This is a genomic window from Nitratireductor arenosus (genome assembly GCF_009742725.1).
In the GTDB taxonomy this organism is placed as follows: domain Bacteria; phylum Pseudomonadota; class Alphaproteobacteria; order Rhizobiales; family Rhizobiaceae; genus Mangrovimarina; species Mangrovimarina arenosa.
This window is the reverse complement of the sequence record NZ_WPHG01000001.1, coordinates 1-56,308: the sequence shown is the minus strand read 5'-3', so window position 1 is coordinate 56,308 and position 56,308 is coordinate 1. Positions and strand designations below refer to the sequence as shown.

At 62.1% G+C, this 56,308-nt stretch carries 56 protein-coding genes, 2 tRNA genes and 1 pseudogene (1 of these 59 cut by a window edge); 37 read left to right on the top strand and 22 right to left on the bottom strand.

The window, feature by feature from the left end:
• The 3 genes from GN330_RS00295 to GN330_RS00285 form a co-directional block, all read left to right on the top strand.
• Positions 1-343, top strand: partial view of a hypothetical protein gene (locus GN330_RS00295; RefSeq protein WP_156710583.1) — the 3' portion only. It extends 746 nt beyond the left edge of the window; 343 of the gene's 1,089 nt are visible here — the last part of the coding sequence; its start codon lies off the left edge, out of view; its stop codon occupies positions 341-343.
• A gap of 15 nt (positions 344-358) precedes the next feature.
• Positions 359-1,504 (top strand): hypothetical protein, encoded by a 1,146-nt coding sequence (locus GN330_RS00290; RefSeq protein ID WP_156710582.1) that lies wholly within the window; start codon positions 359-361, stop codon positions 1,502-1,504.
• Positions 1,505-1,595: 91 nt separating this feature from the next.
• Positions 1,596-3,506, top strand: coding sequence for an AAA family ATPase (locus GN330_RS00285; protein ID WP_156710581.1), 1,911 nt, complete (start codon positions 1,596-1,598; stop codon positions 3,504-3,506).
• Positions 3,507-3,635: 129 nt separating this feature from the next.
• Here GN330_RS00285 and GN330_RS00280 read toward each other — a convergent pair whose 3' ends face one another.
• Positions 3,636-5,183 carry a phospholipase D family protein gene (locus tag GN330_RS00280; protein ID WP_246188460.1) on the bottom strand — a complete coding sequence of 516 codons (1,548 nt, stop codon included), beginning with the start codon at positions 5,181-5,183 and terminating at the stop codon, positions 3,636-3,638.
• A 230-nt stretch (positions 5,184-5,413) separates the two neighbouring features.
• Between GN330_RS00280 and GN330_RS00275 the strand changes: the two genes are divergently transcribed.
• On the top strand, positions 5,414-6,700 hold the full coding sequence (locus tag GN330_RS00275; RefSeq protein ID WP_156710579.1) for a DUF6638 family protein: 1,287 nt from the start codon (positions 5,414-5,416) through the stop codon (positions 6,698-6,700).
• A 16-nt stretch (positions 6,701-6,716) separates the two neighbouring features.
• The gene (locus GN330_RS00270) at positions 6,717-7,838 is read left to right on the top strand and encodes a DUF2333 family protein (protein WP_156710578.1); all 1,122 of its coding nucleotides are present in this window, start codon (positions 6,717-6,719) and stop codon (positions 7,836-7,838) included.
• Positions 7,839-7,846: 8 nt separating this feature from the next.
• On the opposite strand, the gene GN330_RS00265 is transcribed toward GN330_RS00270, so the two are convergent.
• Complete coding sequence (locus GN330_RS00265; RefSeq protein ID WP_156710577.1) at positions 7,847-8,443, bottom strand: invasion associated locus B family protein; 597 nt, start codon at positions 8,441-8,443, stop codon at positions 7,847-7,849.
• Between the two features lie 151 nt (positions 8,444-8,594).
• Here GN330_RS00265 and GN330_RS00260 point away from each other — a divergent pair, with 151 nt between their 5' ends.
• Positions 8,595-10,274, top strand: coding sequence for a formate--tetrahydrofolate ligase (locus tag GN330_RS00260; protein WP_156710576.1), 1,680 nt, complete (start codon positions 8,595-8,597; stop codon positions 10,272-10,274).
• An 88-nt stretch (positions 10,275-10,362) separates the two neighbouring features.
• Here GN330_RS00260 and GN330_RS00255 read toward each other — a convergent pair whose 3' ends face one another.
• The 3 genes from GN330_RS00255 to GN330_RS00245 all read right to left on the bottom strand — a co-directional run bounded on the left by GN330_RS00255 (position 10,363) and on the right by GN330_RS00245 (position 14,377).
• On the bottom strand, positions 10,363-11,037 hold the full coding sequence (locus tag GN330_RS00255; protein WP_156710575.1) for a DUF1236 domain-containing protein: 675 nt from the start codon (positions 11,035-11,037) through the stop codon (positions 10,363-10,365).
• 180 nt (positions 11,038-11,217) lie between these two features.
• Complete coding sequence (locus tag GN330_RS00250; RefSeq protein WP_156710574.1) at positions 11,218-12,126, bottom strand: cation diffusion facilitator family transporter; 909 nt, start codon at positions 12,124-12,126, stop codon at positions 11,218-11,220.
• 61 nt (positions 12,127-12,187) lie between these two features.
• Entirely contained in the window at positions 12,188-14,377 is a 2,190-nt protein-coding gene (locus tag GN330_RS00245) for an anthranilate synthase (RefSeq protein ID WP_156710573.1), read from the bottom strand.
• A 385-nt stretch (positions 14,378-14,762) separates the two neighbouring features.
• Here GN330_RS00245 and GN330_RS00240 point away from each other — a divergent pair, with 385 nt between their 5' ends.
• Positions 14,763-15,239, top strand: coding sequence for an SRPBCC family protein (locus tag GN330_RS00240; protein WP_156710572.1), 477 nt, complete (start codon positions 14,763-14,765; stop codon positions 15,237-15,239).
• A 430-nt stretch (positions 15,240-15,669) separates the two neighbouring features.
• On the top strand, positions 15,670-15,924 hold the full coding sequence (locus tag GN330_RS23575) for a serine hydrolase family protein (protein ID WP_210252311.1): 255 nt from the start codon (positions 15,670-15,672) through the stop codon (positions 15,922-15,924).
• Positions 15,925-15,965: 41 nt separating this feature from the next.
• Here the strand turns inward: GN330_RS23575 and GN330_RS00230 are convergent, their stop codons facing one another.
• Positions 15,966-17,258, bottom strand: coding sequence for a DUF2254 domain-containing protein (locus GN330_RS00230; protein WP_156710571.1), 1,293 nt, complete (start codon positions 17,256-17,258; stop codon positions 15,966-15,968).
• A gap of 206 nt (positions 17,259-17,464) precedes the next feature.
• On the opposite strand from GN330_RS00230, the gene GN330_RS00225 reads away from it, so the two are divergent.
• Positions 17,465-18,544, top strand: a complete 1,080-nt coding sequence (locus GN330_RS00225; protein WP_156710570.1) for an AbrB family transcriptional regulator — start codon at positions 17,465-17,467, stop codon at positions 18,542-18,544.
• A 92-nt stretch (positions 18,545-18,636) separates the two neighbouring features.
• Positions 18,637-18,891: a DUF6460 domain-containing protein gene (locus tag GN330_RS00220; protein WP_343040104.1), complete on the top strand. Its 255-nt coding sequence runs from the start codon at positions 18,637-18,639 to the stop codon at positions 18,889-18,891.
• Here GN330_RS00220 and GN330_RS00215 read toward each other — a convergent pair.
• Positions 18,881-19,810 (bottom strand): histone deacetylase family protein, encoded by a 930-nt coding sequence (locus GN330_RS00215; RefSeq protein WP_156711871.1) that lies wholly within the window; start codon positions 19,808-19,810, stop codon positions 18,881-18,883. The two genes, GN330_RS00220 and GN330_RS00215, sit on opposite strands and share 11 nt — an antisense overlap.
• 148 nt (positions 19,811-19,958) lie before the next feature.
• Here GN330_RS00215 and GN330_RS00210 point away from each other — a divergent pair, with 148 nt between their 5' ends.
• A complete protein-coding gene (locus GN330_RS00210) occupies positions 19,959-21,329 on the top strand; it encodes an MATE family efflux transporter (protein ID WP_156710569.1) in 1,371 nt (456 codons plus the stop codon).
• A 4-nt stretch (positions 21,330-21,333) separates the two neighbouring features.
• On the opposite strand, the gene GN330_RS00205 is transcribed toward GN330_RS00210, so the two are convergent.
• Both GN330_RS00205 and GN330_RS00200 read right to left on the bottom strand, forming a co-directional pair.
• A complete protein-coding gene (locus tag GN330_RS00205; protein WP_156710568.1) occupies positions 21,334-22,410 on the bottom strand; it encodes a quinone-dependent dihydroorotate dehydrogenase in 1,077 nt (358 codons plus the stop codon).
• Positions 22,407-22,754 carry a DUF952 domain-containing protein gene (locus tag GN330_RS00200; protein WP_156710567.1) on the bottom strand — a complete coding sequence of 116 codons (348 nt, stop codon included), beginning with the start codon at positions 22,752-22,754 and terminating at the stop codon, positions 22,407-22,409. Before GN330_RS00200 ends, GN330_RS00205 begins: the two co-directional genes overlap by 4 nt.
• 131 nt (positions 22,755-22,885) lie before the next feature.
• On the opposite strand from GN330_RS00200, the gene GN330_RS00195 reads away from it, so the two are divergent.
• On the top strand, positions 22,886-23,317 hold the full coding sequence (locus tag GN330_RS00195) for a hypothetical protein (RefSeq protein ID WP_156710566.1): 432 nt from the start codon (positions 22,886-22,888) through the stop codon (positions 23,315-23,317).
• Positions 23,318-23,327: 10 nt separating this feature from the next.
• On the opposite strand, the gene GN330_RS00190 is transcribed toward GN330_RS00195, so the two are convergent.
• Positions 23,328-24,194 carry a thioesterase family protein gene (locus tag GN330_RS00190; protein ID WP_156710565.1) on the bottom strand — a complete coding sequence of 289 codons (867 nt, stop codon included), beginning with the start codon at positions 24,192-24,194 and terminating at the stop codon, positions 23,328-23,330.
• A gap of 184 nt (positions 24,195-24,378) precedes the next feature.
• Positions 24,379-24,798 (bottom strand): hypothetical protein, encoded by a 420-nt coding sequence (locus GN330_RS00185; protein WP_197434969.1) that lies wholly within the window; start codon positions 24,796-24,798, stop codon positions 24,379-24,381.
• Positions 24,799-25,044: 246 nt separating this feature from the next.
• Between GN330_RS00185 and GN330_RS00180 the strand changes: the two genes are divergently transcribed.
• A complete protein-coding gene (locus GN330_RS00180) occupies positions 25,045-25,707 on the top strand; it encodes a response regulator transcription factor (RefSeq protein ID WP_156710564.1) in 663 nt (220 codons plus the stop codon).
• Between the two features lie 5 nt (positions 25,708-25,712).
• Here GN330_RS00180 and GN330_RS00175 read toward each other — a convergent pair whose 3' ends face one another.
• Positions 25,713-29,210: a NahK/ErcS family hybrid sensor histidine kinase/response regulator gene (locus GN330_RS00175; protein WP_156710563.1), complete on the bottom strand. Its 3,498-nt coding sequence runs from the start codon at positions 29,208-29,210 to the stop codon at positions 25,713-25,715.
• 222 nt (positions 29,211-29,432) lie between these two features.
• Between GN330_RS00175 and mscL the strand changes: the two genes are divergently transcribed.
• From mscL to galE, 3 genes are all read left to right on the top strand, one after another.
• Positions 29,433-29,858 carry a large conductance mechanosensitive channel protein MscL gene (gene mscL / locus GN330_RS00170; RefSeq protein WP_156710562.1) on the top strand — a complete coding sequence of 142 codons (426 nt, stop codon included), beginning with the start codon at positions 29,433-29,435 and terminating at the stop codon, positions 29,856-29,858.
• 117 nt (positions 29,859-29,975) lie between these two features.
• Positions 29,976-31,148, top strand: coding sequence for a pyridoxal phosphate-dependent aminotransferase (locus GN330_RS00165; RefSeq protein WP_156710561.1), 1,173 nt, complete (start codon positions 29,976-29,978; stop codon positions 31,146-31,148).
• A gap of 251 nt (positions 31,149-31,399) precedes the next feature.
• Positions 31,400-32,392 carry a UDP-glucose 4-epimerase GalE gene (gene galE / locus GN330_RS00160; protein WP_156711870.1) on the top strand — a complete coding sequence of 331 codons (993 nt, stop codon included), beginning with the start codon at positions 31,400-31,402 and terminating at the stop codon, positions 32,390-32,392.
• Between the two features lie 367 nt (positions 32,393-32,759).
• Here galE and GN330_RS00155 read toward each other — a convergent pair.
• A tRNA-Thr gene (locus GN330_RS00155) sits at positions 32,760-32,834 on the bottom strand.
• 176 nt (positions 32,835-33,010) lie between these two features.
• On the opposite strand from GN330_RS00155, the gene GN330_RS00150 reads away from it, so the two are divergent.
• From GN330_RS00150 to GN330_RS00075, 16 genes are all read left to right on the top strand, one after another.
• Positions 33,011-33,208 (top strand): hypothetical protein, encoded by a 198-nt coding sequence (locus tag GN330_RS00150; protein ID WP_156710560.1) that lies wholly within the window; start codon positions 33,011-33,013, stop codon positions 33,206-33,208.
• 136 nt (positions 33,209-33,344) lie between these two features.
• Positions 33,345-34,634, top strand: a complete 1,290-nt coding sequence (murA, locus tag GN330_RS00145; RefSeq protein WP_156710559.1) for a UDP-N-acetylglucosamine 1-carboxyvinyltransferase — start codon at positions 33,345-33,347, stop codon at positions 34,632-34,634.
• A gap of 117 nt (positions 34,635-34,751) precedes the next feature.
• A complete protein-coding gene (locus GN330_RS00140; protein ID WP_156710558.1) occupies positions 34,752-35,186 on the top strand; it encodes a DUF2948 family protein in 435 nt (144 codons plus the stop codon).
• A gap of 13 nt (positions 35,187-35,199) precedes the next feature.
• On the top strand, positions 35,200-36,492 hold the full coding sequence (gene hisD, locus GN330_RS00135; RefSeq protein ID WP_156710557.1) for a histidinol dehydrogenase: 1,293 nt from the start codon (positions 35,200-35,202) through the stop codon (positions 36,490-36,492).
• 7 nt (positions 36,493-36,499) lie between these two features.
• A complete protein-coding gene (locus tag GN330_RS00130) occupies positions 36,500-36,985 on the top strand; it encodes a UPF0262 family protein (protein WP_425487145.1) in 486 nt (161 codons plus the stop codon).
• 74 nt (positions 36,986-37,059) lie between these two features.
• A complete protein-coding gene (locus GN330_RS00125; protein WP_343040345.1) occupies positions 37,060-37,479 on the top strand; it encodes an arsenate-mycothiol transferase ArsC in 420 nt (139 codons plus the stop codon).
• A gap of 94 nt (positions 37,480-37,573) precedes the next feature.
• Positions 37,574-37,792: a translation initiation factor IF-1 gene (gene infA / locus GN330_RS00120; RefSeq protein WP_106572222.1), complete on the top strand. Its 219-nt coding sequence runs from the start codon at positions 37,574-37,576 to the stop codon at positions 37,790-37,792.
• Positions 37,793-37,830: 38 nt separating this feature from the next.
• The gene (locus GN330_RS00115) at positions 37,831-38,463 is read left to right on the top strand and encodes a Maf-like protein (protein WP_156710555.1); all 633 of its coding nucleotides are present in this window, start codon (positions 37,831-37,833) and stop codon (positions 38,461-38,463) included.
• Positions 38,464-38,564: 101 nt separating this feature from the next.
• Positions 38,565-38,771: a DNA gyrase inhibitor YacG gene (yacG, locus tag GN330_RS00110; RefSeq protein ID WP_156710554.1), complete on the top strand. Its 207-nt coding sequence runs from the start codon at positions 38,565-38,567 to the stop codon at positions 38,769-38,771.
• 468 nt (positions 38,772-39,239) lie between these two features.
• Positions 39,240-39,315 (top strand) — tRNA-Phe (locus tag GN330_RS00105).
• A 123-nt stretch (positions 39,316-39,438) separates the two neighbouring features.
• Entirely contained in the window at positions 39,439-40,662 is a 1,224-nt protein-coding gene (locus GN330_RS00100; RefSeq protein ID WP_246188459.1) for a tyrosine-type recombinase/integrase, read from the top strand.
• A gap of 397 nt (positions 40,663-41,059) precedes the next feature.
• Complete coding sequence (locus GN330_RS00095) at positions 41,060-41,581, top strand: hypothetical protein (RefSeq protein WP_156710553.1); 522 nt, start codon at positions 41,060-41,062, stop codon at positions 41,579-41,581.
• An 11-nt stretch (positions 41,582-41,592) separates the two neighbouring features.
• Positions 41,593-42,330: an alpha/beta fold hydrolase gene (locus tag GN330_RS00090; protein ID WP_156710552.1), complete on the top strand. Its 738-nt coding sequence runs from the start codon at positions 41,593-41,595 to the stop codon at positions 42,328-42,330.
• Positions 42,314-43,174, top strand: a complete 861-nt coding sequence (locus GN330_RS00085; protein WP_156710551.1) for a hypothetical protein — start codon at positions 42,314-42,316, stop codon at positions 43,172-43,174. Before GN330_RS00090 ends, GN330_RS00085 begins: the two co-directional genes overlap by 17 nt.
• Positions 43,171-44,673 (top strand): hypothetical protein, encoded by a 1,503-nt coding sequence (locus tag GN330_RS00080; protein ID WP_156710550.1) that lies wholly within the window; start codon positions 43,171-43,173, stop codon positions 44,671-44,673. The genes GN330_RS00085 and GN330_RS00080 overlap by 4 nt, the downstream gene beginning before the upstream one ends.
• Positions 44,664-45,389 (top strand): sulfotransferase, encoded by a 726-nt coding sequence (locus tag GN330_RS00075; protein ID WP_156710549.1) that lies wholly within the window; start codon positions 44,664-44,666, stop codon positions 45,387-45,389. Before GN330_RS00080 ends, GN330_RS00075 begins: the two co-directional genes overlap by 10 nt.
• Positions 45,390-45,751: 362 nt before the next feature.
• Here the strand turns inward: GN330_RS00075 and GN330_RS00070 are convergent, their stop codons facing one another.
• The 4 genes from GN330_RS00070 to GN330_RS00055 form a co-directional block, all read right to left on the bottom strand.
• Positions 45,752-46,927 (bottom strand): type IV secretory system conjugative DNA transfer family protein, encoded by a 1,176-nt coding sequence (locus tag GN330_RS00070; RefSeq protein ID WP_156710548.1) that lies wholly within the window; start codon positions 46,925-46,927, stop codon positions 45,752-45,754.
• A gap of 361 nt (positions 46,928-47,288) precedes the next feature.
• On the bottom strand, positions 47,289-47,462 hold the full coding sequence (locus tag GN330_RS00065; protein ID WP_156710547.1) for a hypothetical protein: 174 nt from the start codon (positions 47,460-47,462) through the stop codon (positions 47,289-47,291).
• Position 47,463: 1 nt separating this feature from the next.
• Positions 47,464-48,180: a DUF932 domain-containing protein gene (locus GN330_RS00060; RefSeq protein ID WP_156710546.1), complete on the bottom strand. Its 717-nt coding sequence runs from the start codon at positions 48,178-48,180 to the stop codon at positions 47,464-47,466.
• Positions 48,181-48,496: 316 nt separating this feature from the next.
• Complete coding sequence (locus GN330_RS00055) at positions 48,497-50,092, bottom strand: recombinase family protein (protein WP_156710545.1); 1,596 nt, start codon at positions 50,090-50,092, stop codon at positions 48,497-48,499.
• Between the two features lie 488 nt (positions 50,093-50,580).
• Here GN330_RS00055 and GN330_RS24170 point away from each other — a divergent pair, with 488 nt between their 5' ends.
• From GN330_RS24170 to GN330_RS00040, 3 genes are all read left to right on the top strand, one after another.
• Positions 50,581-50,934, top strand: coding sequence for a helix-turn-helix transcriptional regulator (locus GN330_RS24170; RefSeq protein WP_156710544.1), 354 nt, complete (start codon positions 50,581-50,583; stop codon positions 50,932-50,934).
• A complete protein-coding gene (locus GN330_RS00045; protein WP_210252317.1) occupies positions 50,849-51,388 on the top strand; it encodes a hypothetical protein in 540 nt (179 codons plus the stop codon). Before GN330_RS24170 ends, GN330_RS00045 begins: the two co-directional genes overlap by 86 nt.
• 85 nt (positions 51,389-51,473) lie before the next feature.
• The gene (locus tag GN330_RS00040) at positions 51,474-51,815 is read left to right on the top strand and encodes a DUF3768 domain-containing protein (protein WP_156710542.1); all 342 of its coding nucleotides are present in this window, start codon (positions 51,474-51,476) and stop codon (positions 51,813-51,815) included.
• Between the two features lie 262 nt (positions 51,816-52,077).
• Here the strand turns inward: GN330_RS00040 and GN330_RS00035 are convergent, their stop codons facing one another.
• The 4 genes from GN330_RS00035 to GN330_RS00020 are packed head-to-tail and all read right to left on the bottom strand — an operon-like array spanning position 52,078 to position 54,350.
• Positions 52,078-52,341 (bottom strand): hypothetical protein, encoded by a 264-nt coding sequence (locus GN330_RS00035; RefSeq protein WP_156710541.1) that lies wholly within the window; start codon positions 52,339-52,341, stop codon positions 52,078-52,080.
• 58 nt (positions 52,342-52,399) lie between these two features.
• Positions 52,400-53,368, bottom strand: a complete 969-nt coding sequence (locus GN330_RS00030) for a hypothetical protein (RefSeq protein ID WP_156710540.1) — start codon at positions 53,366-53,368, stop codon at positions 52,400-52,402.
• Between the two features lie 2 nt (positions 53,369-53,370).
• Entirely contained in the window at positions 53,371-53,718 is a 348-nt protein-coding gene (locus tag GN330_RS00025) for a hypothetical protein (RefSeq protein WP_156710539.1), read from the bottom strand.
• Positions 53,719-53,756: 38 nt separating this feature from the next.
• On the bottom strand, positions 53,757-54,350 hold the full coding sequence (locus tag GN330_RS00020; protein WP_210252310.1) for an outer membrane protein: 594 nt from the start codon (positions 54,348-54,350) through the stop codon (positions 53,757-53,759).
• A 755-nt stretch (positions 54,351-55,105) separates the two neighbouring features.
• Here GN330_RS00020 and GN330_RS00015 point away from each other — a divergent pair.
• Positions 55,106-55,351 carry a helix-turn-helix domain-containing protein gene (locus GN330_RS00015; RefSeq protein ID WP_156710537.1) on the top strand — a complete coding sequence of 82 codons (246 nt, stop codon included), beginning with the start codon at positions 55,106-55,108 and terminating at the stop codon, positions 55,349-55,351.
• Positions 55,352-55,523: 172 nt separating this feature from the next.
• The gene (locus tag GN330_RS00010) at positions 55,524-56,231 is read left to right on the top strand and encodes a hypothetical protein (RefSeq protein WP_156710536.1); all 708 of its coding nucleotides are present in this window, start codon (positions 55,524-55,526) and stop codon (positions 56,229-56,231) included.
• Here the strand turns inward: GN330_RS00010 and GN330_RS00005 are convergent.
• Positions 56,190-56,308: pseudogene (locus GN330_RS00005) on the bottom strand (IS5/IS1182 family transposase); the annotation flags it as partial. The gene GN330_RS00010 and the pseudogene GN330_RS00005 overlap by 42 nt on opposite strands.

Below are 56,308 nucleotides of genomic sequence, written 5' to 3'. Positions count from 1 at the left end.
CGCCGCCCAGAACACGTTGATCAACAAGCTGACCATCGACACCGAACAACGCATCGTTTTGTACAAGGCGCTCGAGGATTCCTTGAAGACGGCGGCCCAGCAGGATGTCGCCCACCGCATCAACACGCTCGGCAGCCAGGTCGACAACACCGCCGAGGAGACGATGGCCGGCATCGGCGCGGCGGCCCAGCGCCATATCGGCGATCTGCTCGAACTGCACGAGAAGAACATGGTCACGACCGCCGACATCCAGCGCCGCAAGAAGCTCGCCGACGATGCGTTCGCCCGGCGCTTCGACGAGGTGATGAAGAAGCACAATGCGGCCGACTACGTGCAGCAGTAGTCGAAACGCCCGCGCATGACCGACCCCAACACAGCCGCAAGCCGCTATTTCGACGCCATCTCGGCCGCTCTGAAGGGGCTCGACATTTTTTTGCGACACGACGATTCGCCACTCTACGGCCATGGCCTGGTGGCGCAGATCGTGTCGGAATATATCGCGCGGCTGGAAAATTCGTTTGCGTGCTGGAAGAACCGGCTTGGCTTCACCCAGTCGTTCCGTATCTCGCGGGCCGAAAGCGGATTTCCGGTGTTCCAGAACGTCATGGAACTGGAAAAAGACCGCCGCACCGCCGACGAAAAGCTGGCTGCGATCCCCAAGCCGGACGAGCTGCGCGCGGAGATGGTCGATTTCATCCTGCGCCGCAAGGCGTTTCCGACCGATTTGCAGCGCTCGATGGCCGAGCGGCTTTATCTGCAGGATGTCGGCACCGGTCTGGTCTTCGCCCCGTTCATCCTGCCCAAGACGGTCAGGGTCTCGGTCAATCCGAAGACCGGGCGACCCTACTGCCTGGTCCATTGGGGCGCCTTCGACGGCTCGGCTAACCTGCCGCTCGTCTATATGGCGATGATCGAGGATTCGTCCGACGACATGGTCGGCGCGCTCGTGACGCGGGACGGCAAGCTCAACGAAACCGTCCCGATCCCGTTGCCGGTCGAGGGGCTGCTCAACCCGGATCTGGCGCATCGCTTCGACGATTTCGCCGAAAAGAACTCGGCCTATTCGCTGTCGCCGGCGACGATCGCCGGCAATCTCGACAAGGATTTCGACACGCTGCATCCCAAGCAGCTGCGGCGCGTTGTGCTGGGGCCGTTCTATTCGGCCGGCATCACCGAGCACAATTCGACCGTCGCCGAAGTGCTCGACAAGGTACGCGATCCGAAGAACGCCTGGCTTTTGACCTGGACGATCCAGGAGGTCTTTTCCAAGGGCGAAAAACCCGGCCGGCGCGGCCTGTGGTCCAGCGCGCCGGCGCGCGACGAGTTTTTCATCAACACCGACGACCTCGAGGCGGCCAGGCAGGGCGTGAGCGCTTATGAAAAACATGCTCTGGTGCCGCACGAGGCCTACCAGGCGCTCTACGCGGCCGGCGAGGCGCAGACGATCTTTTCCGGCTACAAGGTCCACATCCTGTCTGGCGAGCGGGTGATCAGCGATGTGTAGCCCCTTATACGGCCGCGTCCCCGGCAAGCTGGGGGGAGCGGGATGACGGGTGGATATGATGCGATGCGGATGAAGCGGGGCTTGATTTAAGATGGATGCCGGCCTGACCACGATCGGCGAAGCCGATATCGAAAAGCACCGCGCCGTCGCGCAGGCTATGATCACCCGCATCATCGTGATGGAGGATGGCGGCGGCCGCTCCTCGACCGCGCTTGCCGGCACGGGGCGCCGCTTCGTCTCCACGGTGTCGACCGGCTCGGTGCGCCGCACGCGCGAGGTCGAATTCGCCAAGTCGGTTGCCGCCGTCCGCGCCGACGACGTGATGATGTCGATCCCGCAGCATACGCTGCTTTTCCGCGCCCGCCGCGGGCTGGCGGTCGCGCTGGCGGTCGGCGACGTTTTCGCCCGCTCCAGCGAATTGGAAAGCCTGCAGGCCAAAAACAGCCGCGCGCCGCTGGACGGCGAGGAGGCGCAGCGCTTCAAGCGGCTGTTGTCGGCGTCGGCCTATGTCGCCGCCTTCAGCCTGGCCTGCTACCTCTTGCAGACCATTGAAAGCGACGCCGAGGCGCCCAACGACGTCGAGGAACCGGATTTCCTGTTCGACACGCCGCAGGATGCGGTGAAGTCGATGATCGCCGGCCTCGATGCCGCGATTGCCGGCGCCAAGGACGATCAGGATCTGTTGAGCCGCGCCCGCGCCTTTGCCCGCGAGGCGGTCGAGGGTCTGCTGGCGCGCAAGGGCCGTTTCGACGGGCTGGGGCCGTTCGAGGACGCGCATATCCGCATCGACCAGGACGATTTCACCCTTGACGGGTTCGACGTGGCGCCGGGCCAGAAGCGCAAGCCGCTGGTGATGACGTTCAAGAAACCGAACGAGATCGTCGGCAACCATATCGCCAAATATCAGGCCATGAAGCTCGCCAAGATGCTGATGGCCTATGATTTCGACCGTCAGTTGAACCCGTTCGTCGAACTCGGCGGTTTTTTGTTCACCTTTATCGGCGATGGCGCGCCCGGCACCGGCAAGACGATCCTGATCCAGATGACCGCTGGGCTGATCAACGATTACTGCCAGATTGCCGGCTACCCGTTCCATTACGAGAATTTCGGCGTCGACCAGATTTCCTCCTACCAGGGCAAATCGGGCCAGAACTGCAAGCAGTTCGTCAACAACGTCGTCAATCCGCGCGCCATCGGCTTTGGCACGGTCGACGATATCGATCAGGTTGCCGCCAAGCGCTCCGACGATCGCGCCTCGGCCGGCCAGCAGGAGATCACCGGCGTTTTGATGGAAAGTTTCGCCGGCGCCTCGACGGTTGTGCGCGGCAATTGCTCCTTCGGCATGTTTTCCAACTATCCCGAAAATGTCGACGACGCGCTCAGGCAGCGGGCCGGGGCGCGCTGGCTGGTCGACGGGCCGCAGACGCGCGACGACTATATCGACATTTTCGTGCTTCTGGCCGGCAAGAATCACGGCATTCCGCTCGGCGAGCACGATCTGTTCGACGCCCAGGTGATCCAGCGCGCCGTCAACACGGCCTACGAGCAGCATTCCAAGCCGCAGGAAGAAGGCTTGCAGAAGGTCTATGAGCGTTATCTCGACCAATATGGCGAGCCGCGCTCGATGGCCGATGTCGGCTCTTACCTGCATCTCATCAAGGAGGCGGAGCCGCGTTTTACCGGCCGGGCGATCAAGAACATCACCGACGCAATCAAGATGCGTGCCATGGATATCGAACTGCCCGACGACTGGTTCGAAAACCCCGAAACCTTCATGCACAAGCCCTATGACGACAAGAAAGCCATGATCGAGGAACTGCGCGGCCCCTTCACGATGGCGATGGTCATGCAGGAGATCAACCGCTACGCCGATTCCGAATTCCGCTATTCCGATCGCTCCGACGACGTCGCGGTCTCGACCATGATCCGCGACGCGCGCCTGCGCGAGCGCGCGCTGCGCGAGGTTGAGCAGATGAAAGCAAAGGGAACGTGGAACGCGTGACGGGCCGCGAGGCGGGCGCCGACATGATCCTTTGTCTGCTCTCCCGCGAGCGAGGCAGCGTATCGACCGGGAGCGGGCCTGTGTGCCGTCGGGAGAAACGACTGCCCTACCGCCTGAAACCCGTCACGGTTAAAGCAGCCACTCGATCGGCAACCAGCCGAACACGGTGAGCATGATCCGGTCGACCAGCGATGCGTCCGGTTCGGTTTCAAGCACCGTGGTTGCACCGTCGGGACCGGTCTCGATCCAGCGCAATTCGCCGTCGTGCAACTCAACCCGGTAGGCGTTTCTGGCTATGTCGCGTGTGAACGCCTCGTGAATGTGCCGGGCCATCGACGCGCTTTCGATCAGAAAACCCATTTCGCAGTTGAGATAGACCGAGCGCGGGTCGAAATTGAACGAGCCGACGAAGACGCGCTGCCCGTCGACGCTCAGGGTCTTGGCATGCAGGCTGGAGCCCGATGAGCCGGACGCCGACAATTCGGAGGCGCCGTCGGGCATGCCGGGTCTGGGTTTGAGTTCGTAAAGCGCGATGCCGGCTTCCAGCAGGCGACGGCGATATTTGCTGTAGCCGGCATGGACCATCGCGACGTCGGTCGATTTGAGCGCGTTGGTGAGGATGTTGACCTCGGTGCCCGCACTCCGGACCGACCTGAAATAGTCCGTGCCCTTCTTGCCGGGGATGAAATAGGCCGAGATCACATCCAGCTTTTTCCTGACCGGACCGAGAACGGAGTTGAGCTGGCTGATCATCAGCTCGCCGGGTTTTGCCTTGCCGAGCCCTTTCGAGGGCGGATCGCTGAAAAGCCGGGCATCGGTCCATTCCAGGACGATGTCGCCGCTGTTCAGTCGTCCCGCGGCGGACGCTTCCAGCTCCGGCATCCGCTTCAGCCATTCGGCTTCCGGCGAGGCACCGCCGGCCATCAGCCAGTCCGGCAGACGCGTGTCGGCGTCGGGGGCGACCGCGTCGATCGGATAGGCGGAACCGCTATTCCAGTAGAGATCGAAATTCACCGCCGTTTCCGACACCACCGAACCGGCCGCTAGTACGTCGAGGTCGAGAAAATAATTCTGTTCGCCGATGCTGAAATATTCGTCGCCGACATTGCGTCCACCGATGATCGCCGCTGCGCCGTCGACAATGAAGGCCTTGTTGTGCATGCGCCGGTTCATGCGGAAAAAGTCAAACAGGTAACCCGCTAGCTTCGGCCGGCGCACCCTCGACGGGTTGAACAGGCGTACCTCGACATTGTCCTGCGCGTTCAGGGCGGCAAGTGTAGCGTCCATTCCCGAAACGCCGTTGTCGTCGAGCAGCAGGCGCACGCGCACGCCGCGCCGCGCGGCGTCCGCCAGCGCGCGCAGCAGGAGGCGGCCGGAGATGTCGTCGTGCCAAATATAGTATTGTACGTCGAGCGAGCGTTCCGCTTGAGCCGTCAGAAGAAGCCGGCTCGCCAGCGCCTCGTGTCCGGTGGCGAGCGGCACAACCCCGGATTTTCCCGGGTGGTCACGGGCCGCCGCGGCCAGGCCTCGCCCCCAGGCCGTATCCTTCGACAAAGGAATGGCCGCGCTCGGCGCGCGCGCTTGCAGGTCGGGGAGGGGAAAGAGCAGGCGCGCTGCGACGACCAGCAGGGCAAAGCTGGCCAAAACGCCAAACAACCATTTGAGAAGGCTTATCAAAAGTCTTTTGTCCCCTGCCATGTACAGGTCTAGCGTTTCATGCGCCTGGGCGAGGGGCAAGCCTGTCTTTCGGCGCCCGTCGTCGGCCACGCGGTTCGCTTTGTCCCGTCGGGAAAGCGGCCGCGACCGCGAAGCATGCCTTGAGGGAAACAACGCGACATATTAGATCATAACAGGCGCTCGCCCGGAAATTGCCGGCGAGGTCGCGTGTTGCGAACGGGAAGGACCGGATGAAGCGCCTCTACGACAGCGAGTTGATCTACGGACGGTTGATGCGGGTCGACGAACCGCACCTTGTCGCGCGCTACAACAAGGCGCTGGTCGCGTTCGGCTTCAAACCGAGCGCGCTCGAGGCGATCGACGTTGACCGGACTGGATTTTCGCCGCAGGTGGCCGACGAACTCGGCGACGACAATTATCTCGATCCGAACCAGGTCAACCGGCGTTTCATCATCCTGTCGCCGCGCCAGGCCGAGTTACCCGTCGTGCACACCGCTTTCTCGAACACCGCCCAGTTGATGTTCGAGTTCTTCAGCCGCAACCGCCGCGCGATCGACGCGCTGACAATCAAGGACGTGATCTACGGCGAGATCGAGGATACCGTCGCCAAGGTCGAGGACATCGAGGATCTGCTGTCGATCAACCAGGTCGAGTTCCGCGTCCTGTCGGCCGAAGACGTACTCGGCAAGGCTGCCGAACTCGGCAGGTTGGCCGATCGATTGCGGCAGGAACCGGAGGCGTGGCGTAACGACGCCATGCTGGAACGCATGGTCGGCCTCGCCAAGGTGACCGGCGACATCCGCGAGAACGCGCTCGTGCCGGACCAGGTTATCTTTCGCCACAATGCTTTCTGGACCAGCCATTTCGGCGGGCTTTACGTCTTTGTCGATCCGGACGTGACCACCGTGATTTCCGACCCCGACGCGCCGGGTTTTCGTCGCTCGCGTCCCTGGCAGGTGAGTTATCTGTCGATCCGCGACCCCGAGCGCGTATTCGATTTTCTGCTCAAGTCCGGCCGACTCGACCTGCCGCGCGAGTCCTGGCTCGACCGCTCGGGTTATCTCGAACACCGCGCCGAGATGGTGGTACGCGGCCTGATCCGCAAGGTCGATCCCGAGGCCGATCTGAACCGGGCCGACAAGGTCTGGCTGCAGACCTGGATTCACGGCCATGCCGATCAGATCAAACGCGACGGCGCGTTCCCCTTCCTGAACGCGGCCAAGCGCGAGGCCGCCCATACCGGCCAAATCGACCTCGACGAGGTCGAGCCGCAGCGGCGGTTCCTGGTCGTGCGCGCCAAACCCGACCATCCCGATGCCTGGCTTACCGGCCGGCTGATCTCCGATTTCGTTCCAGACGACTTCGTTTCGCGCTATGTCTTCAACAAGCAGGGCTTTTACCGCGATTACGAGACACTGAGCGAGCGCTGGCGGCGTCATTTTGTCGACACGCTCCAGACCACATATCTCCGCGACAAGCGGGCATTCCGCCAGAAGCTCTATGGGCTGACGGACTGAAAGGGGTTCCGGACACATGCTTGATCCGATCGTTGCGTTTTTCACCCGCGTATTTGAGTGGATCGGCCGCGGTATCGGCCTCCTCGTCGCGTGGATCCTATGGCCGTTCCTGGCCGCCAGCCGCTGGTATGCGCGCCGCGGCTGGCTGCTCAAGGGACCGATCGGAATAGGACTGTTAATCCTGCTCGGGCTTTACGGGTATTTCTTCTGGCAGACGCAGCGTTGGGTCGGGTTCGATCCGGACTATGTCGTGGCGTACGGCTTCGACAAGCGAAACCTGTCGGCGGGCGAGGAGGCCGCCGGTGACCGCGTCGGTGCCGAAAAGAGCTGCGGACGCTCCGCGATCACCGACCTTACTGCCGACTTGATCGACTTCAACGTCAATCAGAACGCCTGGATATCTTCCATGCTGCTCTACAAGCTCGGCTTGTTCGGGCTCGATTGGGATCACACGCCGTTCATGGACAACCAGGCATCCTTCCAGCGCGGCATCAACCAGGCCGTGCGGCGTGTGGCCATCGAACTGGTCGATACGCTCGGCCGCGTGCGCGGGACCTCGCAGATCGACCAGAATTTGCAGGACGCGCGCGGCGCCGTCACTTTCGACGAGGAAACCTGGTATTTCGGCATCAATCCGTTCGGGCCGAAAACGCCGACGCCGAGCTTTTACCGCTCGGCCATCAGAGACATGAATGTCTTCAACGACCGCCTCGAAGCCTGCGACGCGATTTTCGACACGCGGGCCGACAATCTCATAACCTTTCTCGACCGAATAGCCAGCGACATTGGCTCGACGTCGGATCTGTTGCGCGCCCGGTCGGAAGAATACAATCTCGGCTGGTTCGACCCGCGCGCCGACGACAGGTTCTGGTTCGCCTACGGGCAGCTCTACGCCTATTACGGTGTTCTGCATGCCACGCGCGCCGATTTCGACGACGTAATCGTTTCGCGCAATCTGGTTCCGCTCTGGAACAGGACGGAGCAGCAGTTCCGCGCCGCGCTGAATATTCAGCCGATGGTGATCTCCAACGGCAACGAGGCGGGCTGGATCATGCCGACCCATCTCGCCACCATGGGCTTTTATGTGTTGCGCGTTCGCTCCAACCTGATCGAGCTCAGAAGCGTGCTTGACCGCTGAGGGTGGCGTCACGGCAGGTCGCGTGCCGCGCTCGCGGCGCGATAATCCGCATAGGCGGCGGCAAAATGCGCCGCCTCCCAGTCCCGTTTCCATTTACGGCCGTGCCGGTCGGTGAAGCCGAACCGGAGCGTGCCGCCCTGTCTCAACGCTGCCACCAGCGCGGTGGCGGCGCTCCCGGTCAGGACGCAGTCATTGCCACCCGCGCACAAGGTCGTGTCATGACGCCAGACCGTCTTTCCACCGCGCGCCAGCACGAAGCCGTCCTTTGCAAAGCGCGTGCCGGGTTCGAAACCGAATTGCAGGCGCAATCCCTGGCCCGTTTCGTTGGTGACAAAGGCGAAGGAGGCCCCGAATTTCGGCTCCGGCGCGTATCCGTCGATATAGCGGATATAACAGCGGCGCCTCAGCGCGCCGTCGCGCATGCGGCGGTCGCACATTGTCTCCCAAGGGCCGTGCGGCTTGAAATGGTCGACAACCCAGTCCTCGATCATCTGCCGGGCGTGGACCGGCTGCGTGAGGATCAGGATTGCGAGAACGAGGCCGAGCCGTTTCATCCCGGTACAGTGAATGAGAGCGGACGCGCTGACGAGCGGCGGGCCGTTCAACGTCGTTCACGTCACCGCGAGCCGGTCCTGTCGCATTTCGCGCATTCGGCGACTGAAACGGGACGGCGGGGTGTCCGGTTCTCGCGCTTCTATGCCCGCCGCGAGGGGGCGGAGCGGCCGCACTTCGAAAACCGACCGTAGAGGAACCGATATGGCCGAAGTGAAGTCCGACATCGAAATCGCGCGCGGGGCAAACAAGAAACCGATCCAGGAGATCGGGGCCAAGCTAGGCATCCCGGCCGAACATCTGCTGCCCTACGGGCATGACAAGGCGAAGATTTCCGCTGATTTCATCCGCTCGGTCAAGAGTAAGTCGGATGGCAAGCTGATCCTGGTGACCGCGATCAACCCGACCCCGGCGGGCGAAGGCAAGACGACGACGACGGTCGGGCTCGGCGACGGGCTGAACCGGATCGGCAAGAATGCGATGGTGTGCCTGCGTGAGCCGTCGCTCGGCCCCTGCTTCGGCGTCAAGGGCGGCGCGGCCGGCGGCGGTTATGCCCAGATCGTGCCGATGGAGGACATCAACCTCCACTTCACCGGCGATTTCCACGCCATCACCTCGGCGCATAATTTGCTTTCGGCGATGATCGACAACCACATCTACTGGGGCAACGCGCTCGAAATCGACACGCGTCGCGTTGCCTGGCGGCGCGTGATGGACATGAATGACCGCGCGCTGCGCCAGATCGTGTGCTCGCTCGGTGGCGTCACCAACGGCTTTCCACGCGAAGCCGGTTTCGACATCACCGTTGCTTCCGAGGTGATGGCGATCCTGTGCCTTGCGAGCGATCTCAAGGATCTGGAAAGCCGGCTCGGCGACATCATCATCGGCTATCGCCGCGACAAGAGCGCCGTCTATGCTCGCGACATCAAGGCCGACGGGGCGATGGCGGTGCTGTTGAAGGAGGCGATGGCCCCGAACCTGGTGCAGACGCTGGAAAACAACCCTGCCTTCGTCCATGGCGGGCCGTTCGCCAACATCGCCCATGGCTGCAATTCTGTGGTCGCGACCACTACCGCGCTCAAGCTTGCCGACTACGTTGTCACGGAGGCCGGCTTTGGCGCCGATCTCGGTGCGGAAAAGTTCTTCGACATCAAATGCCGCAAGGCCGGACTGAAGCCCGCAGCAGCGGTCATCGTCGCCACCATCCGGGCGCTGAAGATGAATGGCGGCGTGAAGAAGGAGGAACTCGGCACGGAGAATGTCGAGGCGGTGACCAAGGGGTGCGCCAATCTTGGCCGCCATATCGAGAACGTGAAGCAATTCGGCGTGCCCGCCGTTGTTGCGATCAATCATTTCGTCTCCGACACCGATGCCGAGATCGCGGCGGTCAAGGCCTATGTCGAGCGGACCGGCGCGGAGGCGGTGGTGTGTTTGCACTGGGCCAAGGGCTCGCAAGGCACGGTCGAGCTCGCGGAAAAGGTGGTCGAACTCGCCGAAAGCGACGCGGCCCAATTCTCGCCGCTTTACGCTGACGAGATGCCGCTATTCGAAAAAATCAACACAGTCGTCAGGCGCATCTATCGCGGCTCGGAGGCGATCGCCGACAAGGCGGTACGCGATCAGCTTCATCAATGGGAGCAGGCGGGATACGGCAATCTGCCGGTCTGCATGGCCAAAACGCAATATTCGTTCTCGACTGATCCCAATCTGCGCGGTGCTCCCACCGACCACGTCGTGCCGGTGCGCGAGGTGCGGCTTGCCGCCGGCGCCGGCTTCATCGTGGCCATCTGCGGTGAGATCATGACCATGCCGGGCCTGCCGAAGGTTCCGTCCTCGGAGCGGATCATGCTCAACGACGCCGGCTATATCGAGGGGCTTTTCTGATCTCGCGCGGCCGACCGTTCGGGTAAAGGCAAGGGCGCCCGGTCCGGAGACCGGGCGCCCTTTCCCGTTGCGGATGGGTCAGGCGGTATCAGCCGCCCTGCACCCAGACCACCGTGCGGCTGGAGGTGTTGACCAGCACCGGACCGGCATCGGTATAGACATAGGCATAGGCCGGATCGTTCGGGATCTGGACGAGCTGAACTTCGGCCGGCACGCTGGCGCCAAGGGTGAGGCTGGCGCCAGTCATCGGATCGACCGGATTGGCCTTCACATAGGCGACGCTCTCGTCAGGGACGAGATAGCCAGGCGAATAGACAACCTCGCGCGTTTCCGCCTTCACGATCAGCGGGCGGCCGTCGACATAGACATAGGCCAGGTCCGAATGCTCCGGAATCGGCTGTAGCGCGGCCGAGGCCGGGATGGTCATGCCTTCGCGCAATTCACCCTCGATCACCACCGGTTCGACCGGGTTGGCGACCACGTAGTCGACCGCCGGCTGCGGCACGGAGGCCGCGGTGCCCAGCATGGCGCCGGCGAAGCCGCCGATCACCGCGCCGACCGGACCGCCGACCACGGCGCCCGTGATCGCGCCCGCGGTGCCGCCGACGGCAGCGCCGGTTTCGGCGTTCTCATTGGTGCTCTGCGTGGTGATCTGGTCTTCGGCACGCTCGGTTGCCGGTTGCTTGACCGGCGATTCCTGCGCCTGGGCGGCGCCGAGAGTCAGGGCCGAGAGAGCGGCGGAGGCGAGTAGCAGTTTACGCATTGGTGCTTCCTTTCGGTTGGTTGCGTCCCTCGGCGCAACAACGTCCTTACCGGCAGCGTGTTCCGTGATGATTTTGTGGCAAATCTGTCGCGCAACGATGGCAGACAGCGGCCGATCCGGCCGCCGTCCGCATTCACGCTTCAAGAAAGAGGCGGCTCTCGCGCCGGGACCTATCGGCCGTTAGGCAAAGGGCACCGCGCTGGTGCCCTTGGGCAGCTTGGCTTCCTCGTCGGGCTCGACATGGATGATCACCCGCAAAGACGGGATTTCGGCCTCGAGCGCGGCCTCGATGCGGTCGCAGATCGCGTGCGCGTCGCCGACCGTCATCGTGGCGTCGACGACGAGATGAAACTCCACGAAGGTGGCCCGGCCGGCGATCCGGGTCTTCAGGTCATGGACTTCGAGCGCGCCACCGGAATTGGCCGAGATGATGTCGCGCAGCTTCATCGTCAGTTCGGGATCGGCGGCGACATCCATCAGCCCCTGCACCGACTGGCCGATCACCTTCCAGCCCTGCCACAGGATGTTCATCGCCACGATTAGCGCAAGCAGCGGGTCGAGCGCGCGCCAGCCGGTCGCCATCGCCACAAGCAGACCGCCAATGACGCCGACCGAGGTGATGACGTCGGTCATCAAATGGCGCCCGTCGGCCTCGAGGGCCGGCGAGCGGTCGGTCGATCCGACCCGCAGCAACAGCGTCGCCCACACGACGTTGACGACCGTGGCGAGCGCATTGACCGCCAGGCCGGCGAACGGCTCCTCAAGACTGCGCGGCGTCTGCAGGGCAGCCCAGGCCTCGGAGATGATCAGGAAGCTCGCCAGTACGATCAGCACGCCCTCGAGAACGGCGGAAAAATACTCCGCCTTGTGATGCCCGTGCGGATGACCGGCGTCGGCGGGTTTCTGGCTCAGTCTTATCGCGTAGTAGGCGGCGGCCGCCGCGATCACGTTGACGATCGATTCCAGCGCGTCCGAATAGAGCGCGACCGAACCGGTCATCCGCCAGGCGACGAATTTCAGCGCCATCACCGCGAAGGCGATGACGATCGACCAGAAAGCGAGACGCCGGATTTTGTGCTTCGTTGTCATCGCGTCGTGGTGGGCCGCCCTTTTCCCCGCGTGGTGGGAAAAAGGGCGGCCGCCTTGCTCCTCAAGCGGCCTGTTCCCGCGCCCGGCGCGGCAGATGCGCGACGACGTTTTCGATCATGCGCATGCCGGCATTGTGTCCCAGAGACATGATCGATTCGGGGTGGAACTGCACGGCCGCGACCGGCTCGGTCTTATGTTCGACCGCCATGACGATGCCGTCTTCGGTTTCCGCCGTGATGATGAAGCAATCGGGCAGGCGCACGGCGTCGGCGAAGATCGAGTGGTAGCGGCCGACGGTGACGTCGTTCGGCAGGCCGGAAAAGACGATGCCCGGCTTGGCCACCCGGATACGCGAGGGCTTGCCATGCATGGGTACGCGCAACTGACGCAATTCGCCGCCGAAGGCTTCCGCGATCGCCTGTAGGCCCAGGCACACGCCGAACAGCGGCAGGCCGCGCCGCCGGACCATGTCGATCGTCGCCTTGCAATCGAAATCGACCGGCGAGCCGGGTCCGGGCGACAGCACCACCAGATCGGGCGCGACCCGGTCAATGACCGCTTCGGTGACGGGCGTCCTCACCGTCGTCACGGTTGCACCGGTCTGACGGAAATAGTTGGCGAGCGTGTGGACGAACGAATCCTCGTGGTCGACGAGCAGAATCTTGACCCCAGCCCCGACCCGCGCCGTCTCGCGCTCCGTGCCCGCGTCGTTGGCCTTGCCTGCGTCGCGGATCGCCGAAACCAGCGCGGACGCCTTGAGTTCGGTCTCGGCCTCCTCCTCCTCCGGCACCGAATCGTAAAGCAGCGTCGCGCCGGCGCGGATCTGGGCGATACCGTCTTTGATGCGCATGGTGCGCAGCGTCAGGCCGGTGTTCATGTCGCCGTTGAAATGCACCATGCCGACGGCGCCGCCATACCAGGCGCGCGGGCTTTTCTCATGCTGTTCGATGAAGCGCATCGCCCAGAGTTTCGGCGCGCCGGTGACGGTTACCGCCCAGGCGTGGCTCAAAAACGCGTCGAAGGCGTCCATGCCCTCGCGCAGCCGCCCCTCGATATGGTCGACCGTGTGGATCAGGCGCGAATACATCTCGATCTGTCGCCGCCCGATGACGCGCACCGAGCCGGGTTCGCAGACCCGGCTCTTGTCGTTGCGGTCGACGTCGGAGCACATCGTCAGCTCGGCCTCGTCCTTCTTCGAGTTGAGCAGCTTCAGGATCTGCTCGGAATCCGAGATGGCATCCTCGCCGCGCTTGATCGTGCCGGAGATCGGGCAGGTCTCGACGCGGCGGCCGGACACGCGCACGAACATCTCGGGCGACGCGCCGACCAGATATTCCTGCTCGCCAAGATTGATGAAGAAGGAATAGGGCGACGGGTTGATGGTCTTGAGCCGCCGCGAGATCGCCGACGGCGCGGTTTCGCAGCGTTCGTAGAACATCTGTCCCGGCACGACCTCGAACAGGTCGCCGCGCCGGAATTTCTCCACCGCTTTGCCCACCAGGCCGGCATATTCGCCCGGCTCGTGGTCGCCGCGCGGCGGCGTTGTGTCGGCGAGACGGAATGGATCCTCGACACGTTCGCGCGGCAGGCCTTCGGTCGAAAACCCGTCGCCGGAATAGTCGTAGCGGTCGAGCCAGGCGCGGGCGGCGTGATGGTCGACGACCAACACTTCGTCGGGCAGGTAAAGCACGAGGTCGCGCTGGCTTTCGGCCCGTTCGAGCCGCAGATCGACCGGATCGAACTGGAAGGCGAGATCGTAGCCGAAGGCGCCGAACAGCCCGAGGTCGGGATCGTGCGCGCTGCGGAAAAGCGCGACGACCGCCCGCAGGACGGTGAAGACGGAGGGCGCGCGCGAACGCTCTTCTTCCGACAGGACGGCGGCCGGCGGATTGACGGTGAACGTCGCCTTTTTGGCATCGCGCGGCCCGGCCGTGACCTCGTCGAGCGCATCGATAGCAGCCAGGATGGCCGGCATCACGGCTTCGCCGCGCTTATTGAAGGCTTCGATCGTCATGGCCCGGCCGCGGGCGGTGATGGCGAGCGGCGGGTCGATCGTGGCGGTATCCCAGCGCGTGTAGCGCCCCGGATATTCGTAATTGGAGGAAAACACGCAGCCGCGGCGGCTGTCGAGCCCGTCGAGATAGGGCTCGATCGCGTCTTGATAGGCGGTTTCGACTCGCTTGCGCGTGACCGTCAGCCCGCCTTCGGTGCGGTATCGTTCGGTTCCGTCTTCCAGGACTTCCATCGTCATCTTCAATCCCTCCGAATTGGCGGAAGACCGGACACCGCATGAAAAAGGCCGCCCGGAACTCCCGCAGCGGCCATCATCCTTTTCGAACGCAAGCGCGATCGGGCCGCTGTCAGCAGCCCCACCACCATGCCTGTGCGATCGTCTTTGCGTTCATGGCGTCTCCTTACCCATCAAGGAGGGCCCGCGCAACCGGATTCCGCATCGCCGGCGCGATGGTCGCGGCGCGCTTGCGTGTGGTGCTGCGGACGCGTCTGCTTCTTGCCACCGGGTAGGGCCGGTCCCCGCCTTCCGAAAAAATCGCTTGCCTTTCGGAGTTTGTGATTTTATTTAGTGACCGGTTGCAATATTATATCAGTTTACTTGCCTTGAGCGAAAGGACGTGACCATGACCGATCACAGCGAAACCCATGCGATTTTCACCGTCGAGCGACTGATCGATCTGCCGCCTTCCATCGTTTTTGCCGGATTTTCCGACCCGCAAACAAAACGGCGCTGGATGGGCGGCGAAGAACAGGGCTGGACCGTCGACCGCTTCGAGATGGATTTCCGGGTTGGGGGCGTCGAAACTTGGCGTTTCAGCTTCGGCGATAGCGGGCCGATGTCTAACGACGTGGTGTTTCTCGACATCGTCGAAGACCGGCGCATCGTGATCGCCTATGCGATGATCATCGCCGGCAAGCGGATTTCCGCCTCGTTGGCGACCACGACCTTCGTTTCCGAGGGCAGCGGCACGCGCGTGACGTATACCGAGCAGGCGACCTTCTTGGACGGAGCCGACACGCCGGAAAGCCGAGAGGCGGGTTGTCGCGAACTGCTTGCCGCGCTCGAGACCGATCTGACCGGTTCGCGCAAGGTGGCCTGATCGGAGCCGACCTGATCGTCGGACACCCGCCAAAAAAGGCGATGCCCAACCGCTCGTTCCGAGAAGGGGTTATGATCGCAAGGATGATCGTTTCGGGCATTCAACTCGACCGTCGGGCCCTGTTCGGGGCAGTAGCTTTGGGCGGCGCGCTCGCTCTTGCCGCCAAATCAGGCCCGGCAGCGCCTCGCTGGCCAAGCCGGTCACGGCCGCCGCCGCGATGGTCCTGGTCGAGGAGGGGCGCTTGCGCCTCGACGACCCGTCGATCCCTTCCTGCCCGAACTGGCCGGCGCGAGGTGCTGCACTCGATCGACGCCACGGTGGACGACACCGCGCCGGCTCGGCGACCGATCACCTTGCGCGACCTTCTGATCTTGCTGTCCGGTCTCGGCGCGATCATGGTCTGGCCGCCGAAATACCCCTTGCAGGGGCCATGGCCGAGGCGGGTGTCGCGCTGATGACCGCCGACCAACTCACCGGGGTTCAGCGCGCCGGACCACATGCGGCGATGTTTTTCAACGGCAATTCCGGCTGGGGTTTCGGCTGTGCCGTGGCCAGGCGGCGCAACGATCTGTGGATGAACCCTGGGCGCTTCGGCCGGGACGGCGGCTACGGAACCTCGGCCTATGCCGATCCGGCTGAAGGTCTCGCCGGCATCCTGATGACCCAGCGCATGATGGACTCGTAGCTGCCGCCATTGACCTTCACCGATTTCTGGACCGGGGCCTATCAGGCGCCCGACGGTTGACGACGGGCGTCGTCACGGCCCGGCAGGTCGACGCCGACAAGCTGCGCCGCGGCCTGCACGCGGTCGAAATCGGGCCGGAACGCCAGGCCGGTTTCAGCCCGTTGCAAGGCGAGACGGGAACGTCGCACCGCCTCGTCGCGGAAACGCCCGTCACCGGCGCGCCCCAGCGCGGCGAGCGCTTTGTGCAGGCGGATCTGCACCTCGGCCAGTCCCGCGCCGTCGCGTTCGATCGGTACGAAAATATCGTCGAAGAGATCGGCTATCTCGATTTCGGGCACCAGCACGCGCGGGAAGGCGGGTTCCGCCGACTCACGTTCCTCCGCCCACACCGCAAGTACGCGCACCGCGCGGCCGAGGACGTCGATCGCAGTGCCGGGATCGTTGACGGCCGGCGACAGCGCGCGCGAGGCGATCTCGGCCAGCACCGCCAGGCCGTAGCGCGGATCCTGGTCGTAGGAGCGCTCGTCGGCGATCGTGAAGGCTGACCGGATCAGGTCGAGGTCCTGCCTGTCCGCGTCGCAATGGGCGAGCGGCCGGGCGGGATCGACGAAGGCGCCCGGAACGGCGTCGACGACGATCTCGGTTGCGGTCTTGTCGGCCAGGTTCGAAAGCGCGCGCATGTCGACGTGCTGGACATAGCCGATCCGGTCGGAAGACACCGTCTGGCCGCCCGAAAGAAGCCGGGACGCGGCGGGTGAAATTGGCTTGCCTCCGAGGCATGGCCGGTCGACGCGTCCGCGTATGGCCCGTGCCGTCGCGGTTTCGACCTGCTGGGTCGTTTCGCTGACGCGGCCGAGCCGCAGCAGATAGTCGATCCAGCGCAGAAGCGTGACCACGATCAAAAGGACGACGAAAATCGTCACAACGAACAACACCACGCGCCCGCGTTCGCCATAGGCGCCCATGGCGAGCGTGATGATCGCCACCAGGCTGAACAGGAACGAACCGACGAAGGTTCCGAGCACGTTCTGGGTGGTGGTGTCTTCGATCAAGAGCCGGGTCGCCCGCGGCGTCACGTTGCCGGTTGCGGCCGAGTAGGCCGCCACCATGGTGCTCAACGAAAAGGTTGTGACGGCGAGCATGCTCGAGGCGATGATGTTGAGGATGTTTTCGACCGCGTCGGCGCCGATCCGTGCTGAAAGCCCCTGCGGCAGATAGGGCGACACGACCAGAGACAACAGCGCGGCTGCGACCGCCAGCAGCGAAATCAGCGTGGCGCGGAACCACAGGCGGCGCGTCACCTGCAGGAGCAGCCATCCCCATCGCGACACCATGCGCCATCTCCTCCGGGCCGAAAGACCGCGCCCTTTATGGCCGTGACCGCGGCCCTGCGCAACGGCCCGACGCAACGGTCATGCTCCAGGGTCATGCTCCGGGACGGACCGCGATGCCGGCATGGAGCCCGGTGCCGAGCGGGGATTGGCATAGCCGCCTCAAGCGGACATAAGGGACGAGTTTATCAGGCGAATGCTTTCCGTTCATGTCCGATCCAGCAATGCCGGCGCGTTTCGAAAAACTATCGGCACCATGGCAATGGTGCCTGCTTTTCGTCCTGTCCGCGCTCGTTGCGGGCGGGCTGGAATTCCTCGGCATGCCGGCTGCGCTGCTGATCGGCCCGATGGTCGCGGCGGTGGTGTGCGGCGTCAACGGCGCCTCGGCGCGTGTGCCGGAGCCAGCCTATCTCGCCGCGCAGGGTGTCATCGGATGCCTCGTGGCAATGGCGATCGCCCCCCAAGTGATAGCCGGTTTCCTGGAGCGCTGGCCGCTGTTTCTGGGCGTCGTGCTCGCCACGCTGATCGCCTCCGGCCTGCTGGGCGCCATGGTGGGCCGGTGGGGCGCATTGCCGGGCACGACCGCGGTCTGGGGCTCTGCTCCCGGGGCGGCTTCGGCGATGGTGGTGATGGCCGACGCTTTCGGCGCCGACGCGCGGCTGGTCGCCTTCATGCAATATCTGCGCGTCATCTTCGTATCGCTGTCGGCCGCACTGTTTGCTCGCCTTTTTGTCGATACATCCGGCGTCGTGGCACCGCCGATCGACTGGTTTCCCACGCTTCGCCTGCCCGACTTTCCCGCCACTGTCGCGATCGCACTGGTGGGCGCGTTCGGCGGCAGGGTAATGCGTTTTCCCGGCGCCGCGCTGCTGATGCCCATTTTGCTCGCCGCCGCCTACCAGCTTACGGGTCTCGGCACCCTGCAACTGCCGGAATGGCTGCTGGCGGCGAGCTATGCGGCGATCGGCTGGACGATCGGACTCAAATTCACCCGCCCGATTCTGGCGCATGCCGGCAGGGCGCTGCCCCATGTCGTGCTCGCCATCCTGCTGCTGATCGGTTTTTGCGCCGGGTTGGGTGTCATCATGGCGCCGGTTTTCGGCGTCGACGCTCTGACCGCCTTCCTTGCAACGAGCCCCGGCGGCATGGATTCGGTGGCCATCATCGCGGCTGCGTCGCGCAGCGTCGATCTGTCCTTCGTCATGACCCTGCAGATGGCGCGTTTTGTCATCGTGCTCGTATTCGGTCCGCCGGTGGCGCGGCTGATCGCGGGCCGAATGAAAGGCTGAACGCCCATTGCGGCCTTGATGCCGGGGCGGCCAGTCTCTATGTCGCGCTGACTGAAACCGTTTCGGACGAGGTTGATCCAGTGGCAGGACGCGTGACCCGGATTCTTGGCGACAGCCCCGTTCGCCTGGTGCTCAAGCTTGTCGTCGTCTCCTTCCTCGTCGGCATCATTATGGATGCCTTCGGATGGTCGGCGCTGGCGGTATGGATCGAGGTGCGCGATGTCGTACTCGACGTCTGGCATATGGGCTTTTCCGCCCTCGGTCGTTTCGCCGACCATATCCTGCTCGGCGCGGCTGTTGTGGTGCCGGCCTTCATTATCCTGCGGCTGCTCAGCGTCAGGCGGTGAGTTCGCGCGCTTCGGCGCTTGCGAATTCGGTTGCGACCTCGAACAGGATCGCGTGGCGTTCGCCGAGAGCCGGGACGTCAGTCGAATAGCCACCGCCGATGACGCCGCACACCGGCACGCCCCGGCGGCGGAAATGGCCGATCACCGCCCGGTCGCGCCGGCGCAGGCCCTCCTCGCTCAGGGCAAGCTTGCCGAGCCGGTCATCGGCGTGCGGATCGACGCCGGCATTGTAGAACACCAGGTCCGGCCGGCCGTAATCGCACAAAAGCGGCAGGATCGCGTCGAGGCGCGCCAAATAGGCCTCGTCATTCGTGCCATCCGGCAGGGCGATGTCGAGATCGGAGGCGCGTTTGCGCGCCGGATAGTTTTTCGCAGCGTGCATGGAAAAAGTGAACACGCGCGGCTCGTCGGCAAAGATGTCGGCGGTGCCGTCGCCCTGATGCACGTCGAGATCGATCACCAGTGCGCGCCGGACTGCGCCTTCGGCAAGCAGCGCGAGGGCGGCCACGCCAACATCGTTGACGGTGCAGAAACCGGCGCCTTGGGCGTGGCGCGCATGGTGCGAGCCGCCGGCGGTGTTGCAGGCGATGCCCTCGGCAAGCGCGAGCCGCGCGGCAAGCAGCGTGCCCGACGTGGCCAAATGCGCCCGTCGCGACACCTTCTCGCTGACCGGAAAACCGATCTCGCGTTCGATCGCCGCCGGCACCGTGCAGGTCAGTACCTGTTCGACATAGACGGGATCGTGCGCCAGCGCCAAAAATTCCGCCCCGACCGGTTCGGGAACGTGCACGGTGGCGGCCGAGACCAGGCCGCGACGGCGCAGCGCGTCCATCAGGAAACGGTATTTGCCCATTGGAAAACGATGATGCGCGGGAAACGCGGCATCGTAGTCGGGGTGGTGAACGATCGATAGCGTCATCGGCAAGAATTAGCGCCGCCGGGCTGCCAAGAAAAGGCCGAGCCTGGCACTATTGTGTTGTCAGCTTGACCCGAATAGTAAGCGCCACGTTCGCGCGGGCGTGGCGCACGGCCATGGCCGGCGCAGTCAGGAAACGGGGCCGGCCTTCATGGACGTGAAAACGCGCGGCGCGAGCAAACTCCCCCTGCCCGGCGGCGGCCCGCGCGCCTTCGTCGTCACTCACCGGCTCGTCCTGTCGATTGCCGTGCCGATGACGCTTGCCTATCTGACGACGCCGCTGCTGGGCCTGACCGACACGGCGGTGGTCGGCCAGTTCGGCGATCCGGCCCTGCTCGGCGGCCTTGCCGCCGGCGCGATCGTCTTCGACCTCGTCTTCGCCAGTTTCAACTTCTTGCGCTCGGGGACGACCGGCCTCGTCGCGCAGGCCTATGGCCGTGGCGATGCGCGCGCCGAACAGGCCTGGTTCTGGCGCGCCTATGCCGTGTCGCTTGTGTCAGGCGGGTCCTTGCTGGCCGCCGCGCCGCTGATCGCCTTCCTCGGCGCCTGGTTCATCGACGGCGGACCCGCCGTCACCGAAGCCCTGCGCACCTACGTGCTGATCCGCCTGTTGTCGGCTCCCGTGGCGCTCGCCAACTACGCCATCCTCGGCTACGTGCTCGGACGCGGCGAGGGTCTGCGCGGCCTCTTCCTCCAGATCGTGCTCAATGGCTGCAATATCGCGCTCTCGGTCTGGTTCGGCCTCGGCCTCGGTTGGGGGATCGAGGGCGTGGCCTGGGGCACGGTCTGCGGCGAGGCGGTCGCCTTCCTGGTCGGCACGACGATGGTCGTGCGCCGCTTTTCACGCCTGCCGGGGCCGCGGCGCTCGGAACTGCTCGACGCCACCGCGCTGCGGGAAATGTTCGCCGTCAACCGCGACATCATGATCCGCTCCTTCGTGCTTTTGTCGGCCTTCGCGCTGTTTGCCCGTCAGGGCGCGCAACTCGGCACGCTCACCCTGGCCGTCAACGCAGTTCTGCTGAACTTTTTCCTTGTCGCCGGCTATTTCCTCGACGGGTTCGCCACCGCTGCCGAACAACTGGCCGGCCGCGCCGTCGGCGCGCGCCAACGACAGGCCTTTGTCGACGCGGTGCGGCTGTCCTCGCTCTGGGGGTTTGTCATGGCGGGTCTGGCGGCGGCGGCGATGCTGGGGGGCGGCAATGCCCTCGTGGCGGTCATGACCACGGCGCAGGAGGTGCGCGCCGGCGCCGCGATTTTTCTGCCCTGGGCCGCATTCACCGCGGCGTCGGGCGTGCTCGCCTTCCAGATGGACGGGGTCTATATCGGCGCGACCTGGTCCCGCGACATGCGCAACATGATGCTTTTGTCGTTCGCCCTGTTCGTCCTCGCGCTGATCGTCCTGCCACAATGGTGGGGCAATCACGGGCTTTGGGCCGCATTGCACATTTTCCTGATCGCGCGCGGGCTCAGCCTGACCGCCGTCCTGCCCGGCCGCATCCGGCGGACCTTCGCCACGCCGTAAGGTTTCAGCCGATCGGCGTGGCCACCCATTTTGCGACGTGGCTGTCGCGGATATCGGCCAGCGATCGCAAACCTTCCTTTTCGGCAAAGCGCGCGAGGCCGGCCACGATCGCGCCCGGCAGCGACGGGCCAGCATAGATCATACTCGTATAAAGCTGGACCAGATCGGCCCCGGCGCGGATTTTCTCCAACGCCGCCTCGGTCCCGTCGACGCCGCCCGCGCCGATCAACGCGACGTCCGGGCCGAGCCGTTTGCGCATCCGTGCAAGTACGGCCGTCGAACGGGGAAAAAGCGGCTTGCCCGACAAGCCGCCGGCTTCGGCGTGCGCGGCCGAGCGCAACCCCTGGCGGGCGAGCGTGGTGTTGGAGACGATGATGCCGTCGATCCCGTTCGCCGTGACCTCTTCGGCGATGTCGTCGAGATCGGTCTCGCCGAGATCGGGCGCGATCTTGAGGAAGATCGGGATCGCCGGTACCGATGTCCGTGCCGCGCTGACGCGCCCCAAAAGTGCGCGGAGTTCGGAGCGGCCCTGTAGATTGCGCAGGCCCGGCGTGTTGGGCGAGGAGATATTGACGGTCAAATAGGAGGCGAGGCCGGCGAAGCGTGCCACGCCGGCCACATAATCGCCGATCCGGTCCTCGGCCTCTTTGTTGGCGCCGATATTGACGCCGACGACGCCGGGTCGCCCCGCGCGCGCGCCAAGCCGCATGGCCGCGGCCGCATGGCCTTCATTGTTGAAGCCGAGCCGGTTGATCACCGCGTCGTCCTCGACCAGTCGGAAAACGCGCGGCTTGGTGTTGCCCATCTGCGGCAGCGGCGTCACCGTGCCGATTTCGGCGAAACCGAAGCCAAGGTTAAGCAGCGCGTCGGGTACTTCGGCATTCTTGTCATAACCGGCCGCGATGCCGAGCGGATTGGGGAAGGCGAGCCCCGCGACCGCGGTCGCAAGCCGCGGCTCGACGACCGGCCGCCGCGTCAGCGGCATGACGGATTTGAGCGCTGCGATCGACAGGCCATGAGCCGTTTCCGGGTCGAGCCTGAACAGCGCCCGCCGCCCCAGCCTGCCGACAAGAGCCTTCAAGGTTTGAGTTCCGGAAAGTCGTGGCGACCGTCGCTGCCGAGCGGAAGCGGTTTCACCCAAAGCACGCTCGCCGGGTCGAGCGATGCGTAGAGGTGGGGAAACAGCGCGCCGCCGCGTGAGACCTCGTATTTCAACGCCGCGCCGAGCCCGGCCGCGTCGACGGCGATCAGGACGAGGTCGTCCATGCCGGCGAAATGCTTGGCCGCCGTTTCGCGCACCTGTTCGGCGGTCGAAAAATGGATGTAACCATCCTTAAGGTCGATCGCGGCGCCCCTAAACAGGCCGTTCGTCTCCGCCTCCCGCCAAAGCGCTCGCGGGCAGATCTTGTAAATGATGGTATTCATGCACGCCGTATAGAATCGTGCGGCGCCGTGCGGAAGCCGCTGGCCGAAATTTATTGCGCCGCAGTGGGCAAGAACCGCATTTCGGGCGTATTGCCGTGCTGGTGTCGGTCCTCATATTCATGGAGGGCGAGATGCGGACCAACTTTCTGGTGGCTACCACCCTTGGCGCGATGATGGCCGCCGGCGGTACGGCGTCCGCGCAGGACGGCGAACGCTATTGGATCGAGAAATCCCAGGACGGTTATGTGCGCATGGATCGCCAGACCGGGGAAATGTCCTATTGCAGCGGGCAGGGTGGCCGGCTCGTGTGCCGTCTGGCCGCCGACGACCGGCGCGCACTGCAGGACGAGATCGCGCGTTTGCAGGACGAGATCGTGGCGATCGAGGAACGGTTGGCGGCGCTCGAGAGCCGACCGCGCGACGAGGGATTGCCGAGCGAGGACGAGTTCGAGAAGACGATGGGTTATATGGAGCGCTTCTTCCGCCGCTTCATGGGCATTGTGAAGGAATTCGAACGCGATCTTGGCGGCGAGCCGGACGACAGCACTTCCCAGAAGACCTGACGGCGCGGCGTCAACGCCCGTCCGTGGCGTCCGGGCCGAGGGTCGCCGGAAGCGCCACTGTCTTACGTGTCTCAAGGTCGAGAATGACCGCCACTACCTCGACCGTGACCAGCGGCGCGCCGTCGGAAAGGCGTTTCATTTCGTGCCGCATCATGAATGTCTTGCCCGAAAAGGCCGCGGGGCGCGCATAAAGCACCAGTCCGTCGCCTGCCCGGGCGCTTTCGTGATGGGTGAGCTTCATTTCCAGCGCGACACGGCCGTAATTGTGCTGTCGGAGCCATTGGATGGTCACACCGCCATGTTCCCACACATGCGGCGCCGCGTCGGTGAAGCGGGCGACGTAAAACTGTTCGGTGAGCCGACCGGCGGCGTCGCACTCGCCGGGAAGCGCGATCGAACGGATAGCGATCAGCCCGCCCGTGGCGAGCATCGCTTCGCCCGACATGGCCAGGGCCGGCTCCGGCTCGACGCCGCGCGGCAGGGCACGCGCCACCGCCGCGGCCGGTACGGCGTGAGCGTCGTCGGTGACGGAGGGCGTATCGAGCGCGGTCGCGGCCAGGGCGCCGGTCTCCAGGTTTTCGAGCAGATGCACGACATGTCCGCGAAACGGACCGTCGGCGATCGTCCCGCTGAGGGTGCGTGTGGTGGCGCCGACGTGAAGCTCGGCATGAAAGCGCACGTGGCGGACACGCGGCGCCGCGCCGTCGAGCGCGCCGCCATGCGCGGCGGCGAAGAACCGCGCGGCCTCGTCGAAGCGCTTGAAATAGAACTGCACGTTGAGATGGGCGTTCTCGTCGCATTCCCAGGTGTTGACGATGGAACGATGTGTCTCGGCGAGGTTTTCCAGTATTGGCGCGGCGTCCGGTCTTGTGTCCACGATGCATTCCTCTCGGTCGTTGGCGGGGTCGCCCCGTTCGACGGTGCCGGCCCGGATAGTTCCGGGTTACCCGATGATTCACCTCCCGTCTGCCAGGATTTCTGTTGCAGTCCGGGAAATGCCGCGGCAATCGGCGGCGCAAGGTCGATCGGGCGCCGCGGCATGATCGGGGCCTGTGAACCGGTTACTGCCGGGCCAACCCGATAACCGGCGTTGCCACGGCGAACGGGTCCATGTCGAAACCCAGAGCGACCAGCGCTACCGAAACCGCGAAAAACCCGCACGCAACCAGGAAGCTGGCGCGGGCGAAGCGGCCATAAACCTCGCGCAGAATTGTCAGGAAAATCAGCCTGGCCTCGGGATTTCGAGGCCGGAACCGTTCGGCGAGATTGAGCCAGACCTCGGTGCGCTTCGGATTCTGCGACGGGGCGGCGACGGCCTTGAAGGTCAGGATGCCGGCCATGACCATCGTGGTGATCGCGCCGGAGCGGAAGGCGAGCGCCGGATTGAACGAGAACGACAGCATAATAAGCGCGATCGCGATCGCGCCGAACATGACGGCGCGGCCGATGCACAGCATGGCGACTTGACGAATCGGCTCCATCAGCGGGGTCCGCGGCTCCGAGACGATGCCGATGATGCCGGATTTTCCGGGTCTCGCACAAATCACAATCGGGCGACGGGTGCTCGCAACTCGTTGCGCCGGCTGTTTTTCGACGTCCCAGACAAGGGGTGTGGTCGACGGTTCGTTCTCCGGTTTGTGCGTGCGGCTTGAAATGCCGTATCATCCCCGCATAATCGGCGCGTCATCCGTTCGTATAAGGAAACGGAGACAGGGAGGGCCGGGCATTTGTCTTCAGGCTTTACGTTTATCGTCGCGGATGACCATCCGCTGTTTCGTGGCGCGCTGAAACAGGCGCTCTTGTCGATGGACCGCGACATCACCATCCTCGAGGCGGGGACGTTTTCGGAAACCAAGGCGGTCGTGTCCGGGCGCGACGACGTCGATCTGCTGCTGCTCGACCTGACGATGCCCGGGGCGAGCGGCCTGTCCGGCCTGGTCGCGCTACGCGCCATCAACTCGGTCGTCCCGGTCGTGGTCGTGTCGGCGCGCGACGACACCGACACCATCCGCCGGGCTATCGAGCTCGGCGCGTCGGGCTTCATCTCCAAATCCGCCAGCATGGACGAGATACGCAACGCGGTGACGACGGTGCTCGAAGGCGGCGTTTCGGCACCGAGCGAGGAGGAATTGGGACCTGAATCGGATCCGGAAATCTTCGATCTGATCCGGCGCCTGCGGTCGTTGACCCCGCAGCAGGCACGCGTGCTCAACATGCTGGCCGACGGGCTGCTCAACAAACAGATCGCCTATGAGCTTGGCGTGTCGGAGGCAACGATCAAGGCCCATGTTTCGGCGGTGCTGCAAAAGCTCGATGTTGACAGCCGCACTCAGGCCGTCATCCAGCTTTCGCGGATCGGCGCCGACGCCCTGCTGGCGCCGGAGGGCTAGCCGCATTACTCGGCCGCGGGCCTGATTCGCTGCCAGCGCGCCAACAGGCTGCGCAATTGCGCCGGCTTGATCGGCTTGTTGAGCACGGGCACGTCGATTTCCGTCGCCTCATGCCGGACGTCGCCGGTGCGATCCGCGGTCAGCAATATGGCCGGGATCGTCTCGTTGTGGAGCTTTCTCAGCGCCTTGATGACGGCCACCCCATCGTCATTGTCGAGGTGGTAGTCGGCCAGGATCACGTCCGGCGCGCCGCGCTCGGAACCACCGGAGCCGCGATAGGCGGCGAGGCCGGTCGCCGTCGCCACATCGCATCCCCAGCCCTCAAGCAGCAGGCGCATGCCGTCCAGGATGCGGTTTTCATTGTCGATGCACAAGACACGCAGCCCGGCCAGTGAATAGGCCGCGCGAGGCTCGTTCGTTGGCTGCGAGGGTGCCCGCACCGCAATAGCGGGCGCTACCGGCATGATCACCGAGAAGACCGTGCCGCGGCCATGATGCGATCCGATCCTGATCTCCAGCCGCAGGACGCGCGCGATCCGATCGACAATCGATAGCCCGAGGCCGAGACCCTGGGCTTCGCGCGCGCCGGCGTCGAGGCGGTGGAATTCGCGGAAAACCGTATTGAGCTGATCGGCGGGGATGCCGATCCCGGTGTCGAGCACCTGGATCTCGACCAGCCCGCCGCGCCGCCGCGCGCCGACCAGCACGGTGCCCGCGCGCGTGTATTTGATCGCGTTGGAAACCAGGTTCTGCAACAAGCGACGCATAAGATTGCGATCGGTGGCTACCGTCAGCGACGACGGCACGATCCGCAGTTCCAGTCCCTTTTCGCGGGCAAGCGGCAGGAAATCGGTTCCGATCTGGCGCATCAGCCCATCGAGCCGGAAGGCGCTGACGGCCGGTTTCATGGCACCGGCATCGAGGCGTGAAATGTCGAGCACCGCGCCCAGGATGAACTCGACCGATTCCAGCGAGGATTCGATCGCCGCCGCCGCTGCCGAAACGGGTTCCTCGCTGGTTCGCTCGATCAGCGAGGAACAATAAAGCCGCGCCGCGTTCAGCGGCTGCAGGATGTCGTGGCCGGCGGCGGCCAGGAACCTTGTCTTGCCGAGATTGGCTTCCTCGGCGAGCATCTGTGCCTGGGCGAGTTCTTCGTTGACCCGTGTCAGTTCCGCCGTGCGGTCGGCGACCCTTTGTTCCAGCGTCTCGTTGGCGGCCTTGAGCGCCAGGTCGGCGCGCACGCGCTGGGTGATGTCGGCATAGGTAGCGACGATCCCGCCATCCGGCATCGGATTCGAACGCACCTCGATGATGCGGCCGCTGGTCAAAAGTTCGATCTGCCAGGGCTTCCCGAAGCGCGTCAACCGGTCGATCGTGTCCGCCTCCGCGCCGTCGGCGATGTCGCCGCGACTGGCGAGCGCGTCGACCACCTGTCCGAGCGAGACGCCCACGCGGCCGAGTTCGTCGGGCAGGTCGAAGAGGGTTCGGAACTGTCGGTTCCAGCAGGTCAGCCGGAAATCCAGATCGAAGACCGTGATGCCTTCCTCCATCTGGTCGAGCGCGATCTGCAACAGGTCGCGATTGTGCTGCAGCGCTTCGGAGGCGTCGTCCAGCAGACGGTAGGCGTCCTTGGCCGAGGGGTCGTTGCGCTGGAAAAGCAGCGACAGAACCAGCCGGGCCGAGGACGAGCCGACGGCGCTCGCCAGTAATTGTTCGGAATAGCGGATCAGCGCCATGTCGGCCTGTTCGTTGCCGGAAATCCGGCGGCCCTCCGAGCGGGCGAAGCTCTCGAACGAGCGCTCGGTCCGTTCCACGCCGAGATAGCGTGAGATCGTGTCCTTCAGGTTGTTGACCGTAACCGCCGTTCGAAAGCGGCGCAGGCTCGGCATCGGACTGACGTCGCGCGGCACGAAGATCGAGGCCTGGATGCGCTCCAGCGGCACGGCCTGCCGCGACAGCGAGCCGAATACGAAGCCGATCGTGTTGACCAAAAGGCTCCAGAACGTGCCATGATTGAGCGGCTCGGCCTCGACGCCGAACAGGGCTTGCGGGCGCAGCGCCTCGAGGCCGAACAGTCCGTTGACGATGATGTCGGTGTCGGGCGGCGCGATCGACGGCAAGAGCAGCGTGTAAAACCAGGTTACGATGCCGGCTGTCATGCCGATGAGGGCGCCGCGCGCGTTGGCGCCGCGCCAGAACAGGCCGCCGAAGAACGACGGCGCGAACTGGGCGATGGCGGCGAATGACATCAGTCCGATCGAGGCCAGGCGCGTATTGTAGGTCGATTCCCGATAGTAGAGGAACGCGACGAAAAGGATGCAGAAGATCGCCGCGCGGCGGACGTTGAGGATGACGGTCGTCCAGTCCTCACGTTCGCGTCGCCCGTGCGTCAGCAGCCGACGGAACATCAGCGGAATGACGAGATCGTTGGAGATCATGATCGACAGCGCCACGCTCGCCACGATGACCATGGCCGTGGCCGCCGACAATCCGCCGATAAAGGCGACCATGGCCAGCAGATCGTGGCCGCTCATCAGCGGCAGCGACAGCACGTAGAGGTCCGCGCTCGTCTGCTCGCCAACGACGGCCAATCCGGCGAAAGCGATTGGCAGCACGAACAGATTGATGGCCACGAGATATGCCGGAAAGACCCAGCTCGCCCGGCGCAGCTCGGTCTCGCTGCGGTTTTCCACGATCATCACGTAGAACTGGCGCGGCAGCATGATGATGGCGAACGCGCTCAATCCAGTCAGCACGAACCACGTGCCGAGCGAGGTCGGATAGGCCAGCGCCGCGCTGACCGCGGCGTCGGAGGCGATCAGGTCGATGAGGCCGCCGGCGCCGTCGAACAGGACGAAGGTGACCATCGCGCCCAACGCCAGGAAGGCGGCGAGCTTGACCACGGATTCGACCGCGACCGCGAGCACGAGCCCGTCCTGGTGCTCCGTCGCGTCGGAATGGCGTGTGCCGAACAGGACGGCAAACAGCGCCAGAAGCAGCGCGACGAGCAGGGATATGTCGCCGAGGAAGAGGTCGATGGCGGGCGGTGCGCCATTATAGTGCTCGACCATCAGGCTGACCGAGCCCGAGATGGCCTTGAGCTGCAACGCGATGTAGGGAACCGCCCCGACGGTCGCGATGATCGTCGCGATCGCGGCGACCGCGAAGCTCTTGCCGTAGCGGGCCGAAAGGAAATCGGCGATCGAGGTGATTTTTTCGGCTTTCGATAGACGGATGATCCGGCGCAGCAGCGGAAATCCGAACAGGAACACCAGCGTCGGGCCGATATAGATGGCGATGAATTCGAACCCGCGCTCGCTCGCCAGCCCGACCGAGCCGAAAAAGGTCCACGAGGTGCAGTAAATCGCCAGGCTGAGCGCGTAGATGATTGGGCGCGAGCGCATCGGGTCGCGTTTGGCGGCGCGCCTGTCGCCTATGCTGGCGATGGCGAACAGCATGGTGACATAGGCGACGGCGATGATGACGACGACCCAACCGCTCAACGACGTTCCACCTCCCGTCCCTGTCGTGCGATCACGGCCGACAGCGTTTCATCGCGACGGCGAAATTGCAATTGATGCTTTGGAGGCACAAGCGCCCGGCCGTGATGGCAAAGGTGCTGATTTTGTCCCGCCGCCGGCATTTTCTTTGTTCGGCCTGCCGGTATAATCCCCTTCGGTGGCGCGGTCGCGCTGTCGGGGGATTCGGCGTTAGGAGAGCCATATATGCTGAAGGAATTTCAGGAATTCGTCGCCAAGGGCAATGTCATGGACCTTGCCGTCGGCGTTATCATCGGCGGCGCGTTCGCGCTGATCGTGAAATCGCTGACCGACGACATTATCATGCCGATCGTAGGGGCGATCTTCGGCGGCTTCGATTTTTCTGACTATTTCGTGCCGCTGTCGTCGACCGTCACGGCGGCTACGCTGGAGGCGGCACGCGAACAGGGCGCGGTGCTCGCCTATGGCAATTTTATCACCGTGCTGCTCAACTTCCTGATCCTTGCCTGGATCATTTTCCTGATGGTCAAGGCGGTCAACAATCTGCGTCGTCGGCTGGAAGCCGAAAAGGAAGCCGCGCCGCCGTCGGCGCCCCCGGCCGACGTGAAGTTGCTCACTGAGATCCGCGACCTACTGGCCAAGGGCAAGTAAGCGGAACTGATCGGTCCTGTCCGGGCGGCGGCGTCCCTGCGACGGTGCCGCCCGGCTGGCGATTGGCGGAGAGGCCGCGCCCTCGGGTTGCCGTCGGCGTAATTTCGGGAGTGGTAGTTGGCCTTCAGGCAGTCGGATCACCTGCGCGATGAAGCGCGGCACGCGCCTGAAAGCGGCATCACAGCCGTTATCGGCCACGGGCGCGGCCGCGCCGGTCTGATCCCGCTCTGGGTCGGGGAGGGCGACTTGGCGACGCCTGCCTTTATCTGTGACGCCGCCGTCGACAGCCTGCGCGGCGGTGATACTTTCTATACCTGGCAGCGCGGTATTCCCGAGTTGCGTGTCGCGCTCGCCGCCTATTATCGCCGCCATTTCGGCGCCGAGTTTTCGGACCAAGAATTCATCGTCACCGGCGGCGGCATGCACGCCATCCTGATGGCGCTGCAGGCGGTTGCCGGCCATGGCGACGAAGTCGTCTACATCTCGCCGGCCTGGCCGAATTTCGCCGCCGCCGCCGAGATCGCCGGCGCGCGCGCCGTGCCGGTCGAACTCGACCTGTCGGACAATGGCTGGACGCTTGACCTTGCCCGGCTGGAGGCCGCGATCACCCCGCGCACTCGCGCCATATTCGTCAACTCGCCGTCGAACCCGACCGGCTGGACCGCCAGCCGCACGACGCTGGAGCATCTGCGTGACATCGCACGCCGCAACCGGCTGTGGCTGATCGCCGACGAGATCTATTCGCGTTTCCACTATGGCGGCGCGCGCGCTCCGTCTTTCCTAGACGTGACGGGGACCGACGACCGCATCCTGTTCGTCAACAGTTTTTCCAAGAACTGGGCGATGACCGGCTGGCGGATCGGCTGGATGCGGATTCCACCGCAATTACAGCAGGTGTTCGAAAACCTGGTGCAATACTCCAATTCCGGCGTGCCGCATTTCCTGCAGCGCGGCGCGGTGGCGGCGCTTGAACAAGGCGACGCCTTTGTGGGCGAACAGGTCGAACGCGCGCACAGCGCCCGCGATCGGGTCTGCCGTGCGCTGATGGCGACCGGGCGGGTGCGACTGGCAGTGCCCGAAGGTGCGTTTTATCTCTTCTTCGGCATTGACGGCGTGACGGATTCACACCGCGCCGCGCTCGACATCATCGACGAAGCCAATGTCGGCCTGGCGCCGGGCGTGGCCTTCGGTGCCGGCGGCGAGGGACTTTTTCGCCTGTGCTTCCATCGGCGGCTCGATCATGTCGAGGAGGCCGCCGCACGGCTCGCGGACTGGATCGTCAAGCGATAGGGCCTCCGGCGCCGGCCAGGCTTGACCTTGAGCCGGCGAGCGCCGCAGCGGCGGTATCGCGCCTCGGTGGTGCCGTCTTAACCTTCCGCTAGGGCAAAGCTGCGCATGATATGCGATGACCGCGCTGCTTTCAGGTTTTGGCGTATTGTTGGATCGCGGATTTTCACCAGCTTGCGGCGGCCCGCCCGCGCGCCGCTGCGCCATTGCCGATGCTGCCCGGATAAAACTGCGTGTCAAACGGGGGTAGGGCGATGGCGGTGCTCATCACCGGCGGAGCCGGATATATCGGCAGTCATATGGTCTGGGAATTGCTCGATTGCGGCGAGGATGTCGTGGTCGTCGACAATCTGGCCAGTGGTTTCGAATGGGCCGTTGCGCCCGAGGCGACGTTTTACCGGGGCGATGTCGCGGATTCGAGGCTTGTGCGGCATGTGATCGCAACGCACGGGATCGACGCGATAATCCATTTTGCCGGGTCCGTGGTGGTTCCCGACTCGGTGGCCAGACCGCTGGCCTATTACGAAAACAACACATGCAAATCGCGTGCTCTTATCGAGAGCGCCGTCGAGGGCGGCGTGCGCCATTTCATCTTTTCGTCGACCGCCGCGGTCTATGCGGCCGGCGGCATCGAGCCGCTTGACGAGGACGCGCTGGTCGCGCCGCAAACGCCCTATGGCATGTCGAAACTGATGGTCGAGCAGATACTGTGCGACGTTGCCGTCGCGCACCCGCTCGACTATGCCGCCTTGCGCTATTTCAACGTCGCCGGCGCCGATCCCAAGGGCCGCGCGGGCCAGTCGACGGCGGGAGCCACCCATCTGGTCAAGGTCGTTTGCGAGGCCGCGCTCGGCAAGCGCAGCCATGTCGACATTTTCGGCACCGACTACGACACCAGCGACGGAACCGGCGTGCGCGACTTCATCCATGTCAGCGACCTTGTGCGTGTCCACCGGCTCGCTCTGCAGCACCTGCGCGCCGGCGGCGGAAGCCTGATCGCCAATTGCGGCTACGGCCACGGTTATTCGGTGCGCGAGGTGATCGAAAGTGCCAGGAAAATCTCCGGCCGCGATTTCCCGGTCCGCGAGGCCGGCCGTCGTCCGGGCGATCTGGCCAGCGTGATCGCCGATGCCGCGCGCGCGCGCAAGGAACTCAAATGGGCACCGGGTTTCGACGATCTCGACGATATCGTGGAATCCGCGCTCGCCTGGGAAGACGGCCTCTCGCGCAAGAATTCAGCGGCCTGAAACCGCCCAGCCCGTTCGGCTGCGGGGCTTCACATTTCGGTAACCATACCCATATAGGTTGGAAGCTGATTGCTTCCATTGCCGACCACGGATGTACTGGCGGGATGTCGAGGCAGTGGAGAAAGGTCGGGTTCGCCCCGGCCTTTTTCGTTTTCGGCACGCCGGTTGCGTAGATGCTGTGGTCGCGCCGGGCGTTCGTCAAGCCGACGGTGCCGAAAAGCAGGCGCGTCGTGAAGCGCTCCTAAGCATGGTCGGGCGAGCCTGAAAGTCACCCTGCTTGCAAAATGACTACCAATTCGACAATGAAACACAAGGTCAACCGTACTGACCTTCTTAGAAATTCTCTAGCGTTTCGCGGTGATTGCGCTGGTGCTGCCGGAGAGATTTGAACTCTCGGCCTCTCCCTTACCAAGGGAGTGCTCTACCCCTGAGCTACGGCAGCAGTCCATTCGACGCGGCGGACTTCTGGCATATCGGACCGGCAAGCGCAAGCAGTCCGCAGCCATTTTCGACAGGGCCGGAAAGCCGCTGTCGCCGCCGGATTTCCGGCACGGTTGATCGATAGGGGCCGCGCGCGCTATTTCTGGGGTGAACCCTCCATGCTGGGCTGGGGAGACGATGGCCGACAAGAGGCAAAAGCAGGATGACGGCGCGGAGCGCAAGGCGCGGCTCGCTGGGCAGTTGCGCGCCAATCTCGCCCGCCGCAAGGCGCAGGCGCGGGCCCGCCGCGCCGGCGAGGCCGATCAGCGTCCCGACGGCCTCGATCCGGCGTCCGCCGAAAACGGCGAAGACGCCCCGCGCGAGGGTGGGCAATAGGCGCACCGCCCGATTTCGGCCTTTTTGCCGGTTAGACGTTTTGCGGGGATTTTCTTGAACCGGGCGGCCGGCTGGCATAGACCGGCCCCTCAAGAAAGCAACACCAGCAGGCGCAGGCGCGCCGAAAGCGGGTTTCATGGACAAGATCAGGATCGTCGGCGGCAACACCCTGAGCGGGGCGATCCCCATTTCGGGCGCGAAGAACGCGGCCCTGCCGCTGATGATCGCTGCGCTTTTGACCGACGATACGCTGACTTTGGACAACGTTCCGCATCTGGCCGATGTCGAGCAACTGATCCGCATTCTCGGCAATCACGGCGTCGACTATTCGGTCAACGGGCGCCGGGAAAGCCAGGGCGACGGCTATTCGCGCACCATCCATTTCACCGCCCGCAACATCGTCAACGCCACCGCGCCGTACGAATTGGTTTCCAAGATGCGGGCAAGCTTCTGGGTGATCGGCCCCTTGCTGGCGCGCATCGGCGAGGCGCGCGTGTCGCTGCCGGGCGGCTGCGCCATCGGCACGCGGCCGGTCGACCTGTTCATCGACGGCCTGCGCGCGCTGGGCGCGGAGATTGATATCGACAATGGCTATGTGGTCGCCCGCGCCAAAAACGGGCTTGCCGGCGGGCGTTACACCTTTCCCAAAGTGTCGGTCGGCGCCACCCACGTGCTGATGATGGCGGCGTCGCTGGCCAAGGGCGAGACGGTGATCGACAACGCCGCGTGCGAACCCGAGGTCGCGGATCTGGCCAACTGCCTCAACGCCATGGGCGCGCGTATTTCGGGCGCTGGAACCGCCACGATCGTCATTGAGGGCGTGAGCGCTCTTTCCGGCGCGCGCCATCGCGTCATCCCCGACAGGATCGAAACCGGCACCTACGCCATGGCGGTGGCGATGACCGGCGGCGATGTCCTTTTGGAAGGCGCTCGGGCCGACCTTCTCGAAACCGCGCTCGACGCGATCGCGCGCACCGGCGCCGAGATCAGCACCACCAACGAGGGCATCCGCGTGACCCGAAACGGTGCCGGCATAGCGTCGGTCGACATCTCGACAGCGCCGTTCCCGGGCTTTCCGACCGACCTGCAGGCGCAGTTCATGGGTCTGATGACCCGCGCCGAGGGCCGTTCGCGCATCACAGAGACGATTTTCGAGAACCGGTTCATGCATGTCCAGGAACTGGCACGCCTCGGCGCGCATATCAGCCTGTCCGGGCAGACGGCGATCGTGGAGGGGGTGGCGCAACTGAACGGCGCGCCCGTCATGGCGACCGATTTGCGCGCCTCGGTGTCGCTTGTCATTGCCGGCCTCGCCGCGCAGGGGGAAACCACCGTCAACCGTGTCTATCACCTCGACCGCGGTTTCGAGCGGCTGGAGGAGAAACTCTCGCGCTGCGGAGCCCAGATCGAACGTATCTCCAGCTGACGGCGCCGCTCACACCGCCCGCGGAGCCGGGGAATCGCCGCGCCGGATTGCGCTTGCCGACAAGACCGCCTAACACAGGCGCGAACTGGCACCCCGACCGGAACCGAGCCGATATCCATGTCTTTTCTGAAACTTGTGGCGCTCGACAGCGAAGATCTCCAGATCATATCGGCGCATGTCCAGGACGCCGTCATCAAGATCGGCGATATCGACTACCTGCCGCGCGAGCGGCGTGTCGTGCTGCCAATGAACCGGTTCGTGTGGGAAGCGCCGAAAAAATTGATGGTGCCGCATAACGAGCGCCGCAACGCGATCCTGCATTTCGACCGCGTCTCGTCGGTTAAATCGTCCGGCATCGCCCGCGACAAACCGGACGATGTCCTGTCGCTGCTTGCCCTGCGCTTCATTGAGGACAAAGCGCCGGGCGGTGTCGTCGAACTGGTCTTCGCCGGCGATGGCGTGCTTAGGCTCGAAGTCGAATGCGTCGAGGCGCAGTTGGCCGATCTCGGCGGTGCCTGGGAGGCGCGCGCCCGGCCCAGACACGGAATTTGAGGAACGGCCGGTAATGGCAATTACGCTCGATGCGCAAACGGCCGATTTCGAAACGCGCTTTGCGGCCTTTCTGGAGACCAAGCGCGAGGTTTCCGACGATGTCGACCAGACCGTTCGCGATATCATCGCCGATGTGCGCACACGCGGCGACGAGGCGCTTATCGATTATACGAAACGCTTCGACCGCAATTCCCTGAGCGCCGAAACGCTGCGCATCGGCGAGGCTGAGTTCGACGCCGCGCTCGCCGCCGCCGATCCGGAGACGGTCAAGGCACTGGAACTGGCCCGCGACCGGATTTCGGCCCATCACCTACGTCAGTTGCCGGCCGACGACCGCTATGCCGACGCGTTGGGCGTTGAGCTTGGCTCGCGCTGGACGCCGGTGGAGTCGGTCGGCCTTTACGTTCCCGGCGGTACGGCGAGCTATCCGAGCTCGGTGTTGATGAACGCCGTTCCGGCCCAGGTTGCCGGCGTGGAGCGCGTGGTGATGGCCGTGCCGGCCCCCGACGGCGTGCTCAACCCGCTGGTGCTTGTGGCCGCGCGCCTGGCCGGCGTATCGGAGGTCTACCGCGTCGGCGGCGCGCAGGCGATCGCCGCACTCGCCTATGGCACGCAGACCGTCGGCGCAGTGGCCAAGATCGTCGGACCGGGCAACGCCTATGTCGCCGCTGCCAAGCGCCAGGTGTTCGGCAAGGTCGGCATCGACATGATCGCCGGGCCATCCGAAGTGCTGATCGTCGCCGACGGCGACAATGATCCCGAATGGATCGCGGCCGACCTGCTCGCCCAGGCCGAGCACGATACCGCCGCCCAGTCGATCCTTGTCACCGACGATGCCGCCTTCGCGGCCGCGGTCGAGGCCGCCGTCGCCAGCCAGCTCACGCGACTCAAGCGCGGCGAAACGGCGGCGGCGAGTTGGCGCGACTTCGGCGCGGTCATCCTGGTGCCGTCGCTGGACGGGGCGGTCGCGCTGGCCGACCGGATCGCGCCCGAACATCTTGAACTCGCCTTCGACGCCGCCGAAGCCTTCGCGGCGCGGGTGCGCAATGCCGGCGCGATCTTCATCGGCCGTCACACGCCGGAGGTGATCGGCGATTACGTTGGCGGGTCCAACCACGTCCTGCCGACCGCCCGCTCGGCACGGTTTTCCTCCGGTCTGTCGGTGCTCGATTTCGTCAAGCGGACCTCGATCCTGAAACTCGGATCCGAGCAGTTGCGGGCGCTGGCGCCGGCGGCGATCGCGCTGGCCGAGGCCGAGGGCCTGGACGGCCATGCCCGTTCCGTGGCCATCCGGCTCAATATGTGAGGCGGGGGTGGAACAGGGCATCGCCAGCAAGTCCCGCCTTGTCGACGTCGTCCTCGATGAATCGATCGGGCGTTCGACGCCGGATGTCGAACATGAACGCGCCGTAGCGATTTTCGACCTGATCGAGGAAAACCGGTTTTGTCCGGTCGGCGACGAGGGCGGCGGCCCCTACCGGCTGCGCCTGTCGCTTGCCGAATCCCGTCTGGTGTTTCAGGTGTCGCGCGAAGACGGCGCCGCGGTAGTGACCCATATCCTGTCGCTGACCCCCTTCCGGCGCATCGTGAAGGATTATTTCCTGATTTGCGAAAGCTACTACCAGGCCATCCGCAGCGCCACGCCGTCCCAGATCGAGGCGATCGACATGGGCCGGCGCGGCCTCCACAATGAGGGGTCGCAAACTTTGATGGACCGGCTGGCCGGCAAGGTCGAGGTCGATTTCGATACCGCGCGGCGGCTGTTCACGCTGATCTGCGTGCTGCATTGGCGTGGGTGAGGGCGCCGTTGACCGCGCCGCCCGCACCCGCAGCCTTTCCGTCCCCGGGCGTCGGCCGCGCCGCACCCAATTCGATCCTGTTCGTGTGCGGCATGAACGCGATCCGCTCGCCTATGGCCGAGAGCATCGCGCGGTCCCTTCTGCCGGCCAATGTGTTCCTGGCGTCGGCCGGTGTGCGGGCCGGCGCGCGCGACCCGTTTGTTGATGCCGTGCTTGCCGAGGACGGCATGGCTCCGCTGGAGCGCGCGCCGCGCATGCTCGACGATCTGGAGGACGATTATTTCGACCTGATCGTCACGCTCGCGCCTGAGGCCCACCATGCGGCGCTCGAACTGACACGGGCGCTGTCGGTGGAGGTCGAATATTGGCCGACGCCCGATCCGTCGATCGTCTCCGGTACGCGCGAGCAGATCCTCGCCGCCTATCGCGAGGTGCGCGACCGTCTTTCGGCCCGCATCCGCGGGCGTTTCGGTCTCGACGCGTCCACGCAATAAGCGTGTTCACAAGCGCGGGATAATCATATAGGTTCCGCGCGATCTGCGGCCCGCCCGGGTGCCGGCCGCATATGTTCTCAAGAAAAGGTACCGAATGTCGAAGGAAGAAGTCCTCGAATTTCCGGGCACCGTCACGGAATTGCTGCCCAATGCAATGTTCCGGGTCAAGCTCGAAAACGAACACGAAATCATCGCCCACACGGCCGGACGGATGCGTAAGAACCGCATTCGCGTTCTCACCGGCGACAAGGTTCTGGTCGAAATGACGCCCTACGATCTCACCAAGGGCCGCATCACCTACCGCTTCAAATAGCGCCCGGCCCAAAGCGGCCGCGTGCCGACGGTTCATTCATGAGCGTATTCCAGAATCTGGTGCTGGCCTCGGGGTCGCCGCGACGCATCGAACTGCTGCAGCAGGCCGGCATCGAGCCGGATCGCGTCTTTCCCGCCGACATCGACGAAACGCCGGCCAAGGCCGAGCATCCGCGCTCGCTGGCCAAGCGCCTGTCGAAAACCAAGGCGGAGAAGGCGCATTCGGCCCTGTCGCAGGAAGAGGGTTTCGAGGGCGCCTTCATCCTGGCCGCCGACACCGTCGTGGCGGTCGGACGCCGAATTCTGCCCAAGACCGAACTGCTCGACGAGGCGTCCAACTGCCTCAGGCTTTTGTCGGGGCGTTCCCACCGCGTCTACACCGGCATCTGCCTGAAGACGCCGTCAGGCAAAACGCGCCAGAAGCTGGTCGAGACCAGGGTGCGCTTCAAGCGGCTGTCGCGCGAGGAGCTGGAAAGCTATCTCGCCTCCGGCGAATGGCGCGGCAAGGCTGGCGGCTACGCCGTGCAGGGGCTCGCCGGCACCTTTGTTGTCAAGCTGGTCGGCTCCTATTCCAACGTTGTCGGCCTGCCGCTCCACGAAACCGTCGGCCTTCTGACCGGCGAAGGCTACAAGGTGCATTTCGCCTGGCTTTCGGGCGCGCGCACCGCCTGATCCCCGGCGCCTGTCCGGGGTGGGATTTGACGCCTGGGCCCGCGATCCGATAAGGCGGGGCCGAAAAACGCTTGTCGGGGACGCGGCCGGTCGAAAACGAGATGAACAGTTCAGACGCTTCCAAGGTGACGCCGCTCAGACGGCGCGCGAAATGCCCCGAATGCGGCAAGCCGTCGGCGCGCGCGACGTTTCCCTTCTGCTCGACGCGGTGCAAGGATGTCGATCTCAACCGCTGGCTTTCCGGTCGCTATGTCATTCCCGGCGAGCCGGCCGACGTCTCGACCGAGGGCGACGACGGCCAGTCCTGATCGTGTCTCGATCCTTCGGCCTTGTTCAGCGCTCCGGGCTTCTGATTATGCGCATGAGTTGATCCCGAACCGGTTCCCGCTCCCGGCATATATGTCTTGGCTGTTGCGCCGGAGAGCGGGCCCCGGCTTTCCAACTCAGGTCCGGGCGACGTCGTGTCGATGACGCTGGTTTTCCGGCCGTCTGAAAATGAGAGCTGCTGGCGGTCTTTGCCGCCGCGGCGGCAGGCACCGGCAGGGCCGTCCGCGCCGCGATCCGGGTTGGCTTGCCCCCGGTTCCGCTCGATTTTGCGCTTGCGCCGGGCCTGTGTGCCGGAGCGCGAAAAGCGCCGGAAAAATTGCTTTATCCGGCCCGGAGAATTTTCCCGCGGCGGCGCTGGACAGGGGCCGAACTCGTGCTATAACCCACGCGCTTTCGGACTGGTTCGCGCCGGTCTCCAGCAATCCGGCGGGCGGTTGACCGTCAGCCGTGCCCAGGTAGCTCAGTTGGTAGAGCAGCGGATTGAAAATCCGCGTGTCGGTGGTTCGATTCCGCCCCTGGGCACCAGCCCTCCTTTTCCTTGCTGAACATAACTTCTCAAAAATCCTTCGTTTACAAGGATTTAAGCAGCCTCACCTGATCATAGCTGCTCATAGCGCGCCCTTGCTTCTCGGGTAAAGGCGGGTAATCATGTGGGTAACGGTGGTTTACCCGCGAGGCTTTACCCCCTTGGCACTTTCCGAATTTGCGATTCGCAACGCAAAACCGCGTGAAAAGCCTTATCGGTTGGCGGATAGCGAAGGCTTGCATCTGTTCGTGCAGCCGCATGGATCGAAATCATGGCAAATGCGATATCGCTTCCAAGGCAAGGAAAACGTCCTCTCCTTTGGCAAATACCCGTTGGTGACGTTGGCGGAAGCGCGCAGGAAGCGCGACGAGGCAAGAAAACTACTCGCCGATGATGTAGACCCTGCTGCCCAACGTAAGCTCGACAAAATCGCAGCTGCGAACGCCGCCAGGCAAACCTTCGGCCTGATCGCCGAGGAGTACATCGAACGGTTAGAGGCGGAACGCGCCGCAGCAGCAACGATCAGCAAGACCCGCTGGTTACTCCTTGATCTGGCCAAGCCGCTCGGCAAGCGCCCTATCAAAGACATCCATCCAGCGGAAATCCTCGATATCCTAAAGAAAATAGAAAAGAGCGGCCGGCGGGAAACGGCCCGTCGCCTGCGCGGCACTATCAGCAGCGTCTTCAAGCTTGCGATCGTCACGTTGCGGGCCGAGACGGATCCGACTGTTCCACTCCGAGGTGCCCTACTAGCGCCCGCGGCAAAGGGGCGGGCGGCCATTACCGATGAACGGCAGTTTGGCGCCCTACTTCGCAATATCGATGATTATGATGGTTGGCCGACGATCACTGCGGCTCTGAAGTTTCTTGCCCTCACATGCGTGCGTCCAGGCGAGGTGCGTGGCGCCGAGCGCCACGAAATCGATCTCGAAAAGGCTGTATGGCATATCCCGGCAAAACGCATGAAGATGCGCCAGCCACATGACGTGCCTTTGTCTAAACAGGCGATCGGCGTCCTACAGGATATCTGGCCTCTGTCTGAGGGCGGCAAGCTGGTGTTTCCGTCCGTCCGATCATTTCACAAGCCGCTATCCGACAATGCCTTCAACGCAGCTCTCCGGCGAATGGGGTATTCCAAAGACGAAGTGACGGCTCACGGTTTCCGAGTATCCGCGAGTTCCATTCTCAATTCTCGCGGCTACGATCCCGATGTCATTGAGGCGGTCCTAGCTCACCAGGACAAGAATGCCATTCGCCGTACCTACAACCGCGCCACGTATTGGGAACAGCGGGTTCAGCTGATGCAGGAGTGGGCAGATTTACTGGACGAGCTACGGCCCATGTGACCAGGAGAGGGCTCACAAATTTCAGCGTTCAAACTGACCAAAACACACTAATCAGCATTTGGATCTCGATCATACCCCCAACGATACCCCCACAAAGGCAGATATCCTCAATTCATTCCATCGGACCACTGGCGAATTAGCGCGCACCGCGTCACCTCGTTGAGATATAGTGTGCTGTCGGCGGTAGCGGCTGAATGATAGCCCCAATCCGTTGCCGTCATTGAAGGTGAACGACCCCTTCTGACCCAGTCTGCTTGGTGGCGCACGACTGGCCTCTGTGCAACTGGGGCGGTCGTTTGCGCGATAGAACCTAGATTCCGATCACACGGTACGCACTGCCCTCTTAAAAAGAAACCAAATTTGTGTCATTTTGCGACTTAGAGCCAAGTGTGTGCCCATGTTATTCGGTCTTGAAATTGAATTGCTTTCTCTAATCCTCGCTGCCGCTGCCGCCAGCGGAACGGGCGGAGTATATGTACTAAGGATGTTCTACAATAGGCATTCACTGTTGACCGCCAGAAAGGAAATAAATCAACACCTCGACTCTCTAAAAAATTTGCTGGCAGAGGCGAAGCGACAGCATTCCCAACTCAAGCCAATTGCCGAGGAAACTAGGAACAACTACCAAGCTCTGTCGAAGGCGGAGCGAGAAAAGAATGCAGAAGCCTGGCAGAGAGGTGTCAAGAAACTCCTTGCCAAATGTAGGGCTTTTGAAAAAGAGAAACGAGCGTTAGCATTGGAGATGGCTTCAGAGAGCACGAGGAAAGTGATATCTTTTAATAAGGCATCTAGAATTAATAGAATTATCGTCGATGATTTTGATATGGTAAAAACATTTGGTAATATTACGCTGACATCGGCATTAATAGAGTACGATTGGAGCGGAATTGAGAAAGCGTTAGAAGAAGCGAAGATATAAAGGGGTCGCATATGTCACGCACCGTCTTGAATGGAATGGTTGTCGATTCGTTCGACGTAGATAAATCACCGTCAAATGGCGTGGTGGTTTTCTTGAACGGGTTTCCCGGTGCAATCGGTCCGTTGCCTGCAGTACTCTCCGGACTTGGCAACGGCTACACAGTGATTGCTCCACAATACCCTGGAACCTACGACAGTAGTGGCGAGCACACACTTATTGGAACCGCGACCGCTCTCGTCGAATTATTCGATTGGATCGCAGATCAAAAAATGGACTCCTCCACAGATGGCATTCGAGTAATTGCACATTCGTTCGGGGCATTTCATTTGCTAAATGCCATGCGCAAAAAACATCAGAAACACATTTCAAAGATTCTGTTGCTGGCCCCTATTCTGAACTATGCGACCGAGCCTGATGCTGGAATTCGCGAAGAGCTTTTGCCTCATCTAAAGGATGTAATTGAAAGTCGGCCACACACTTATCGGGTTGGGGCTATGAACGAGTGGGAAATGGCAGCGCGCGGTGAGCCACTATTCGACCTAGCTGCCAATTGGTCCGGCAAAGTCTTTATTGGATTTGGAACTGAGGACGACACGTTCGATCCTGAAGTCTTTGAGAGGAATTCAGCGGCAACCATTGAGCGTCTGATTGGTTGTAGGAACACCGTTGTTCAATCGGTAGCCGGTGCCGGACATGGAATGCATGAAATTATTCCTTATCTCGCTATCTTAGATGAATTCTACGCATAACGATATCAACCTGACTGCACGGCTGCTCTCTGAGTTGCCGAGTACAGAGTTGATGTCGAGAGCGTTTAGTGCAGCTTTCCCGACTGAGGCTAATTTTTTGCCGCAAGCGGAAGTAACGCCTTCGGAGATGGCATCATCCATTCAGGCGATCTGCAAGGAACTCGGATTAGATCCTGAGGTAATTTTCGGTGGCCTTAGCGCAGTCTATGCGGAAGGTGAACAGGAAAAGACCAAAGCTGGTGTCCATAGAATCCAAACTCATGAGGAATTTTTTAGCACCTGTGGAAGAGAGCTTCAGACTTCTAGGACGCTGCGGGTAACAGTTGTCGGCCCGACCTTTCTGGAACCTAACTGGTGGCTGTCTAGATCAAATGCGGATAGCGATATTGAACCGGATTTTACTACAACACTTAAGGAACGCATAGAGGGCGGTGACCGCCTTCAAAAATGTGAGATCATATTGCGGAACAATTTCGAGCGCTACAGCGATAATCTGAGTGAGTATGTTTCTGGTAAAACTGAATGGAAGAAGCTGATTTCTGAAATGAAGGGCTCAATGAAGCGGCTGTTTGGGCAATCTGGTGAAAAAGGCCCACGAATTAGATGTTTCGACCCCGGCTTCCTTCATTTGCCCCACATTTTTGACGATACCGTTCTGATCGGCACTAGGGCTACTCCACGCCACAAAGTACGGGGTGGTTGGAAGATTACTGATCCAGAGCACGTCGCAAACGAAATTGAACGCTGGACATCGATGTTCCACACATATCCTCAGACCCAATCAGAAGCGGTCGCAAAACTCCGGCTGTTCATGGAGGAACTGGAGAACGGTTATAAAGAATGACATTTTTTGTAGGAACAGCTGGTTTTGACGCCGTTGATTTTACTGCCAGTGCGATTTTGGCTGGAGCAGGCCAATCAGTTGTCGCCGAAGTCGATGAAACTGACCGCAGAACCGACGATGTCAGAATCGATCGGTACGATTACCGGCAGGCACTAGCGATTCCTGGGAAGTTCTCACGCAGTCCTGACGGATTGGTTCGGCAAGAGGTCGTTCCCGTCCGAAGGCTAATTGGAACTGAAAACCTGCGTGGCCTTCTAGAGCAATTGGAAGCCGGCATTTTCCTGAGCGAGCCATTCTTTCCGCGATTTCGCGAGATCGTCGACGATGCAAAGGAATTTGCCGCAAGGGGGGTTCCAGCTACTGCGGCGTTTGCACAAGGCTGCTTCGCCCAGCTCGGGGTAAGCTGCCAAGTCATCACACGTACGTCACGGACGTTGGATGGCAACCTCACTAAAGAACTATTTCGCCAACTTGAAAACGAGGCGACGGCTAGGGAAACCGACGAGATCACCTTCCGCCAGGGAGGTGCGATAGTGGTTGGCGACAGAAAGTATGACAGAGTTAGGTTTTCGGGCGGCGCCGCACGGGTGGTTTCCGACTCTTCTGCGTCCGGGGGAACTGAGCTGCGGGTCGAAGATATTACCAGTTGTAGTCTCGCCGGACCACTCGACGCCCTAGTATCCAAACTCAGGGGGCTGGTCCTTGGGCACATGCCGTGGTTTCTGGAAGAAACAGACTCTAGCCGACAAGGAGCCGCACCTAAATGCGTATCCATAGTGAGATCACTTTTTTGGAAATACCCGGCTCGCATCACCGCCGCGTCAGGTGAAACAAGCTTCTTTCTGATCGACGAATACGAGCCGGGGTTTCTCGGTGAATATCTCTCCGAAGTTGGTCTGTCATTTGATCCATGGATTTTTGCAGCAGCACGTGAACTCTCCCAGCTGAACGTCCCAACCGACGAACGGTGGGCTTGGAGCCAACGCTGCGCAAAGAGACTTGTCGGTGCTGCGGTCGCCGCTACTGCGGGCCACTTCTCACAGCACCCCTACCGTCGACTACTTGATCGCCATGTTAGCCTGACTACGATCGCCAAGAGCTATCACACAGGACGCAGGGCCGATCTTTCTGTCATCGACGACTTCAGCATCCGATTGTTTGAGGATCTGGAATGTTGGCAATTATTTCTTATTAGAACCGGATTAGGACCGGGCTATAAAGGGGCATCCGAGGCAGACATAGAGACCATTGAGAAGAAATTCCGATCGGCCGACAAACTTGATAGAGAACGGTTTCTTTCTGATATCAGGTATTTCTACAGTGAGCTCTTTCTCATTGCTACGAGTGCTGTCTCGCTTGTATCCGACTCCAGCTGCCGCGCAACAATAGCCGCATTACCGTTGCTTTGTGGGAAACGGGGATTCGAGAATTTTATACACAGGAATAGCGAAACCATTCAAACGCGCATCAGAGACGAAAGAAAAATGAAGTGCGTTTAGCTAATAGAAAATCACTTTTCACGGGAATGCATCGATCTGGAACAAGCGTCGTCTCAAATCTAGCGTGCTACGCATGCAAGAAGGTATTGCTGGATGACCCGGTATGGGCCGTGCAATCACCCACCGCTGCATTTGAAAATAGCAATGATATATCTGAGTTCCTAAGATATGACGCATGGAAAGTGCCTCGACTGGCACCGTTTGCCGATAGGGTGCTCTCTTTCTATGAAGACTCGGCGGTAGTCTGGATCTTGAGGGATCCGCTGGATGTTTATTCATCTATTTTAGAAAGATACAGAATTTTTCCAAAAACGAGCATGCTTCAGTTTCCAGAACTTGGTATTAGCGAAGGAAGGAGAGAGGAGGTATTTTCTGAAGCATTCAAGCGCTACGCAGATGCGTTGATTGAGTTGTTAAGCAGATTTCCTGACAGGGTGTTTGTAGTTGTATACGAGGATTTTTTTCGTCAGAAAACTGAATTCATACGAGAAGTGTGCGAAGAATTTCTCGGATGGAACATTAGTCGTTGTATTACCGATGTTCAAAATATTCAGTACGGGCCGATAAGACACAAGGCGTCTAATGTAAAAGGTCCAGGCAGAAAGTATTGTGACCTTGATATGGAAACGCATAAAAAATTATGCGATATAGAGAAGTTGTACGAGGACATAGTTGATATTGCAGGAAGCAAAATCAAGACTAAATCGCCGTCTTGATTTCCACGCGCACTTTTGGCAAGCTGGCGCTGAGGCGTTTTCCGCCCAGAAATGGAAGTTAGACGGTTGGTATAAAAGGTCCCAACCCGCCTCTGGTTGGGCTTCGTGTCGACGTCAAAAAAGCTGTCGCATAGTCATCAACTTCGCGAACACTGCCTTCCTCGATATCTGAAATAATCGCCTTTGAGCGTGGCAGCGTCAATGCTCAATTATAGTGGTTCCGCTGAAAGTTGTTTAGGCGGCATCTCGATGATCGTTGAGATGCTGATTCTTCAGATTGAACTTCTACGGTGGGATTTGGCTAGACCCATTGTCATTGTCATTTTTTAATGCCGACTTCGATAAGTGTGTCGACATGGGTCCTATTGGGACATGTCGTAATTGATTGTGCCGGCCGAGAAGGCCTTGCTCTGCGTCCCGGCGATCATCACCTTCAGGTACATCTCATGGTTGGGCAGGCTCACCAGATCGGGCGGCTCTGGCACATCGCTTGCCAACTGTTTCGCTAGGATTGTGCCATCGTTCGCTCCCACACGAAACGCCAACAATGTCCCCACATTCCCCAAAATCGCATCGAGCACGCCGCTGTCGAGCTGTGAGGTATGCTGATGGCTGAGCACGAGCCCCAGGCCGTACTTTCGCAACTCGGAAAGCATTTCGGTAAAGGCGGTCGTCGTGAACGAGTGGAATTCATCGATGTAGAGGAAATACGGCTTGCGCTCTTCTATCGGCTGGCTTTGCCGGCTGTACGCGGCTAGGCCGAGCGAGGACACAATCAAGCCGCCGAGAATGTTGGCGACACCGGCCCCAAGCCGGCCTTTGGCCAAGTTCACCACAAGGGTTCTACCCTGGTCCATCAATTCCCGGAAACGGAGAGGCTGTTCCGGCTCGCATACGGCCTTTCGGACTGCCGGATGAGCCAAGAAGGCGCCGAGCTTGTTGGCGATCGGCGCCACGCCGTCGGCGGCGGTCTTGTAGTTCATTTTTGGGAACTCGGCCGTCCAGAATCGTCGCACCTGCTCATCGGATACCTCCGCTAGGACCTCCTTTCGAAAACTCGCCTGCAGAAACATTGGGATGATGTCTTGTAGGTTCGAACGGGGCCGAGATAGGAGCGCCAAGAGGGCGTGGCGAAGCAGGTGTTCCATTCGAGCGCCCCAGGCGTCCGCCCATTGCTTTTTCAACGTGTCTATGAGGCCTGACGCGACAAGAGGCCGATACTGCTCTGCGACAAAGGTCATCGGATTGTACCCGACAGAGCAGGCTGGGCCGGCGGCGTCCCAGTAGACGGCATCGTCCTTCGCTATTCCGACCACCTCCTGCGCGAGATCGCCGTGCGGGTCGATCACGCAGAATCCCTGGCCGACCGCGATGTCCTGACGCATCATATTGAGCATCAGGGTCGATTTTCCGGTTCCGGTCTGACCGATTATGTATTGGTGGAACAGGCGGTCGGACAGATGAATGCCGAAGCGGCGATATGGTCGCCGCCCCACGGTCGTCCCTAGGATTGTCACAGGGTTGTTGGCGGCAGACATCGACCTACTCTGCGGCACGAGCGCTTCTCAGCGTAGACCTCACCGCGTGTCCGTCTTGATCCATCTGCCCTTGGCGGGCGACAGCCTTTGATCTTTATTTCTGGCGCACGGATTTGACAGGCACCCGAAAGAAAGCCCCTCGTATGAGGGGCTAGTTGACATCCTTTGGCACGTCTCGGCGCTCCACCTCTTTCCAGAGCTGCCAAGCTACCTTCAAGGTGACAGGTGCGATGTTGGAGCAAGGGCGCGACCAGACATCCTCCTTCTTTTTGTGGCCGAATCCAAAGAACTGCCAGCCTTTCGCAGTAGGGTCGACCGTAAGTCCGACGAGCGCATAGCGGCGTTTGAAGTTCCGGATCAGCTACTGCTCCTGTCGCGTCTGCCGGATGCGATCTGCTTCGGCGCGGAGCCGGGGCATGTCGCGCCGCAGATATCCCTTGCGACGTGCGGCATCAAGATCGGCGAAGGGGCTGTCGAGTTGGAGGATCAATTCCTCCAACTCGACAATGCGAGCGGTGAGATCGACGTCGTCCACGTCAACGCACCCGCTTGCATAAGCCGTCGATGACTCGATGGAGCACCGTGGTCATGGCCGGATTCTCGGCCACCCGGCCGGTGAGCGAGAACGTCACAGCATTGAAGAGCCTCCAAGGCGTTTTGTCGCCCCAGTCATGCGCCGGCGTCTGCCATTGCTCCATCACGTTGGGGACGCGCTGGATGTTGATGACGCCCGACCGGTAGAGTGACAAGATCGCGTGATCAGCCATTTCGTCGGCAAGCGCCGTCTTGCGGTAGCGCAGAAAGCGCTCTGCCTGCTGCCGGCGTTCAGTGTTAAGCGGCTCCACCACCTCGGCGACGAGGCCGGGGAGCTCCCGCTTGGCATTGGCCGTGTGCTTGCGCTTGATGACGTGATCGGCCTGGAAGGCCAGATTGTCGCAAACGAAGACGCGGCTGCCGAAGGCGATGCCGATCGGGAACTTCTTGTCGTGGCTGTTCCGCAGGCCGAGTGTGTCGGCGTATTCCCCATCGGGACTGCGGAGCGACAACAGGCCGAAGTAGCGGGCGCCGTCTTCGGTGACGGCGTGATGCTCCTCGACGATTTCGTGGCCGTAGAATCCGAGGCTGTATCGCATCAGCTCCACGATCTCGTGGTGCGCGACCGGCACGTGTGACAGTGTGCGGGGCGGCGTGGCCACCGCCAGCAGTTCATCGTAGGCGACTTCCGTCGCGCCAGCATGCAATATCAATGTCATCGAAAGAACTCCTTCTCTCTGCGTCCCGCTCGACCATTCGAGCGAGACGTTGAAGGAACGAGGGTAAGAGGCGATATGGGGCTTGCCTCAGACGTTGCGCGACCACCGACATGATCGCTCTTTCGGCAGGATGATCCTAGACGGCACCAGTTTCGATTTCGCCGACCATTCCCGCCACGGTCAGGCATTCCTGGCATATTGAACACGACTGGAAGAGCGCGAATCATCGGGTTCTGATCTGTACCCAGTCAAACGGGTAAGCTCTCCGATATGCTCCGGTTTTCAGGTGCGGGCGGCGAGCGGGTCACGAACAATTCTACGGTTCGTGCTCTCCGAACCTGGACAGTACCGAGTGTCCTGCATAATCGTCCTTGGATGCGTTGGCTTCAGACAAGCCGCCCAGCTCATCCACCGATCTCGCGCATTCCGCGAGGCGACTCAGTTGCTCATTTCGAACGTCGTGCCCGCTTCGAGAAGTGGCTCGGTCTGGGGCACCACAAAGGACGACGATGGCCTGCTCGGCCGTGGCCAGCCAATTTGCCGGCTCTAGATAGACGTCTTTTAGCGAAACGCGCCGGTTCGAGGTGGCGATCTCAACGATTTCTCGCTTTTCGGCTGGTTCGGCGAAAAGATAAGTCACGGCAAGGTTTTTTATCAGTTCGAGGAATTGTCGGACCTGACCCGGGTCGTGTCGCTTGTCGGCTATCTCACGTGCTGCTTCTTCCAGCTTGGCTTTCTCGATCAACAAAGCCTGGTTTCGGCGATCAAAGACCTCCTTCTCAATGAGGCGATCGATGAGCGCGTCCGTCAGGCGCTCCAAGCGGCCCTTAAGATCAGACAGTTGCAGGGCAATGGCCTTCTCGTGATCGTTGCCGTCGTTCTTCGCGCACCATGCTTCAATCTCCTCCGTCAGGAACCGGATGTGTTCATCGCTCAGTCGTATGCGCGATAAGACCTGCCGAACTTCCTCTTCAATCGCTTCCTCGCGCACGCACCTGGTCGGGCAACTCGATTCGTGGCACCGATAATAGACGTGGCCCTTTTGGCGTTCCGCGATCATCGCACCGGCGCAGTTGCCACAGCGGAACAGGCCACGATAGGTGTGATTGTGCCGCGTGACCTTCTTGCCGCTCTTGTTCGCCTTGATCTCCTGGACGCGGTCGAATAGCGCCGGCGAAATCAAGGGTTCATGGACACCTTCATAGACCGCGCCGGTACGTTTGATCCGGATAAGACCGCAGTAGAAGGGGTTATTGAGGATGGTCTCGATGCCCGTTTTGCTCACCGGCTTGCCCCGCGAATTGCGGAGGCCGAGCCGCTCCATCTCTTTCCTCAGGGAATGAATGGAGTGTTGGCCACTGGCATAGAGTTCGAACAGTCGACGCACATGTTGCGCCTTGTTCGGATCCGGTGTTTTCGGCTTGCCGCCGCCGTTGTTGCAATACCCGATCGGCGCCCAGAACGGATAAAGGCCCTGCTTGAGGCGGCCATTGATGCCTTTGATGGTTTCATCGCGCAGGTTGCGGATGTAGTCGGCGGCAATAACCGCTTGGATGTCAGCGGACAAGCGGCCGCCGCGCGAGCGAAAGTCGAGGCTTTCGGTAGCGAAGTGGACATCGATGCCGGCGTCCGCCAATTCTCCGATCTTGGCCCAGTCCGCGAAGTTGCGGGCGCTGCGGTCGATCTTGTGCATGACGACGCCGTCGGCTTTGCGCCTACGCAGCCCCCTCAGCATAGTCGCGAAAACCGGCCGGCCGCTCTTGGCTGCCGTTTGCCTTTCCTCAAACCAGGCGGTGATCTCGATTTCGTTGCCCGCCGCAAAGCGCAGGATGGTGTCCTTCTGCGCCTCCAACGACACGCCCTCCCCCTGTTTCTGAGTGGAAACGCGGACATAGCCAAAGCAGGATTTCATGATGTGTGGGGATTATCGCTTGAATCTATCACATCCGGCAGATTTGGCGAATCTGGCCACGGCCAGCGGCCTTCGGCTTGCATGCGCTCGTAAACCCGCTTGCAGAGCGCCAAGTACCGCTCCAACTCCGGCGGGATATCGTTGTTGTGATGTTGGGACATGAAAGAAAGGCTACGGTGCGCCCGTCCTAAACTGTAGACGGCACGGCTACCGGCAACGGGAATCGGTGCCGTCTGGTACTGGTGTCATGGCTTGCTAACCTGGCCGGTACCTGGGACAATGAGCACCACTAGAACCACCACTACACCGGTCTCTCGGAGCGAGCGGAGGGTTTACCCTCCGCTTTTGAAGCTACTCGAGAGACCGGTGTGGTGGTTTTTTTGCGTCCTAGTGGGTCGGTGTTCGAAATCCCGTACATGCTGCCGTCTACGAGACGGCGCATGAGGCCGTAAACTGGCCCGCATACTAGCTAATCAAATAACCACACTATGAAAAACCAATTCGCTCTGGACCTGACGGTGGCACGCCGAAAGTCAGGTCTGACCCAGGCGGACTGTGCCCATTTGCTGGGGACCAGCCGTAGCCGGGTATCCCAGCTCGAAAGCGGCAAGGCCGTTCCATCGATCAGGGACATTTGTACGCTATCGCTTATCTACGGGCGTCCTTTCGAAAGCCTGTTTGGCGCGGTCATGGAACGCGTCACCAGAGAAATACGGGATCGCCTCTCGAACCTCCCGGTGGCGCCGAAAAACTGGCTTGGCCGGTTTAAGCGCAACAACACGCTCGGCCGCCTGGCGGCACGCTTGGCCGCTGACGACCATACTGGCCATGGTGCGGCTTAAGGTGTTGGCGATGGCGGCGGCGTCCGGCCGCGTCGCCTACGTGTTCTTTCGCGAAGGGCAACTCGTACATTGGGGATTGTCCGTCGAGGCGAGCAGGTCGCCTGAGATGGCGAGCCTGCAAGCCGAGAAGTGGGTCTCGTTCTTTGAACCGGACGTGGTCGTGACGGAGGACATCCGTCACAGGTCCCGCAAGGGCGACAACACCGTCGATCTTATTGAGGCACTCACGGGCGTCGCGCGCGAGGCGCCGGTGAACGACGTTACCGTGCTGCGCGTCCAGCGCCATGCCAACAAATACGAGGAGGCGGAGGCGTTGGCCGCGCACTTTCCGGACATCCTGCCGTGGAAACCCCTGCGACCACGCATCTGGGAGTCCGAACCGCGCAACATGATCTATTTCGAAGCCTTGGCGCTGGCGGTGGAAGTCTTTGGCGGCGACGCTGATCCGAGTTAGCTCGGCCGGATGTTACGTGCCGATCCGTTCCTGGCCGCTGCGCCTCAATTGGGTGGGGCGCGGCGCAAAGGAACGGAGAAAGCAAATGACCGGTACCATCCCCGCCGACGTACTCGCGATCTGCGAGCTCAACGACAAGCTACGCCAGACCCGGACCGGCGGTCGAGTCTACCTCAGCCAAGGGATTGCCGCGCTCGGCGATCTGTCTATTTCCGAGATATTGGCGCTCGTCGTCACGTTCGACGAGTTCACCGCGGAAAACGATCCCTATGGCGAACACGACTGCGCCGTCGTGAACTGGCAAGGTCAACGCGTTCTTTTCAAGATCGACTACTTCGATCCAACGCTCCAGAGCCATTCCGATGATCCGACCGATCCGAAAATGACAATGCGGGTCATGACGGTCATGTTCGCATCGGAATACTGAAGCAAGTCACCCTGCCGCCAAGGCGGGGTGATTTCGAATTCTGGCACTCAGAACTCGACATGGTGCCCAATCGCGGGGAAGCCCCCTGATTTCTCCGAGCTGATGCAGAAAATGGCCTTCACAAATCGCACGATGACGTTTTTCACTTTGCAACAAAGCCGGAGCGAGAAGCCGCGCACATCGCCAGGCTGAATTGAGCTTGCCTCTCTGGCGGCTATTCTGAACCACATCATCTTGTCGCGGAGCGTCGCAAGCAGACGGGTCAGCAGACCTTGTATCCGTCACCCGCTTTCGTTAGCGGGAATTCCTCTCGCATGCATTGAGTCCACTGCGCCGGCGTACTGACGCGATTGCGGCAGTCGATGGTACGACGACAAAATGCGGCTTTGCCCTTGCCGTTGAAGAGTTCGGCTTGGGCGTTGCCGACCCCAACGGTAGACGCGTTGCCGGTTCCGTTCTCAGCCCCGGTTTGCGTGCAGGCGGTCAAAAGGGCCGCGATTGCCAGCAACTTCAGGTAATGACGCATTCTGTTCTCCTTGCTTGGTGACTCAGTCGGTCGGACATGTCGGCGCAGTGCTGGCCCGCTATTGGTGGCACGCCACGATCCTTGACGACCCCGCGCCCGTAACGCCGAGATGCAACTGCATGGGATCGCGAAATCCGTTGTCATCGGATCGCATAGCAGCAGGCACCTTCCGGCATCCGAGCCGCTCGTTTCCGCCGCGCAGGAAGTAGCTCGTCGTCCAGGTATCCCAGAGTGGAATGCCGTCGTAGCCGAGGAGGTGACGTGCCGTTCGCCATCGCTTACGAGCGTGACGAGCGAGCGTTGGCGCGAAGGCGCCAATCGCCTCGTGATGGACCGTTCGCGGTCCAAGGCCGGTACGGTAGGTCACCTGCCAGAGCTTGTCGGGATGGTGCCGTAGCAGGTAGGAAACCGCTCTCGTGTCCTCGGCCACGTTCATGTCGCGGAAGCCGAACAGGCTGCCGGCCAGAGTTCGTCCGGTCGCGAACCGTTCGCCTGGTCTGCGCCCGCCAACGCCGAGGATCGCGGAAATCTCAGCCGGATCGGCATAGCGATGCATCAACAACAATGAGGACACCGTCCATGGGCCTAGCTCGGCCATCACCAATCCGGGGTGCCGGCGCACAATTTCAGCGATCCGGCGCAGCCGTGTGTCGTCGGCCGCATTTGGCGCGCGAAATGACGTGCGGTCGGGTCCACGCAGAAGCCGAGCGCGCCAGGCCGCGAGGCCAAGCGTCTTGATCCTCTCGTCCAGGTTTTTGTGAACTTGCGCGGTCGAGGAACCGCCATTGCCGAAAATTGAGACGACGCCGACCACCCGCACGCAGCCTCGGCGTTCAAGCTCGCGGTACATCAACAGGCTGACGGAATCGTCGATCTCGCCGGAGGTCGTCACGTCCGTGACGATCAAGATCGGTTGGCGGTCAATTCGACAGGGGCCGTTGAGGAAATGATCGACAAGCCCGCCGCTGGCCTGGGCGGGCAGTGAAAGAAGGACCGCAACGAGACACCCGGCCAGTGTCCGTGCCATAGTCAACCACCAGGTTTGGCCGGATAATATCTGCCGCTGCGGCTGTGAAAGTAAGTGTAGCTGCCGTCCGCGTTTCGGAAGAAGGTGTAGTTTGTGGTTTCGCCTTTCAGGACGCCGCTGGCTTGGATGGTATAGTTGCCGACATACGTCCCGCCGCGATCGAAGTCGTGGGTGTAGGTTCCATTTCTCTTGAACAAAAATACGCCGCTCGGCCCACGCCAAGGTTGGCCGACGAATGTGCTACGCACCTCTTCCGCCGTCAGCTGTGTTCGTCCGCCGCCCGTGGCGGTCGAACACGCCGAGAGCGCGAACCCGGCAAGCAAAGTGAGCGCAATAATCACCTGTCTCATCCGACCCGTGCCTCCAGAGCGTTAGAAAATGAGCGGCCTCACCAATGGAAGTTGATGCCGATCTTGGCGGTGTGGAGCGTGGTGCGGATGTTCGAGGACTGGAACGCCGTGTCGACATAGGTGTCGCGGCCTAGGTCGTAATAGAGATATTCACCTTTGATCGACCACGCCTCGTTCACCGCGAACTCGACGCCGGCGCCGGCCGTCCAACCCACCTGAGTCTTATCACTGCTTATCCCGGTGCCGAAGACTGGATGCACGAACTCCCGCAACACACTGCCGAAGCCCGCGCCGCCGGTGCCGTAAATCAATGTTCGGTCGAACGCGTAGCCGACCCGCAGGCGGGCTGAACCCAACCACTTAACCGCGCTCTCGCATGAAAATGGGGCCAGCGGGCAGGCCGAACTGCCCTCGATGTTGGCGAGTGCTATGTCTCCCTCGGCACCGATCACCCAATTGCCGCTCTGGAAATTGTATCCGAGTTGGAGGCCGCCGAAGCCGCCACCGCCTCGAAACGGGTTTGGTTGAACGGCGTTGCCAAAAGGCGAAAAACTCCAAGTCGTGCTGCTGGCTCCCACGCCGGCATGCGCGCCGACATAAAGACCGGTCCAATCGAAGGTGGCAGCCTCCACGACCGGTTCCCGAAACCGGTCCGGATCGATCGGATCGGCCGCCAACGCAGTTGAACTTGACGCGCAAAGAAACGCCGTGGCGGGGATCAGACTTCTAATGTGCATATCATGTGCCTTTCAGTGTGCCGGCGAGACGGTGCCGTTCTCGTTTTCGACTGGATGCTGGGTCTGAAGCGCTGGAACCGGCCGCGTGGCGTATCTATTTGCAGGCGAACTTCAGGTTCTTTGCGTGATAGCGTCCAAGGGTCCAATCTCCGACCAGGGCGTGCGAACTCGCGCTTTTGATATGGAAACGAGCCTGGTCAATTCGGACGGTATTTCCTGACAGACTGACCGAACTCGCACGATAGGCGTTGGTCCGGTAACCAACCGGCTTTCCATTCCTGAAAGTCAGCCAGCCTGGCCCGTGGCCCGGAAAGTCCGCCTGGCAGGTTGCGTTTTGCGGGCCGGCCGCAAGAACCCTCTTCGCTGGCGCCGTGTCTCCGCCGCCGTCAGCGGTGGCTGTGCAGCCTGCTGCGACTGCCGCCAGGCCGATTGCAAAAATGGCTGTGGGTAGCCGCATGCTCTGCTCCTTCCGTAGAGTTTCGAATTGGTGGATGAGAGGTCGCCGGACGACCGCTCCGCAGTCGCCAGAACGAGCGCATAGTGACGAATGCAAACATAACCCTCCCGATATTCCAATAGGAATATTACTGTTTGGAATATATAACAACTGGAATTTAGTCAATCCGTTGTCGCGGTATGACGGACAACGGATGCGCACCGGCCTTTATTCGCCGCTCAACACGCGGCTCAGTGAGATCATGAAACGCGCCCGGCTGGAGGCCGGCATAACGCAAGCGGACCTCGCGCGTGCGACCGGTCGCACGCAGGCATACATCTCGAAGTTCGAGAACGGTCAGCTGCGGCTCGACGTTGCCGATTTCATCGTGTTCGCCAAATGCTTGGGCGTTGATGCGCGCCGCCTGATTGACGAACTCGACACCGAACCCGCGGACTAAGGTGGGTCACGAGACAACACTCGCATGCCCGAATTAGCTCTTGTCGTCATCGTGGCCACCCCACCTCAATTGCGTTGGGAATGAGCATAGTCGAGGTGTCGCAATTGCGTGTCTCAAACCGAGTCGCAAAAAATGAGACAGGGAACGCGACCGATTTGCCTATGATCACCACATGCCGATACCGATCCGAAAATCTCTGGCGCTGTCTCTCATCAAAGACCGGTACGAATCCGTGGACGGGCTCGTGGTCGAGTGGGAACATCGCGACCAGCGCAATTCTTCAGGCAAGAGCAACGGCCGCCCGGACAGCCGCCACAAGGCCACTATCTATCGCTGGCTTGATCACGGTATCCCCTCGCGCGCCGATACCGTCTTCGGGTTTGCGTCACTCCTTGATGTTGATCCGGTCGCGCTCATGGACGTGGATGAAGAGTACATCTATTCGCAGTTCGGCCGCGAACGACGCCTCTATCACCTACGAAGACCGACGAGCACGCACCTAGCACCGCTCTGGGCGATCTACGAGGTCGACAGCGGCTGGCCAAACCAAGCCCTCGCCAACACGTACTACGGCCGCAACTGGTACACACACGACTTCCATCACGACCCGGCGGTGATTTCTGACGTTTACGCCGCCGTGATGCTCACGACCGGCGATGCTGCCGCGCCGCGCGCATACCATCTTGCCTATCGTCGGTCCGGTGTTGCCGACCGCACCTGGCGTCCTTACGGCACCGTGGTCGCGCTCGAAGACGACATCATCCTGGTCTCCGAGAGTGGACACTTCCAACAAAAGCCCCGCAGCGGCGATCGCTTCGCGGTGGAGACATATTTTGGTCTAGGTCACCGACTCATAACTGCGCAACCAGATGCGGATTGAGGCGAGTTGGACAGATGCGAGGAAATTGTCGTCGCGCTTGTCGTATCGAGTGGCGATGGCCCTGAAGTGTTTGAGTT

Excerpts from the sequence above, each read along its gene's own strand:
- GN330_RS00040 (WP_156710542.1), top strand. The coding sequence starts at position 51,474 with ATGACCGGTACCATCCCCGCCGACGTACTCGCGATCTGCGAGCTCAAC.
- GN330_RS00195 (WP_156710566.1), top strand. The coding sequence starts at position 22,886 with ATGCGGACCAACTTTCTGGTGGCTACCACCCTTGGCGCGATGATGGCC.
- GN330_RS00150 (WP_156710560.1), top strand. The coding sequence starts at position 33,011 with ATGGCCGACAAGAGGCAAAAGCAGGATGACGGCGCGGAGCGCAAGGCG.
- GN330_RS00200 (WP_156710567.1), bottom strand. The coding sequence starts at position 22,754 with ATGAATACCATCATTTACAAGATCTGCCCGCGAGCGCTTTGGCGGGAG.
- GN330_RS00240 (WP_156710572.1), top strand. The coding sequence starts at position 14,763 with ATGACCGATCACAGCGAAACCCATGCGATTTTCACCGTCGAGCGACTG.
- GN330_RS00185 (WP_197434969.1), bottom strand. The coding sequence starts at position 24,798 with ATGGAGCCGATTCGTCAAGTCGCCATGCTGTGCATCGGCCGCGCCGTC.
- GN330_RS00025 (WP_156710539.1), bottom strand. The coding sequence starts at position 53,718 with ATGAGACAGGTGATTATTGCGCTCACTTTGCTTGCCGGGTTCGCGCTC.
- hisD (WP_156710557.1), top strand. The coding sequence starts at position 35,200 with ATGGCAATTACGCTCGATGCGCAAACGGCCGATTTCGAAACGCGCTTT.
- GN330_RS00115 (WP_156710555.1), top strand. The coding sequence starts at position 37,831 with ATGAGCGTATTCCAGAATCTGGTGCTGGCCTCGGGGTCGCCGCGACGC.
- GN330_RS00035 (WP_156710541.1), bottom strand. The coding sequence starts at position 52,341 with ATGCGTCATTACCTGAAGTTGCTGGCAATCGCGGCCCTTTTGACCGCC.
- yacG (WP_156710554.1), top strand. The coding sequence starts at position 38,565 with ATGAACAGTTCAGACGCTTCCAAGGTGACGCCGCTCAGACGGCGCGCG.
- GN330_RS00270 (WP_156710578.1), top strand. The coding sequence starts at position 6,717 with ATGCTTGATCCGATCGTTGCGTTTTTCACCCGCGTATTTGAGTGGATC.
- GN330_RS24170 (WP_156710544.1), top strand. The coding sequence starts at position 50,581 with ATGAAAAACCAATTCGCTCTGGACCTGACGGTGGCACGCCGAAAGTCA.
- GN330_RS00030 (WP_156710540.1), bottom strand. The coding sequence starts at position 53,368 with ATGGCACGGACACTGGCCGGGTGTCTCGTTGCGGTCCTTCTTTCACTG.
- GN330_RS00215 (WP_156711871.1), bottom strand. The coding sequence starts at position 19,810 with ATGACGCTATCGATCGTTCACCACCCCGACTACGATGCCGCGTTTCCC.
- GN330_RS00255 (WP_156710575.1), bottom strand. The coding sequence starts at position 11,037 with ATGCGTAAACTGCTACTCGCCTCCGCCGCTCTCTCGGCCCTGACTCTC.
- GN330_RS00210 (WP_156710569.1), top strand. The coding sequence starts at position 19,959 with ATGGACGTGAAAACGCGCGGCGCGAGCAAACTCCCCCTGCCCGGCGGC.
- infA (WP_106572222.1), top strand. The coding sequence starts at position 37,574 with ATGTCGAAGGAAGAAGTCCTCGAATTTCCGGGCACCGTCACGGAATTG.
- galE (WP_156711870.1), top strand. The coding sequence starts at position 31,400 with ATGGCGGTGCTCATCACCGGCGGAGCCGGATATATCGGCAGTCATATG.
- GN330_RS00080 (WP_156710550.1), top strand. The coding sequence starts at position 43,171 with ATGACATTTTTTGTAGGAACAGCTGGTTTTGACGCCGTTGATTTTACT.
- GN330_RS00095 (WP_156710553.1), top strand. The coding sequence starts at position 41,060 with ATGTTATTCGGTCTTGAAATTGAATTGCTTTCTCTAATCCTCGCTGCC.
- GN330_RS00275 (WP_156710579.1), top strand. The coding sequence starts at position 5,414 with ATGAAGCGCCTCTACGACAGCGAGTTGATCTACGGACGGTTGATGCGG.
- GN330_RS00140 (WP_156710558.1), top strand. The coding sequence starts at position 34,752 with ATGTCTTTTCTGAAACTTGTGGCGCTCGACAGCGAAGATCTCCAGATC.
- GN330_RS00260 (WP_156710576.1), top strand. The coding sequence starts at position 8,595 with ATGGCCGAAGTGAAGTCCGACATCGAAATCGCGCGCGGGGCAAACAAG.
- GN330_RS00245 (WP_156710573.1), bottom strand. The coding sequence starts at position 14,377 with ATGACGATGGAAGTCCTGGAAGACGGAACCGAACGATACCGCACCGAA.
- GN330_RS00090 (WP_156710552.1), top strand. The coding sequence starts at position 41,593 with ATGTCACGCACCGTCTTGAATGGAATGGTTGTCGATTCGTTCGACGTA.
- mscL (WP_156710562.1), top strand. The coding sequence starts at position 29,433 with ATGCTGAAGGAATTTCAGGAATTCGTCGCCAAGGGCAATGTCATGGAC.
- GN330_RS00100 (WP_246188459.1), top strand. The coding sequence starts at position 39,439 with ATGTGGGTAACGGTGGTTTACCCGCGAGGCTTTACCCCCTTGGCACTT.
- murA (WP_156710559.1), top strand. The coding sequence starts at position 33,345 with ATGGACAAGATCAGGATCGTCGGCGGCAACACCCTGAGCGGGGCGATC.
- GN330_RS00070 (WP_156710548.1), bottom strand. The coding sequence starts at position 46,927 with ATGTCTGCCGCCAACAACCCTGTGACAATCCTAGGGACGACCGTGGGG.
- GN330_RS00290 (WP_156710582.1), top strand. The coding sequence starts at position 359 with ATGACCGACCCCAACACAGCCGCAAGCCGCTATTTCGACGCCATCTCG.
- GN330_RS00010 (WP_156710536.1), top strand. The coding sequence starts at position 55,524 with ATGCCGATACCGATCCGAAAATCTCTGGCGCTGTCTCTCATCAAAGAC.
- GN330_RS23575 (WP_210252311.1), top strand. The coding sequence starts at position 15,670 with ATGGCCGAGGCGGGTGTCGCGCTGATGACCGCCGACCAACTCACCGGG.
- GN330_RS00230 (WP_156710571.1), bottom strand. The coding sequence starts at position 17,258 with ATGGTGTCGCGATGGGGATGGCTGCTCCTGCAGGTGACGCGCCGCCTG.
- GN330_RS00285 (WP_156710581.1), top strand. The coding sequence starts at position 1,596 with ATGGATGCCGGCCTGACCACGATCGGCGAAGCCGATATCGAAAAGCAC.
- GN330_RS00250 (WP_156710574.1), bottom strand. The coding sequence starts at position 12,126 with ATGACAACGAAGCACAAAATCCGGCGTCTCGCTTTCTGGTCGATCGTC.
- GN330_RS00060 (WP_156710546.1), bottom strand. The coding sequence starts at position 48,180 with ATGACATTGATATTGCATGCTGGCGCGACGGAAGTCGCCTACGATGAA.
- GN330_RS00225 (WP_156710570.1), top strand. The coding sequence starts at position 17,465 with ATGTCCGATCCAGCAATGCCGGCGCGTTTCGAAAAACTATCGGCACCA.
- GN330_RS00015 (WP_156710537.1), top strand. The coding sequence starts at position 55,106 with ATGCGCACCGGCCTTTATTCGCCGCTCAACACGCGGCTCAGTGAGATC.
- GN330_RS00085 (WP_156710551.1), top strand. The coding sequence starts at position 42,314 with ATGAATTCTACGCATAACGATATCAACCTGACTGCACGGCTGCTCTCT.
- GN330_RS00055 (WP_156710545.1), bottom strand. The coding sequence starts at position 50,092 with ATGAAATCCTGCTTTGGCTATGTCCGCGTTTCCACTCAGAAACAGGGG.